Here is a 56,613-nt window from a genome sequence, read left to right as displayed (position 1 = left end):
GCGCCGACGATGAGTACGTCAGTGGAAATGGCGGATGGCATGCGGGCACCTCGAAAACTGGAACGATTGCCCAGTATACAGCCCGTGCCCGGCAATGTTGCCTATCGATCAATGCCCAGCAGTCTTGGAGAAGAGCTGGATCACCACCACACCCCCTACGATCATCGCCATCCCTAGCATGGCCGGTACATCCAGCTTCTGCCCATAGATCACCAGCGCTGCGATGCTGATCAGCACGATCCCCATGCCGGACCACACCGCGTAGGCGATACCCACTGGAATGCTGCGCACCACCAGCGTGAGCATCCAGAAGGCCACGGCATAGCCACACACCATCAGCAGCAACGGCAACGGCGTACTCAGGCCCTTGACCGCTTTCATCGAAGCGGTGGCGATGACCTCGGCGCAGATGGCAATGGCGAGATAGGTGTAGGCATTCATGATCGGTTTCCTCTGGTTACTGGTCGGGCATTCTAGGTTGTTCCTGATTGCGGTAAAGTCATTACCTATCGATTCTGGAGATAGGTAATGGCCGAACAGTGGAACCTTGAACAGTTGCGGCTTTTCGTCCAGGTCGCCGAGCTACGCTCGTTTTCTGCCGTGGCCCGTGCCCAGCGCAAGGCGCAGTCGGCCGTGAGCAACGCCATTGCGCTGCTTGAAGCAGACCTTGGCGTGATCCTTTTCGAACGCAGCAGTGGTCGTCAGCCGCGTCTGACCGAAAGTGGCGAAGCCTTGCTGCGTGACGCTCAGGAGTTGTTGCGCCAGTGCGAGCGGCTCGATGGTCGCGCCCAGGCCTTGATGCGCGGCCAGGAACCGCTGCTGCGGGTGGCCCAGGACGAAGCCATGCCCTACCAGCCGGTGATCGACAGCCTTGATGAGTTGGCCAGCCAGTTCCCTTTTCTCCAGGTGCAACTGGCCAGTGGCGCACAGGGCGACGTGGCGCGCAAGCTGGTCGGGCGGCGGGCAGATCTCGGCTTGTTTTTTCATCACGAAAGCATCCCGGACTCGCTGGAGCGCCGTACCCTGGGCAGTGTCGAGATGGTCACGGTCTGTGCTGCGCATCATCCGCTTGCCCATGCCGGACGGGTAACCTGTCAGCAGCTGGCGCGTCACCGGCAGTTGCTCATCGCCCCACAGGACAGCGACTATCCGGGCGGCGAGCCGGTCAGCGCTCAGGTCTGGCGTGCCGACAGCTTCTACGTCATGGCCGAGTTGCTGATGCGCGGTCTGGGCTGGGCCTGGCTGCCACGGCATGTGGTGCAGTACCCGACGTACCAGGCGCACATGGTCGAGCTCGATAGCGAATGGCGCCCGCCGGCGCTGGTTGCCGAGCTGGCCTGGCGGCGCGACGAGCCGCTTGGGCCGGCAGCCCAATGGCTGGCTGAGCGCTTTGCCATGCACCTGCGGGCAATCGGCTAGTCTGACAGACCTTTTTCCCGTGAATCTGAGGTGGCTGTCTTCAACGTAGTATGGGCGAGTGCAGACACATTTCAGACAGACCCTAGTAAACTGCGGCGCCATGAACAGAACCCTCTACACCCTGCTGTTTCACCTGGGCCTGCCGCTGGTTGCGCTGCGCCTGTTCCTGCGTGGGCGCAAGGCGCCAGCGTATCGCCAGCGCATCGCCGAGCGCTTTGCCTGCAAGCTTCCGGCCATGCGCCAGGGCGGTATCTGGGTGCATGCGGTATCGGTGGGCGAGAGCATCGCTGCGGCGCCGATGGTCAAGGCACTGCTCACGGCTTACCCGGACCTGCCCATCACGCTGACCTGCATGACCCCGACCGGCTCGGAGCGTATCCGCGCGATGTTCGCCAGCGAGCCACGAGTCCAGCACTGCTATCTGCCCTATGATCTGCCCTGGGCAGCGGCGCGCTTTCTCGATCATGTGCGTCCGAAGCTGGGCATCATCATGGAAACCGAACTGTGGCCCAACCATATCCACCAGTGCGCCAGGCGCGGTATTCCCGTGGCCCTGGCCAATGCGCGGTTGTCGGAGCGTTCGGCACGCGGTTATGCCCGTTTCGCCGGCCTGACCCGGCCGATGCTCGAAGAGATGAGCCTGATTGCGGTACAGACCGAGACCGAGGCCGAGCGTTTTCGCAGTCTGGGCGCCCGCGCGCAGTGCGTGCAGGTGACCGGTTCGATCAAGTTCGACCTGAAGGTGGACGATCAGCTGCTGCCACGTGCACGCCAGTTGCGCGAGCAGTGGTCGGCCCTGCAGCGGCCGGTGTGGATCGCTGCAAGCACTCATGAGGGCGAGGATGCGCTCATTCTCGAAGCCCACCAGCGCCTGCTGCAGGTGCATGGCGATGCACTCGTGATCCTGGTGCCACGTCACCCGGAGCGTTTCGATGCGGTGCATGAACTGTGTCGCGAACGTTTCACCACGGTGCGACGTTCTTCGGGTGCGGCGGTAGACGGGCAGGTCCAGGCCTTGCTTGGCGATACCATGGGCGAGTTGATGTTCCTCTACGCCTTGGCCGATATCACCTTCGTCGGCGGAAGTCTGGTGCCCACTGGTGGACACAATCCGCTGGAGCCGGCAGCGCTCGCATTGCCGGTGATTACCGGCCCGCACGTGTTCAACTTCCTCGAGATCAGCGCGATGTTGCGTGAAGCCGGTGCGTTGCAGCAAGTTGACGATGCCGAAGGGCTGGCTGCTGCGGTCCGACGCCTAGTTGAGCTTCCACAGGATTGCCGGCGCATGGGCGAGGCGGGCAGGGCGGTGATGCAGGCCAACCAGGGTGCCCTGCAACGATTGCTCGAGGCCCTTGGGAGGCTCATTCAGACGCGCTCATGATGTCCTCTTTCGACCATCTCCATGCATGTGTTCGGCACGAGATCAGGGTGGTAATTATGTGGCGATGTGGCTGAGTGGGATGGCAGTAGGCTCGACATGAGGATGCCGCTGGGGCATCTCTAATGGAGAACTACAACATGCGCTCTTTTATCCTGTCTTTTGCTTTGCTCACGGCGTCGCTTCCCGCATTCGCGTACCTGGCACCTCGGCCGATCGAGGCCGGGGGGTTCGACAGTCCCTGGATTGAGATGCTCGTGGATCATGCGGATCCTAACGCAAACGTCGATGTGAATGGTGACACCTTCGTTGTGGACGACCAAGCTTCGTACAACGTGGACGATGAAAGTCGGGGAGGGTTGTTTTTCGTTCCGCGGGAGCTGGGGAGTGAAGACTTCCACGAGTCGTTCTCGCTGGGTAGCGGTGCCCGCACCTGCAGCTACTCTATCAAGTACACCGTCGAAACATCGAGTCTGCAGCCCTCTGCAAGCTCGACGGGCCCCGAGTTGGCCTCCTGCACGCATGAGCTGACGCAGAATGGTAATCGAAATACCGTGAAATTTGTCATGGACTGAACTGCACAAGGGGCGAGCCGCCAGCTCGCCCCTTGTCATGTTCTTCAGGGCCGCCGCTCGAAGTTTTTCGCGGCTGCGGCCGCAAGATCCGGTGGCAGGAAGTCCTTGTCCGGGTTGTAGTCGGCTTTAAGGTAGCGCCCCAGGTCTTGAAGGTCTTGCGGGCTCAGCGTGCCGGCGGCCTGCTTGAGACGAAGGTTGTCGAGGATGTAGTCGTAGCGGCTGTTGTTATAGTCGCGCACCGAAGTGTAGAGCTGGCGCTGCGCGTCGAGCACGTCGACGATGTTGCGGGTGCCGACCTGGTAGCCGATCTCGGTGGCTTCCAGGGCGCTCTGGTTGGAGATGATCGACTGTTTGCGGGCCTGCACCTGCTCCACATCGGTATTCACCGCGCGGTGCAGGTTGCGAGTGTTCTCCACCACCTGGCGGCGCAGGCTTTCGCGCTGCTGTTCGCTTTGGCTCAGGCGGGCATAGGCTTCACGCACCTGTGAGCTGGTCAGCCCGCCGCTATAGATCGGAATGTTCAGTTGCAGGCCAATGCTGGTCTGCTCCACGTCACCGCCGTAGCGCACGCCGGGTTGCGGCGCAGGGTTGGTGAAGCCGAGGTTGTCGTTGTCGCCCTTCTGGTAACGCGCCACGGCATCGAGGGTCGGGGCGTGGCCGGCCTTGCGCTGGCGCAAGGTTTCCTCGGCGGCATCGACGGCGTGGTTGGTCGCCAGCAGGTTGAGGTTCTGCCGTGCGGCGGTCTCCACCCAGGCCTTGGCGTCGTTGGGCGCCGGTACCTGCACCGGCAAGCTGTGGACCACACCTTGCAGCGACCCGTACTCGCGGTTGGTCAGGGTCACCAGCGCCTCGAAGGCGTCCTGCACCTGGCGCTCGGCGATGATCCGATTGGCACGGGCGGTGTCGTAGCTGGCCTGGGATTGCAGCACGTCGGTCTTGTCGGAGAGCCCGACGTCGAAACGCTCGTTGGACTGGTCGAGCTGGCGCTTGAACGCTGCTTCCTCGGCTTTGGTCGAGGCCAGGTTGTCCTGCGCGCGCAAGACGGCGAAATAGTTTTCGGCCGTTTGCAGGATCAGGTTCTGCTCGGTGGCCGACAGCTCCAGCGCCGCTTGCTCGTTGACCGCCTCGGCGGCCTGCAGTTGGAACCAGCGGTCGGCACGGAAGATCGGCTGCGACAGTGTGGCACTCCAGGAGTTACCGCTGCGGTTGGAGGTGATCGAGGGTTCGTCCAGCTTGGTGCGGGTGTTCATCATTTCCGCGCCGGCGGACAGATTGGGCAGCAGGCCTGCCCTGGCCTGCGGCACCACTTCACGGCGGGCGCCGTAGTCGGCGCGGGCGGCGGCGAGGTCGGCGTTGTTGTTCACCGCTTCCTGGTAGACGCTGACCAGGTCGGTCTTCACCGTCGTGGGCACATCCGCTGCCCAGACCACTCCGTTGGACGCACAAGACACGGCAATCGCCAGTGAAAGTTTGCGCAGCATAGGGCAATCCTTGTACGAAATTGAATTTCTGAACTGTTGAGTATCGTGCGATGCGCCAGTGTAGTGCCGCTGGCTGTCGGCAACAATCCGCCTGTTGCACCTTTCGTCTCTCGTGCATTTACGCGCTTGGCTTTGCCGACCACTCCAGTCTAGACTGCGCACGTTCTTGTCGGGGTGCCTTGAATCGAAGGCTGAGATCGGAGAGTTTCCGGATCCCGTTGAACCTGATCAGGTTAGCGCCTGCGTAGGGAACAAGATTGCTCGCCTTCCCGGGGAGCCTCTTGTGCCAGGTCCGGGAATGTCAGGCTGTCATGCAGCCAAGGCACCCCATGTATCCGGCACTGCACTCCATCCAAGGGGTGCGTCCGCGCCTTTCAGGTTCTCCCCGACATTCCGCCCGCTAGGAAGCTGTCTGGAGAGCCTGTGATGAGTAAACAAGAAAAAGCGATCAGCCTGAGCGAGTCGGCCAAAGTCGACCAGCAGTCCGTGCAACCCTTGCCCAATTCGCGCAAGGTCTACGTCCAGGGCTCGCGCCCGGACATCCGCGTGCCCATGCGCGAGATCAGCCTGCACGACACCCCCACCGACTTCGGCGGCGAGAAGAACGCGCCGGTGCTGGTCTATGACACTTCCGGCCCCTACACCGATCCCAACGTCATCATCGATGTGCGCAAGGGCCTGGGCGATGTGCGTTCGGCCTGGATCGACGCGCGTGGCGATACCGAGCGCCTGGAAGGCCTGAGCTCGAATTTCGGCCAGCAGCGCCTGAACGACGCCGAACTCGCCAAGCTGCGCTTCGCCCACGTCCGCAACCCACGCCGCGCCAAGGCCGGTGCCAACGTCTCGCAGATGCACTACGCACGCCGGGGCATCATCACCGCCGAGATGGAATACGTCGCCATCCGCGAGAACATGAAACTGCAGGAGGCCCGCGCTGCCGGCCTGCTCGACCAGCAGCACGGCGGTCACAGCTTCGGGGCCAGCATCCCGAAGGAGATCACCCCCGAATTCGTACGTGAAGAGATCGCCCGCGGTCGCGCGATCATCCCTGCCAACATCAACCACACCGAACTCGAGCCGATGATCATCGGCCGCAACTTCCTGGTGAAGATCAACGGCAACATCGGCAACAGCGCCCTGGGTTCCTCGATCGAGGAAGAAGTGGCCAAGCTGACCTGGGGTATCCGTTGGGGCTCGGACACGGTCATGGACCTGTCCACCGGCAAGCACATCCACGAGACCCGCGAGTGGATCATTCGCAACTCGCCGGTCCCGATCGGCACTGTGCCGATCTACCAGGCCCTGGAAAAAGTCAACGGCGTTGCCGAAGACCTGACCTGGGAGCTGTTCCGCGACACCCTGATCGAGCAGGCCGAGCAGGGCGTGGACTACTTCACCATCCATGCCGGCGTATTGCTGCGCTATGTGCCGCTGACCGCCAAGCGCGTCACCGGCATCGTCAGCCGTGGCGGTTCGATCATGGCCAAGTGGTGCCTGGCGCATCACAAGGAGAACTTCCTCTACACGCACTTCGACGAGATCTGCGAAATCATGAAGGCCTACGACGTCAGCTTCTCGCTAGGCGATGGCCTGCGTCCGGGCTCGATCGCCGACGCCAACGATGCAGCCCAGTTCGGTGAACTGGAAACCCTCGGCGAGCTGACCAAGATCGCCTGGAAGCACGACGTGCAGTGCATGATCGAAGGCCCAGGCCATGTGCCGATGCAGTTGATCAAGGAGAACATGGACAAGCAGCTGGAGTGCTGCGACGAGGCGCCGTTCTACACCCTCGGCCCGCTGACCACCGACATCGCACCGGGCTACGACCACATCACCTCCGGTATCGGTGCGGCAATGATCGGCTGGTTCGGCTGCGCCATGCTCTGCTACGTCACGCCCAAGGAGCACCTGGGCCTGCCGAACAAGGATGACGTCAAGACCGGCATCATCACCTACAAGATCGCCGCGCATGCTGCTGACCTTGCCAAGGGCCACCCGGGTGCACAGATCCGTGACAACGCGTTGTCCAAGGCGCGCTTCGAGTTCCGCTGGGAAGACCAGTTCAACCTCGGCCTGGATCCGGACACCGCACGCTCGTTCCACGACGAGACCCTGCCCAAGGAATCGGCCAAGGTTGCGCACTTCTGCTCGATGTGCGGGCCGAAGTTCTGTTCGATGAAGATCACCCAGGAAGTGCGCGAGTACGCGGCCAAGATCGAAGCCGTGGATGTGACCGCCGAGCAGGGCATGCGCGAGCAGGCCGAGCGGTTCCGCCAGGAAGGCAGCCAGCTTTATCACAAGGTGTAAGTGATGCCGGCAGGGTGGTGGTGAGCCACTCTGCCGTTGCATTTGTATCGAGGCCTCCGGCCCTTTCGCGGGCAAGCCCGCTCCCACAAGCTCGTAGGAGCGGGCTTGCCCGCGAAAGTGCCGGAGGCTTCACCACACATCCCAACCCCTTTGGCGCCCCTTCCAATGACCACCCCCAGCCATTTCTCCCCCGATCACCCTGTCCCCTCCAGCCAGCGCCTGTTCGGCGCCCGCGACCTGTTCTCGTTGTGGTTCTCCCTCGGCATCGGCCTGATGGTCCTGCAGGTCGGTGCCTTGCTCGCACCGGGCCTGGGCCTGGCGGGCTCGGTGCTGGCGATCGTGCTCGGTACGGCGGTCGGGGTGCTGTTGCTGGCGGCAGTGGGGGTGACCGGCAGCGATACCGGCCTCTCTGCGATGGCCGGTCTTCGCCTGTCGCTGGGGCGCCATGGCGCGCGTCTGCCGGCGCTGCTCAACCTGCTGCAACTGGTCGGCTGGGGATCTTTCGAGATCATTGTCATGCGTGACGCCGCCAGCCTGCTGGGCGCACGCACCTTCGGCGAAGGCAGTGCCTGGAACAGCCCGCTGCTCTGGACCCTGTGCTTCGGCGCGCTGGCAACCCTGCTGGCCGTCAGCGGCCCGTTGGCCTTCGTGCGCAAGGTGTTGCGCAAGTGGGGGATCTGGCTGCTGCTCGGCGCCTGCCTGTGGCTGACATGGAATCTGTTCGCCAAGGCCGATCTTGCCGACCTCTGGCGGCGCCCGGGCGATGGCTCGCTGTCGCTGGCGGTGGGGTTCGATATCGTCATCGCCATGCCGCTATCGTGGCTGCCACTGATCGCCGACTACTCGCGCTTCGGCAAGCGTGCCAGCCGAGTCTTCGGCAGCACCGCGCTGGGCTTTTTCATCGGCAACGCCTGGCTGATGAGCCTGGGCGTGGCCTACACCCTGGCGTTCGCTCCGAGCGGCGAGGTGAATGCCTTGCTGCTGGCGCTGGCTGGTGCAGGGCTGGGTATCCCGTTGTTGCTTATCCTGCTGGACGAGTCGGAAAACGCCTTTGCCGACATCCATTCGGCGGCAGTGTCCACGGGGCTGCTGGTGAAGCTGAAGGTCGAGCACCTGGCGCTGGCGATCGGTCTGCTGTGCACCCTGATCGCACTGTTGGCACCGCTGGCCCAGTACCAGAACTTCCTGCTGTTGATCGGTTCGGTGTTCGCGCCGCTGTTCGGTGTGGTGCTGGTGGATCACTTCGTGATCCGCCGTCGCCGCCTGCCGCAGCAGGTGCCGGGGCTGCATTGGCCGGCGCTGCTGGCCTGGCTGGCGGGGGTGGTGGTCTACCACCTGCTGGCGAACGAGGCGCCGGAGCTTGGGGCGACCCTGCCAGCCTTGCTGCTGGCAGGTGGCCTATATGGGGTACTGGGTGCTATCCGCGGCCGGGAAACAGTTCGGGCTTGATGACGCCGTTCAGGCGCGGATAAGGGATCTTCAGTTCGACGTGGCCCATGGAATAGGGCGCGATCGCGTAAACCTCATACTTCACCACCACCGCGCCGTACGTCAGGGCGATGTGCGGCGAACGCTTGAATGGCCAGGTCTTCACGAACTCGGCGTCCTTGTCCATGCCGGTGCTGATCAGCCAGGCGCGGTGCGACTCCTCGACGGTCTTCCAGAACGTCTCTTCCTGGCCAGGCACCAGCATGTCCTGGAGCGTGAGCACCTTGTCCTGCTTGCGTGAATAGTTGATGAAGGCCCGCCCCGGCATGCCGTGGGCACCGCCGCTGTCCAGGTAACTGGACAGCTCGACGATCACCAGTCCGTCATGCTGCTCGCGTACCTTGGCCTGCAGGTAGCTGCTGTTGCGCGCTTGTGCGCTGGCCAGGTATTGCTGCTCATACTGCTGCAATGTGGTGGGTGTGGTACCGCGCTGGTTGTCTTCGGTCAGTTGCAGCAAGCGACGCTCGACGATGGCATCGAGCTTGGGCAGCGCCGGGAAGTGCACGGTGTCGATGTTCACCAGCGGGCAATCACGCTCGCTGCAACCGGGTTTGACGTGTTCCCAGGCGTCGCGCTTGACCTCGAGCGGTGCGCGATAGTTGGGCGTGAACAGGCTCTGGCAGGCGCCGAGGGTCAACGCCAGCAGGGCGACGGCAGTCAGTTTGACGAACGTCATGGTGATCCTTGCAGAACATGGATGATCGGCCTTGGACCGTCGGCAGGGCCTTCGGTTCGCCACTAAGCTAACAGAGTGAGGACAGCCTGTCCCGGTCGCCGGAAAGGGATGAAAGGTGGCGGCACGCAGAGTAGGATGGCGCGACGCAGTCGTTGATGTAATGAGGAATTCCATGTCAGACACCTTGAATTCGGTGCCCAAGGCGGTCGAGATCGTCGAACGGGCCAATTGCTTCCAGGGCTTCTACAAGCTCGACAAGGTGCGCCTGCGCCACGAGTTGTTCGCCGGTGGCATGGGGCGCGAGATCAGCCGTGAGCTGTTCGTGCGCCACGATGCCGTCTGCGTGCTGCCCTACGATCCGCTGCGTGACGAAGTGGTGCTGATCGAACAGTTTCGCGTCGGTGCGCTGGACAAGACCGACAACCCCTGGCTGATCGAGCTGGTCGCCGGGCTGATCGACAAGGATGAGCAACCTGAGGAGGTCGCCCACCGTGAAGCCGAAGAAGAGGCAGGCCTGAGCTTCTCCGCACTGTGGCCGATGACCCGATACTTCCCGTCGCCTGGCGGCAGTGACGAGTATGTCCATCTGTTCCTCGGGCGATGCAGCAGCGAGGGTGCCGGTGGCCTGCATGGGCTGGAAGAAGAGGGCGAGGATATCCGCGTGCGCGTCTGGTCGTTCGAGGATGCCTTGCAGGCGGTTCGCGACGGGCGCATCGCCAACGCGGCAAGCATCATCGCCTTGCAGTGGCTGGCGCTGAACCGTGACGAAGTCCGGGGGATGTGGAAGTGAACCTGCTGCGCGAACGCTACCGGGTCGACCTCGTCGGCCTGCAGGCTGCCTGCGAGGCCAATTACGCACGGCTGATGCGCCTGCTGCCGGACATGCGCACCACGCAAAGCTCGCGACGCATCGGCATGACCCAGGGCGACCAGATGCTTGGCGTGCTGGTGCTCGACGTGGTGCTGGCCTGCCCCTACACCACCACGCTGCGGATATGCCAGGAGCACAGCCTGCCGTGGCTGCCGGTGCCGCAACTCGAGGTACAGGTCTATCACGATGCGCGCATGGCCGAAGTGGTGAGTGCCGAGCACGCTCGGCGCCTGCGCAGCATCTATCCGTACCCCAACGCGGCCATGCACCAACCCGACGAGAAGGCCCAGCTCAACCTGTTCCTCGGTGAATGGCTGAGCCATTGCCTGGCCTGCGGCCACGAGTACGAAACCGTGCGTTGAAATGTGACGTCGGTTGGTTTCGAGTATTTGCTCCAACGCTTTCTACGGCCATAATCGTGCCGAATCCGATCAAGGAGACGGCCTTTGTCGCATTCACCAATTCCTTCCGTACAGGCTCCGGTGCATGTGGTGCAGCTCACCGACGCCCACCTGTTCGCTGATCCGGCTGGCACCCTGCTAGGCCTCAACACCCGTGACAGTCTGCGCCACGTGGTGAGCCAGGTGCGTCGCGAGCAACCACGCATCGACCTGTTGCTGTGCACCGGGGACCTGTCCCAGGACGCCAGCGTGGCGTCCTACGCTGCGTTCCGAGAGCTGACGGATGGTTTTGCCGTGCCGACCCGTTGGTTGCCGGGCAACCATGACGAGGCCAGGGTCATGGCGCGTGTGGCGCCAGATCTGGTCCATGCCGTTACCGACATTGGCGCCTGGCGCGTGGTGATGCTCAACTCGGCGGTGCTGGGTGCTACCCATGGGCTTCTTGAACAAGACCAGCTCTCGACCCTCGATAACGCGCTGGCATCGGTGGGGGAGCGCCACTGCCTGGTGTGCTGCCACCACCAGCCGGTGGATATCGGCTGCGCCTGGATTGCACCGATCGGCTTGCGCAATGCCGATGAGCTGCTGCAGCGTCTGCGGGCATATCCACAGGTGAAGGCGTTGCTGTGGGGTCACATCCATCAGGAGTGGGACGAGGTCCGCGACGGTATTCGCTTGCTGGCCACGCCCTCGACCTGCATCCAGTTCGCCGCGCGCAGCGAGGACTTCAAGGTCAGTGAAGAGCAGCCAGGGTATCGCTGGCTACGGTTGCATGCCGACGGACGGCTGGAGACCGGCGTCGAGCGGGCGAGGGATTTCGTGGTGACCCTGGATTTCAACAGCCCGGGTTACTGACAGGTTTACCGCTCCTGCGAAGGTCGCGCCTGTCGTTGGATTTGAAGATTGTGTTGCGAAAATCCCACCCTTGCGCCAAAACCCGGCGAACGCGCTACACTGCGCGTCCCTGTGCCCGCATCGTCGGGCGCGAAGCCACAGATTCCGGGGGCAGCATGTCGGGTTCCATCCTCTATATCCATGGCTTCAACAGCTCGCCGCTGTCCACCAAGGCGCGCCAGCTCGCGGCGGTGATGCAACAGCTCGGTTTGAGCGCGCAGCTGCGCGTCCCCGAACTGCACCATCATCCGCGCCAGGCGATGGCTCAGCTCGAAGCGTGCATCGCCGAACTCGGCACGCCGCTGCTGGTCGGCAGCTCCCTCGGCGGCTACTATGCCACGCACCTGGCTGAGCGCCATGGCCTCAAGGCCCTGCTGGTCAATCCGGCAGTGACCCCGCACAAGCATTTCGACGGCTATCTCGGTACTCAGCGAAACCACTACAGCGGTGAAACCTGGGAGCTGACCCACGATCACGTGCAGGCCCTGGCCGAACTGGAAGTGCCACCCCCCGAGGATGCCTCACGCTATCAAGTGTGGTTGCAGACCGCCGATGAAACGCTGGACTATCGCCATGCCGAGCGTTATTACCGTGCCTGTGCCCTGCGTATCGAGGCCGGCGGCGACCACAGCTTCCAAGGCTTCGCCCAGCGTCTGCCGGCCTTGCTGGCCTTCGCCGGCATTGCCAGGGCGCAGTATGACGCGCTTGATTTTTCTGTATTTTGACCTTTTTGCATTCACCAGACTGACGACGAGAACCCATGGCCAATCCCAGCGCTAGCGCCTATAACGCAGACGCCATCGAAGTCCTCTCCGGCCTTGACCCGGTCCGCAAGCGGCCGGGCATGTATACCGACACCAGCCGGCCCAACCACCTGGCCCAGGAAGTCATCGACAACAGCGTCGACGAAGCCCTCGCCGGTCATGCCCGGTCGATCCAGGTCGTGCTGCACGCCGACCACTCGCTGGAAGTCAGCGACGATGGTCGCGGCATGCCGGTGGATATCCACCCTGAAGAAGGCGTCTCGGGCGTCGAGCTGATCCTTACCAAGCTGCACGCCGGTGGCAAGTTCTCCAACAAGAACTACCAGTTCTCCGGCGGCCTCCACGGCGTGGGCATTTCGGTGGTCAACGCCCTGTCGACCCAGGTCCGCGTGCGGGTCAAGCGTGACGGCAACGAGTACCAGATGACCTTCGCCGATGGCTTCAAGGCCACCGAGCTTGAGGTGATCGGCACGGTCGGCAAGCGCAACACCGGCACCAGTGTCTACTTCGCGCCCGATCCCAAGTATTTCGATTCGGCCAAGTTCTCCATCAGCCGCCTCAAGCACGTGCTCAAGGCCAAGGCCGTGCTGTGCCCGGGGCTGTCGATCAGCTTCGAGGACAAGGGCACTGGCGAGAAGGTCGAGTGGCACTACGAGGATGGTCTGCGCTCGTACCTGGTCGACTCGGTCAGTGAATTCCAGCGCCTGCCCGACGAGCCGTTCTGCGGCAGCCTGGCCGGTAATAAAGAAGCTGTGGACTGGGCGCTGCTGTGGCTGCCCGAGGGTGGCGACAGCGTCCAGGAAAGCTACGTCAACCTGATCCCTACCGCCCAGGGGGGCACCCACGTCAACGGCCTGCGCCAAGGCCTGCTCGATGCCATGCGCGAGTTCTGCGAGTTCCGCAACCTGCTGCCGCGTGGCGTCAAGCTGGCGCCCGAGGACGTGTGGGAACGCATCACCTTCGTGCTCTCGATGAAGATGCAGGAACCGCAGTTCTCCGGCCAGACCAAGGAGCGCCTGTCGTCCCGCGAGGCCGCGGCGTTCGTTTCCGGTGTGGTCAAGGATGCCTTCAGCCTGTGGCTCAACGCCCACCCGGAGCTGGGCATGCAACTGGCTGAGCTGGCGATCAGCAATGCCGGCCGACGCCTCAAGGCGAGCAAGAAGGTCGAGCGCAAGCGCATCACCCAAGGGCCGGCATTGCCCGGCAAACTGGCCGACTGCGCCGGACAGGATCCGATGCGTGCCGAACTGTTCCTGGTCGAGGGCGACTCTGCAGGTGGTTCGGCCAAGCAGGCGCGTGACAAGGAGTTCCAGGCGATCCTGCCCCTGCGCGGCAAGATCCTCAACACCTGGGAAGTCGATGGCGGCGAAGTGCTTGCCAGCCAGGAGGTGCACAACATTGCCGTGGCCATCGGGGTCGATCCGGGTGCCACCGACCTGTCGCAACTGCGCTACGGCAAGATCTGCATTCTCGCCGACGCCGACTCCGACGGCTTGCACATCGCCACGCTGCTGTGCGCGTTGTTCGTCCAGCATTTCCGCCCGCTGGTCGAGGCCGGACACGTCTATGTTGCCATGCCGCCGCTGTACCGTATCGACCTGGGCAAGGAGATCTACTACGCCCTCGACGAGGCCGAGCGAGACGGCATTCTCGACCGTCTGGTCGCCGAGAAGAAGCGCGGCAAGCCCCAGGTCACCCGATTCAAGGGGCTGGGCGAAATGAACCCGCCACAATTGCGCGAAACGACCATGGACCCGAACACCCGGCGCCTGGTGCAGCTCACCCTGGATGACCTCGCCGGTACCACCGAGATCATGGACATGCTGCTCGCCAAGAAGCGTGCGGGCGATCGCAAGAACTGGCTGGAGACCAAAGGCAACCTGGCCGAGGTCCTGGTTTGATTCGTCTGCTTGTCGCAGCCTTGCTCGCGCTGGCCAGCCTGACGAGTTTCGCCAGCGACTGGCCGGAGCTCAAGCTCACCGCCGAGCACCCGATCGAGGGCATGCGCGGCGGTAACCTGTCGGGCCTGGCCCAGTGCCGTGGCGCCCTGTGGGGCGTCTCGGACCGCGACGACGATCGAATCTACCGGCTTGAACAGCAGGATGGCGTGTGGCGTGCCGAGGCCCTGGTGTTCACCCCGCCGCCGGTACCGGAGAGCGGGCTGCCCTGGGGGCTGAAGTCGCGAAATTGGGCAGTGTCGTTCATCCGTGGCGGCGAGCTGGATTTCGAAGGCTTCACCTGTGACAGCGCGGGCAACTTCTATGTGGTCAGCGAGGCGCATGCGGCGGTGCTGCAATTGCCGGTCGAGGGCGAGCCGAACTGGCTGAGGATCGATCCGGCCATGGTTCGCCAGGCCCGTGCCAGCGGCATGCTGTTGCACTTCAATGCCTTGTTCGAGGGCCTGGCCATCAATCCGGCCGGTGACCGCCTGTGGTTGGCTGCCGAGCGCGAGCGTCGGGGGCTGATCGCCGTGCAGCGTCAGCAAGCGGTATGGACCTGCGGACGCAGCTGTGTGCTGCTCAGCGAGGCAGGGGTGGAGATGCAACCGTCACAGATGCCAGGCTCGCGGGCGCTGTCGCGGGATTTCGCGGACCTTGCACTGTTCGACGGCAAACTGTTCACCCTGGAACGCAATGCCTTCCGCATTTGCCGGCGTGACGCCGACACCGGTGCGGTCGAGCGCTGCTGGTCGTTCGCCGCCGATGCCCTGGTCGACACGCGTCGCTACGACCAGCCGTTCGGCTTGGCCGAAGCTCTGGTGGTCGACAAGGACGGCGCCTGGATCGGCCTGGACAACAACAACGGCACCCGTGCCGATGGTGAAAACCGCCCTGTCGTCTGGCGCTTTGCCGCGCCAGCGGGCGGCTGGAGCGGCAAGCCTTGAGCCAGCCAGCGGGCAAGTGGGCGGGGCGGGTACTGATGGTCCTCGCCTGGGCGGCGGCGATGTTTCTCGCCACGCGTTTTTTCGGGCAGTGGGAGGATCGCCAGCAGAACCCCAACAGTGTCGTGCAGTCCGAACGCGGCGAAGACTTTATCGAGGTGCGGCTGCTGAGCAATGGCCAGGGCCACTTCGTCGCCGATGGCGCGATCAACGGCAAGGTCGTGCACTTCATGCTCGACACCGGTGCCACCGATGTGGCGATCCCCGAGGCACTGGCTCGCGATCTGGCGCTACAGCGCGGCGCGCCGGTGATGCTCAGTACCGCCAATGGCCGCACCGAGGGCTATCGCACCCGGCTCGATAGCCTGCAACTGGGGGATATCCGCCTACACGATGTGCGTGCTTTGGTAGTGCCGGGGCTGGACGGACAGACGGTGTTGCTCGGCATGAGCGCTTTGAAACAACTTGAATTTACTCAGCGCGGCGGCACCATGCTGCTGCGCCAGAACCTGAAATGACGAGGCTCGCATGAGCGACTTACTGGACAGTCTCGAAGGCGTCGAACGCCGTTCCCTGGCCGACTTCACCGAACAGGCCTACCTCAACTATTCCATGTACGTGATCATGGACCGCGCCTTGCCGCACGTCGGCGACGGCCTCAAGCCGGTGCAGCGGCGCATCGTCTATGCCATGAGTGAGTTGGGGCTGGATGCCGATTCCAAGCACAAGAAGTCGGCGCGTACCGTCGGCGACGTGCTCGGCAAGTTCCACCCCCACGGCGACTCGGCGTGCTATGAAGCCATGGTGCTGATGGCGCAGCCGTTCAGCTACCGCTACACGCTGGTCGACGGTCAGGGCAACTGGGGTGCGCCGGACGATCCGAAATCGTTCGCCGCCATGCGTTACACCGAGGCGCGGCTGTCGCGCTACTCGGAAGTGCTGCTCAGCGAGCTGGGCCAGGGCACCGTCGACTGGGTGCCGAACTTCGACGGCACCCTGCAGGAGCCGCAGGTATTGCCGGCACGTTTGCCGAACATCCTGCTCAATGGCACCACCGGCATCGCCGTGGGCATGGCCACCGACGTGCCGCCGCACAACCTGCGCGAAGTCGCCAGCGCCTGCGTGCGCCTGCTCGACGAGCCCAAGGCGACCATCGAGCAACTGTGCGAGCACATCCAGGGCCCTGACTACCCAACCGAAGCGGAGATCGTCACGCCACGGTCCGAGATCCAGAAGATCTACGAAACCGGCAAGGGCTCGATTCGCATGCGCGCGGTGTACCGAGTCGAAGACGGCGACATCGTTGTCACCGCGCTGCCGCATCAGGTTTCCGGCGCCAAGGTGCTGGAGCAGATCGCCGCGCAGATGCAGAACAAGAAGCTGCCGATGGTCGCCGACCTGCGTGACGAGTCGGACCACGAGAACCCGTGCCGCATCGTCATCATCCCGCGCTCCAATCGTGTGGATGCCGACGAGCTGATGCAGCACCTGTTCGCCACCACCGATCTTGAAAACAGCTACCGGGTCAACGTCAACATCATCGGCCTCGATGGCCGTCCTCAGTTGAAGAACCTGCGCGCGCTGTTGCAGGAGTGGCTGCAGTTCCGCATCGGCACCGTGCGCCGGCGCCTGCAGTTCCGCCTCGACAAGGTCGAGAAGCGCCTGCACCTGCTGGACGGCTTGCTCACCGCCTTCCTCAACCTGGATGAAGTGATTCACATCATCCGCACCGAGGATCATCCCAAACAGGCGCTGATCGAGCGTTTCGAGCTGACCGAGATCCAGGCCGACTACATCCTCGAGACCCGCCTGCGTCAGCTGGCGCGCCTGGAAGAGATGAAGATCCGTGGCGAGCAGGACGAGTTGCTCAAGGAGCAGGCCAAGCTGCAGGCCTTGCTGGGCAGCGAGACGAAGCTGCGCAAGCTGGTACGCAGCGAACTGATCAAGGACGCCGAAACCTATGGCGACGATCGCCGCTCGCCAATCGTCGAGCGCGCCGAGGCCAAGGCTCTGTCGGAAAACGAGCTGATGCCGACCGAGCCGGTCACCGTGGTGCTGTCGGAAAAAGGCTGGGTACGTTGTGCCAAGGGCCATGACATCGATGCCACGGGCCTTTCGTACAAGGCTGGCGATGGTTTCAAGGCTGCAGCGGCGGGGCGTTCGAACCAGTTTGCGGTGCTTATCGACTCGACCGGGCGCAGCTATTCGCTGGCAGCCCACAGCTTGCCATCGGCCCGTGGCCAGGGCGAGCCGCTGACCGGGCGTCTGACGCCGCCGCCGGGCGCCACCTTCGAGTGCGTGCTGTTGCCGGACGATGATGCGTTGTATGTGGTGGCGTCCGATGCCGGCTACGGTTTCGTGGTCAAGGGCGAGGACCTGCAGGCCAAGAACAAGGCGGGCAAAGGGCTGCTGAGCCTGCCCAATGGCGCCAAGGTGATGACGCCACGGCCGGTCGCCGACCGCGAGCAGGACTGGTTGGCAGCGGTCACCACCGAAGGCCGTCTGCTGGTGTTCAAGGTTGCCGACCTGCCACAACTGGGCAAGGGCAAGGGCAACAAGATCATTGGCGTACCGGGTGATCGTGTGGCCAGTCGTGAAGAATTCGTCACCGATCTGGCGGTGATTGCCGAGGGATCGACGCTTGTATTGCAGGCTGGCAAGCGTACCCTGTCACTGAAGCCGGATGACCTTGAACATTACAAAGGCGAACGCGGGCGTCGTGGTAGCAAATTGCCACGTGGATTCCAGCGCGTCGACGGCATGGTCGTGGAGCGCCCGGAGTAAACCGGTTGTTCGTCTGGAACGGCGTTTTCAGCGTCGTTCCGGGCGGAAATGCTGGAGTCCGGCGACTATTTCGCGGATGATACACCCCTTGCGGGGCCGGCGTGGCCGTGTGCCCGCGGGAATCCACACGAGTATCACTGCGGTTGCCGGGCGGCGGCCGCTTGGATGGGATGATGAAATTTCTGCGCCTTCCATTTGCGCTGCTGATGACGGGTCTGCTGGGGCTGAGCGGGTGCAGCATGCACCAGCCGGTGGCCCTGTACCAACTCGACAGCGGCGACCCCGGCCAGCCTTCGCAGGCCGCCGGCATGGCGGTCGTGCTCGGTCCGGTATCGGTAGCCGACTACCTGCAACGTGAAACCTTTCTGCAACGTCAGCCCGATGGCAGCCTGACCGCGGCGACCGACGGTCGCTGGGCCGGCAGCCTTTCGTCGGATATCGACCAGTTGCTGGTGCGCCAGCTCGCCTGGCGCCTGGACAGCCAGCGCGTCGTGCTTGCACCTGCCAGCACCGGCTTCACGCCGGATGTGCAGGTGCTGCTGTCGATCACCCGCCTGGACTCGGGCGCCAACCAGCCGGCGATTCTCGATGCCCAGTGGCGCGTACTGGATCGTCGTGGTCATGTGCGCGACAACCGTATCGTCCACCTCGAGCAACAGCATGAGGGCAGCGAGGCCTCGCAGGTCCAGGCCCAGGGGCAGTTGCTGCAGAAGCTGGTCGAGCAGCTGAGCGTTGCCGTCAAGCCGCTGGCGAATCAGCCAGCGGTCGCTGAAGAGGCGCCGAAAAAGCCAGCGGCTCCGGTCCAGGTCAAGAAGGAACCGGAGAAGTCGAGGATTCCGATGGCTTCTCCGATCCGCACCGATATGGAAGTCTATCGGTTCTGATCTGATTCGACAGACATGAAAAAGCCCGCAGCGATGCGGGCTTTTTTATGGGGGCCGGATGGCTGGTCCTTCACGACACAAGGTCGCTTCACAGCATCAAGACATTCAGGTCCGACGCTCATGCATCCGCGCCAACTGGCGCTCGAGCATCGACGGGTAGGGCTCCATCAGTCGCTCGACACAGCAGGCGCCTTCAGGGCTGGCGATCGGCCGAATGCGCGCGCGCTGGCGGATCAGCGCGTCGTCGCTGACCTGGCGCTCGACCAGCAGCAGGTTGCGGCTGTGTTGCGACAGCGCCAGGGCATCCTGGGCCTTCTCGGTCATCAGCAGGTCGACCTGATCCATGCCCAGCAGGTCCTCACCCAGCGCCAGGCCCAGTTGCAACTGCAGGGTGATACCGCTGTCGGCGACCTCGATCTGCAGGGCGTGGCCCAGGGCGCGCAGCAATTCGCCACAGCAGATGGCATTGGTCAGGTAGTCCTCGCCGCTGTCACGACTGTGGAACAGCAACAGCGTGCTGCCGTCGTCAAGGGTGTGCACCTCGCCCTCGTACAGCGACGCGGCCTGGTCGAGGCAGTCGCGGTAGCGCTCCAGCAGCTCGGTCAGGCGCGTGCGCGGCAGACGGCGCAGTTGCTCCTGGGAGCCGAGTTGCACGGCGAGCACGGCGCTGGTGTTCGGTTCGTCAGACTCTGGGATGGCCAGTGCCTTGGGGCTGTGCACGGTGTCGTCGATCAGGTCGGCAAAGGCGTCGTCGTCTGCGTCGTCGTCCTGGGCGGCCACCCTGGCCGCTACAGGCTTGGGTGCGGCCTTGCGTGGCGGCTCCTCCACATGCAGGTCGGCAAAATCATCTTCGTCGTCTTCCTGTTCTTCCGGCTCCGGCGGTGGCGGCGGGGCCAGGCGGGCATGAAGCTGACGAGCGAGATCGCCGATTTCGTCCTGGCGCTCGATGGCCGGGGTATAGGGGTGCGGGTCACGCAGCCAGACACGCAATTGCAGCAGCGGCGTCGAGATGAAGCGGCCCAGGCGCAGGCTGAGGGTAAGCGCCAGCGCCAGCAGGATGGCCGCGAGAATGCCCATGCTCTGCAGGCTGATCAGCATCGGTTGCTGGAACTGGCTCATGTCCAGGCTAATGCGCAGTTGCCCGGCGGTCACGTCCTGGAAGGTGATCTTGGTCTGGTAGACCCCTTCGGCCTCGCCCAGCAGGCTGTTTTTTGGCCGTTGCCCGGCCTCGGCGAGGATTCGGTTGTCGACGCTGTAGATCGCCGCGTGGGCCACCAGCGGGTTCTTCACCAGATTGCCCAGCAGCACGTTGAGGCTGAGGATGTCGTTGGACACCAGCAGCTCGGTAGCCGAGGTCGCGGTCTGCACGGTCAGGCTCTGGCCGACGGCATCGGCCTGCTCGTGCATGGCCTGCTTGAACTGCAGGCCCATCACGCAGGCATAGATCACCAAGGCCAGCGCCACCAGGAAAATGTTGTGGCTGGCGATGCGCAATGCCAGGGGAATACGACGCTGGCGCAGGGCTCGGAAGATCATCAGAAAGAAATTGTCGGTTTTGACAGGCGTGGGCCGGTTCACAGAGCGCGGCTCTTTATGGCGGAAAAGATGCTGGGCAGTATAGCGACCCGCGTTTTGTCGGCAAAGTATCGATGGCGCCCGATGGTCATGGAAAGTGGGTAGAATGCGCATTTTTCATCGAGTTGGAGCCCGGTCTTGCGCGAAATCGTCCTGATCAACATCACTGGTGAAGACCGTCCGGGTCTCACTGCGGCCATCACCGGCGTCCTGCTCCAGGGCGGTGTGAACATCCTCGACATCGGTCTTGCGGTCATGCATGGCACGTTGTCGTTCGGCATTCTGGTCGATATTCCCGACAATGAAGTCGCCACCGGCCTGCTGCAAGGGGTGCAGTCCAAGGCCCATGAGCTGAACCTGCAGGCGCGGTACACGCCGATCTCCGAGGCAGACTACCAGCAATGGGTGGACGGCCATGGCGACAATCGCCACATCGTCACGCTGCTCAGCCGCAAGGTCACGCCCGAACAGTTGCAACGGGTGAGTGCAGTCATCAGCCAGTATGGCCTGACCATCGAGCGGATCGAGCGCCTCTCGGCACGTGTGGCGCTCGACGCCAGCACCGACAAGAGTCGCGCCTGCCTGGAAATCTCCGTGCGCGGTGAGCCGACCGACGCCCAGTCCCTGCGCGCCGATTTCTTCGCATTGTCGGCCGAGCAGGGTATCGACATCGCCTTCCAGCAGGATGACCTGTTCCGTCGCAATCGCCGCCTGGCGGTGTTCGACATGGATTCGACGCTGATCGAAGCCGAGGTGATCGACGAGTTGGCCAAGGCTGCAGGTGTCGGCGAACAGGTTTCGGCGATCACCGAGCGCGCCATGCGTGGCGAGCTGGATTTCCGTGCCAGCTTCAAGGAGCGCATGGCATTGCTCAAAGGCCTGGACGTCGGCGTGCTGGACGAAATCGGCGCTTCGCTGCGCCTGACCGAAGGTGCCGAACACCTGTTCGCCGAACTCAAGCGCCTGGGCTACAAGACTGCAATCCTCTCCGGCGGTTTTTCCTACTTCGCCAAGCAGGTGCAGGCACGCCTTGGCATCGACTACGTGTTCGCCAATGAGCTGGAAGTGGTGGATGGCAAGGTGACGGGCGTGGCGATCGAGCCGATCGTCGATGCCCAGCGCAAGGCTGACCTGCTGCAGGAGCTGGCGCACAAGGAAGGGTTGCAACTGGAGCAGACCATCGCCGTGGGCGACGGTGCCAACGACCTGCCGATGCTGTCGCTGGCCGGCCTGGGCGTGGCCTTCCGCGCCAAGCCGCTGGTGCGTCAGTCTGCCAAACAGGCGATTTCCACGCTGGGGCTGGATGGCGTGCTGTATTTGCTGGGCTGGCGTGACCGCGACGGGCGCGTGTGAACCGTTGAAACAGCGGGGCTGCAAAGCAGCCCCAGCGATCCTGGGTCAGCCCTGCACTGGCAGCGCCAGTTGCTCGCCCATGCGCACGGCAGACCCGGCGCCCAGGGCTTCGGCCCATTTCACCTGCTCTGGCCCGAACAGCACGATCGCGGTCGAACCCAGCTTGAAACGCCCCAGTTCCGCGCCTTTTTCCAGATGGATCGGCGCGCGGCTGGCTTCGTCGTAGCGGAAGGTCTTCAGCTCGCGCTTGGGCGGTGTGACCAGCCCGGCCCAGACCGTCTCGATCGAGGCAACGATCATCGCACCCACCAGCACCACCGCCATCGGCCCGCGCTCGGTGTCGAACAGGCAAACCACACGCTCGTTGCGGGCGAACAGCTCGGGGACGTTCTCAGCCGTGGTCTGGTTGACCGAGAACAGGCGGCCCGGCACGTAGACCATCTCACGCAGGGTGCCGGCCAGCGGCATGTGCACGCGATGGTAGTCCTTCGGCGACAGGTAGATGGTGGCGAACTCGCCGCCCATGAACGGCGCAGCCAGCGCCGAGTCGCCGCCGAGCAGCTCGAGGGCGCTGAAGCTGTGGCCCTTGGCCTGGAAAATACGGCCGTGCTCGATCGGACCGAGCTGGCTGACCGCACCGTCGGCCGGACACAGGATCGCGCCCGGGGTTTCATCCAGGGGGCGCGCCCCCGGCTTGAGGGCACGGGTGAAGAAGGCGTTGAAGTGCTCGTAGGCGGTGAGGTCCTCGACCAGCGCCTCGGACATGTTCACCTGGTAGCGTTTGGCGAACCAGGCGGTGAAGGCATTCTTGAACCAGCGAGCGCGGCACTCGGCGACGCAGCCGGCCAGGCGCGACAGCAGGTGGTGCGGCAGCAGGTGCTGGCTGATGATGAACAGACGGGATTTCATGCAGTTTCCTTAAACTTCTACAGGCGTGTCCGGGTGATTGCCCCACTCGCTCCACGAGCCGGCGTAGGCCTTGACCCGTGGATAGCCGAGTGACTTGGCCACCAGGTAGGTGAATCCGGAGCGACGGTGGGTCTGGCAGTGGGTGATCACTTCCTTGTCAGGGGTGATGCCCAATTGCTGCAGTACTTCGGCGATGTCCTTGCGAATGCGCAGGTGGTCGTTGAGGTCCATGCCTGCAGTCCACTCGAAGTTGACCGCGCCGGGGATGTGGCCGGCCTTGGCTGCCAGGACCTTCTCGCCGTTGAATTCCTGCGGGCCGCGGGCGTCCCAGACCACCAGGTCGTCGGCGCCCAGGCGGCTTTGCAGGTATTCGCGGGTGGCGGTGGGTTCGGCGCGCAGGCGCAGGCGCACAGGCGTGCTGGCGGCTGCTGGCACTTCAGTGACGAGCTTGTCCGCAGGCCAGGCCTGGATGCCGCCGTTGAGGTAGTGGTAGCGCGCGTGGCCGATCACGTCGAGCAGCCAGATGAAGCGCCCGGCCCAGCCGCCGCCTTCGTCGTCGTATACCACGTACACCGCGTCGTCTCGGTGGCCGAGCTCGCTGAACAGCTTTTCCAGGTCGGCTTGGGCCGGCAGCAGGCCCGGAGCCGGAGGCTGGCCCAGCTGGGTGCGCTTGCCCTCGACGAACCGCGCGCCTGGGATGTGGCCGCTGACATAGCGGTTGGCGCTGCTCAGGTCGACCAGGATCAGCTCGGGCGAATCCAGGCGTGGCAGCAGGTCGGCGGCTTCGATCACCAGGGGCAAGCCGGAAAAATCAGTCATCCACGGTCTCCGGGGAGCAAGGGAGGTGCGATTGTAGCGCAAGGTTCAGGCATTGCGGTTGGCGAAGCTGGCCAGCGCGCGCTCGATACATTGTGCGGTTTTTCCGAAGGCCTGCACGCTCACGTCCGCAAGCGGCCTGCCGCCCTGGTCGGCGATCGCCAGCATCAATACCTGGTCGTTCACGGCCAGCGAGCGCAACAGCAAGTGCTCGCTGGGGAACAACGCACGCAGCGGTGCGGGCAGCAGGGCGGAAAACTGGGCATGATTGTCGGGCGTCAGGCGCAGTTGCGAGGCTTTGCTCAGCAGTTTTTGCAGCAGCTTGCTCTGGCCTGGTGCCAATGTCAGCGCTGAGGCTTCGCGCGGCAACCCGGCGCTCTGCTGTACGCGCAGGCAGTCATTGGGTTTGTCGAGCAGCAGCAACAGCACCCGCTGCATGCCGCAAGCCAGCAGTGCCTCGCGCGCCTGGGTGGCCAGGTGCACGGTGTTGGTGAACGGGCTGGGCTGGGCCAGCAGGTCGCCGCACAGCGTGCGCCAGCGTTGCAGGTCCTGGGCAGGTGGCGGTGGCGGGGTGAGCATGTCTGGGTGCGGGCGCCGCTGCTGCCAGGGCCAGATCAGCGCCTCGGCCGGGTGGAACAGTGCATGCCGGGCATGGTGGCGCGCGCTGGCCGCTGCTTGCTGGTGCACTTGCTGTTGCACATCATCCAGCGTGGTTTGCAGGTACATGGCGGTGAGCAGTTGCCAGCGCAGCAAGTGCGGGTTGTCCCAGCCGACCTGCGCCGACAGCGCCAGGCCGTTGGCCAGCAGCACGGTGTTGGCCGGCTGGTTGAACCAGCGGCGCAGCCCGGGCTCTTCGTCCAGTCGATGCTGCTTGCTCAACTCGTCAGGCTCGCGGGCGATGTTCAATACCTGGGCCAGTTGTTCGCGTTCTTCGAGCAGCAGGCGATAACCCTGGGTGACCCATTCCGGCAGGCGCCAGTGCGTGGCGACGGCGCGGCACAACTCCATGATGCGCACGCCGAACAGTGCATGCTCCACCTCTGAAGCCTCTTCACCCTTGTGAATGACCCGCAGTTCCCAGGTGTCGAGCAGCTTGGGGTAAGCCAGGGCCAGTGCCCACAGTGGCGAGAGGAACAGCAGGCTGCCCCAGTGGATTTCCTGCCACAGGCGCGCCAGGCGGCTGGCGAACAGGCCGTTGGCTTGCTGGGTGGCGTGCTGGCTGATCAGCAGGAATTGGCGCAGCACCGGCGGGATGTCGTCTCCCGGTATCGATGGCAGGCGCCCCATCAATTGCAGGATGCGGCTCAGGCCCAGGCGGTTCAGGGCGATCTCCAGGCTTTCGGCGGGCTCGGCCTGGCTGGCATGGTTCGGGTGATTGGCTTCGCGCATCACGCACAGCACCAGCGACGGGCTGTCCTGCATCAGTTCGGCGATGTCGCGCAGCGAGCGGCGATTGTCGTTGATGGCCGCCAGAACCCGGTCATGACTCTCTTTGGGTACCGGCACGCGGATACCGTCGAGCAGCCTTACCCAGGCGTCTAGAGAGGAGGGGATCTGCGCTGGCACCTTGGTTTCGATTGGCATTTTGACATCAGTCCAAACTGGCTTTTCGCATTGAGTGGCTATAGTCTGGCGCAGTTCTGCCGATAAGGAGAAGAAGAGTTTCCAAGCTTCCGCCCCTGACCCTGACCACGACAGCAAGTGCTTCCAATCTATGGCTAAAATTATCGGCATCATCGTCGTATTCGCGAGTGTCCTCGGCGGATACGTCCTCTCCCACGGCAAGATCGCGGCGCTGATCCAGCCGTTCGAAGTGCTGATCATCGGCGGTGCGGCCTTTGGCGCGTTTCTCCAGGCCAACCCTGGCTACATGACCATGCACGTCATGAAGAAGTCGCTGAAGATGTTTGGCAGCCGCTTCACCCATACGTTCTACCTGGAAGTGTTGGGCCTGATCTACGAGATTCTCAACAAGAGTCGCCGCGAGGGCATGATGGCCATCGAGGGTGACATCGAGGATCCCGCGGCCAGCCCGATCTTCGCCAAGTACCCTGCGGTCATGGGCGATGCGCGGATGACCGCGTTCGTCTGCGACTACCTGCGCATCATGTCGACCGGCAACATGGCACCCCATGAGCTCGAAGGCCTGTTCGACATGGAGCTGCTGAGCCTGAAGGAAGACCTCGAGCACCCGTCCCATGCGGTGACCAGCGTTGCCGACGCCATGCCCGGCTTCGGTATCGTGGCGGCGGTACTGGGCATCGTGGTGACCATGGCCTCGCTGGGCGATGGCGACCAGAAATCCATCGGCCTGCACGTCGGTGCTGCGCTGGTCGGGACCTTCTTCGGTATTCTCGCGGCCTATGGTTTCTTCGGCCCGCTGGCCAACTGCCTGCGCCACGACGCCAAGGAAGAACTGAACGTCTACGAGGCGATCAAGGCTTCGCTGGTGGCCTCGGCGTCCGGCATGCCGCCGTCGCTGGCCGTCGAGTTCGGGCGCAAGGTGCTGTACCCGGCGCACCGTCCGAGCTTTGCCGAACTGGAACAAGCGGTTCGCGGTCGCTAAGCCATGGAGAACAATCAGCCCATCATCGTCAAGCGCGTCAAGCGCTACGGCGACGGCCACCATGGCGGCTCCTGGAAGATCGCCTTCGCCGACTTCGCCACGGCGATGATGGCGTTCTTCCTGGTGCTGTGGTTGCTGTCCACGGCCACCCCGGAGCAGAAGATCGCCATCGCCGGCTACTTCAAGGATCCGATTGGCTTCTCCGAAAGCGGTACGCCCTACGTCATCGACCTGGGCGGCTCGCCGCAGCTGGCCCCGGAAAAGACCATCAACCCGGAGGAGAAGTCCGAGCCGACGCCTGACACCAGCGTGCAGATGGACAAGGACCGGATCGAGACCATGGCCGACCAGGTCGAGCAGGAGCGGCTGCAACTGCTGCTGCAGGAGCTGCAGAACAAGGTCGAGGAAAATCCGCAACTGCAGAAGTTCAAGGACCAGATCCTGTTCGAGATCACCCAGGACGGCCTGCGCATCCAGATCATGGATGCCGAGAACCGGCCGATGTTCGACCTCGGCAGTGCGCGCCTGAAGCCCTACTTCGAAGACATCCTGCTGGCCATGGCCGACACCATCAAGGCCGTGCCGAACAAGATCAGCGTCAGCGGCCACACCGATGCCAAGCCTTATGCCGGTACCGGTGATTTCGGCAACTGGGAGCTGTCGGCCAACCGTGCCAACGCCGCGCGACGTGCGCTGGTGGCGGGTGGTTATCCGGATGGCCAGGTGGCGCGAGTGGTGGGTTACGCCTCGTCGTCGCTGTTCGACCGCGAAAACCCGTTCAACCCGGTCAACCGCCGGATCGACATCATCGTGCTGACCAAAAAAGCCCAGCGGGATATCGAGGGCGAGCAGGGTGCACCTGAGGCACCGGCCAACCCAACCCCGCCTGCCGATGCGGCGCCAGGAGCACCTGGTGCCTCCGCCGCGCCGGCCGATGGCTCGACGCCGATGCAGCCGCGCGAGCTGCGCCAGAAGCTGAACATCTTCGAGGATGGCGTGCTGAAGATGGACGAGCCCAAGGAAAACTGAGCCCGTCATCTGCAGGAGCGGCGCAACGCCGCTCCTGCATCTTCAGTAGGTGTCTTGCGTCAGGCTTGCCACGATCGAGCGGTAGCTGTGCATCCGCTGCGCCGAGATACGCCCTTCCTCCAGCCCTTTGAGCAACGCACAGCCAGGCTCGCGGTCATGCTTGCAGTCGCGGAAGCGACAGTTGCCGAGCAGATCGCGGAACTCGATGAAGCCCGCCTCCACATCGTCACGGCTGACATGCGCCAAGCCAAACTCGCGGATACCGGGGGAGTCGATCAGGTCGCCGCCGTTGGGGAAGTGGTAGAGCCGTGCGGTGGTGGTGGTGTGGGTACCCTGGCCTGACCACTCCGACAGATCGCCCACCCGCGTTTGCGCCTGCGGCAGCAGGCTGTTGACCAGCGACGACTTGCCCACGCCCGACTGCCCGACGAACACGCTGACGTGCTCGTCCAGTGTCTGCTGCAGGCGCTGCATGCCATCGCCGTGGTGTGCGGACACTTCGAGCAGCGGGTAACCGAGATCTCGATACACCGCTAACAACGCATTGAGCGTCGCTGCGTTGTCGTCATTGATCAGGTCGGCCTTGTTCAGCAACAGCAGCGGGCGGATGCCAGCGTGCTCGGCAGCAACCAGGTAGCGGTCGATGAGATTGGCCTGGGGCTCGGGTGCCGGGGCGAAGACGATCACGATCAGGTCGACGTTGGCCGCGACCGGCTTGAGCTGGCCGTGGTTGTTCGGCCGACACAGCTCGGTGCTGCGCGGCATCTGCGCGACGATCACACCGTTGCCCTGGTTGCCGGCCCGCCAGACCACCTTGTCGCCTGTGACCAGGGCAGGCAGGTTGGCGCGCAAGTGGCAGCGGAACACCTGGCCTGCGACGTCGCCGTCCTGGGCCTCGACCTCGACCGTGACGCCGAAGTGGGCGATCACCAGGCCCAGCTGCTCGGGCCCCAGGTCGCCGCCTTCGAGCTCTTGCAGGGCGTGCTGCTCGCGTTTGGCGGCGCGGGCGGCGCGTTCACCCTGGATCTTTTCGATGCGCCAGTTCTGGCGGCGGTTGAGCTGGCGTTTGGCCATGGAGGTTCCGTGTTGGCGGGGCAAAAGAAAACGGCAGGCAGTTTAGCACGCTCCACTAGGCTAATATGTTGGCCTATTCGAGGAGCTCATTCATGCACAACCCACAGAACCTGATCTGGATCGATCTGGAGATGACCGGCCTGGATCCGGACAACGACGTCATCATCGAGATGGCCACTATCGTCACCGACAGCGAACTGAACACCCTGGCCGAGGGCCCGGTCATCGCCATTCACCACAGCGACGAAGTGCTGGCGCGCATGGACGAGTGGAACACCCGCACCCATGGCGCCTCGGGCCTGACCCAGCGCGTGCGCGAAAGCCGTATCGACATGGCCGAAGCCGAAGCCCAGACCATCGCCTTTCTGGAGCAGTGGGTACCAAAGGGCAAGTCACCCATCTGCGGCAACAGTATCTGTCAGGACCGCCGCTTCCTCTATCGTCACATGCGCGCGCTGGAAGGCTACTTCCACTACCGCAACCTCGATGTCTCCACGCTCAAGGAGCTCGCTGCGCGCTGGGCGCCGGACGTACGCGACAGCTTCAAGAAAGGCAGCACCCACCTGGCGCTGGATGACATCCGCGAGTCGATCGCCGAGCTGCGTCACTACCGCGAGCATTTCATCAAGGTCTGATGAATCAGGGGGGTGTGCATGCGCCCCCTTTTGGTGCCACGCGCGACTGAGTAGACTGCGCGCCTTTTCTCGCACGGATCTGCGCCATGCTGTTGATGCTCTACCTCATCGCCATCACTGCCGAAGCCATGACTGGCGCCTTGTCTGCTGGCCGGCGCGGCATGGACTGGTTCGGCGTGGTACTGATCGCCTGCATCACCGCCCTGGGTGGCGGCTCGGTGCGCGACGTACTGCTTGGGCACTACCCGCTGACCTGGGTGAAACACCCCGAATACCTGGTGCTGACCAGTTTCGCCGCATTGCTGACGATCTTCATCGCGCCGCTGATGCGTCACCTGCGCTCGCTGTTCCTGGTCCTCGACGCCCTCGGATTGGTGGCCTTCACCTTGATCGGCTGCATGACTGCACTGGAAATGGGCCAGGGGATGCTGGTGGCGTCGATCAGCGGGGTGATCACCGGTGTGTTCGGCGGCATCTTGCGCGATATCTTCTGCAACGACATTCCGCTGGTGTTTCGTCGGGAGCTGTATGCCAGCGTGTCGTTCGCTGCGGCCTGGTTCTATCTGGGCTGCGTGTACTTCAAGGTGCCGGCCGAGCAGGCGATGCTGCTGACGCTGTTTGGCGGCTTCCTCTTGCGTTTGCTGGCCATCCGCTTTCACTGGGAAATGCCCAAGTTCCACTACAACGACGAGCATTGAGTCTTCGGGATCGAATGCGGTCTTTTCGCGGGCTTGCCCGCGAAAAAGTTGTACTTTGCCTGTCAGCCCCCCGCCTCGTGCCGCGCCAACGCCCACTCCACGTGCTCCCTGACCAATGCCGAAGGATGCTCGCGCCGCGCTTTCAGGGCCTCGAGCACGGCGATCGTCGAAGGTGCATTGCCCAGCCCGACCGCCAGGTTGCGCAGCCAGCGCTCGTAACCGGCGCGACGTAGCGGCGAGCCTTCGGTGCGGCTGAGAAAGGTCTTTTCGTCCCACAGGAACAGTGCCGCCAGCTCGGCGTTGTCCAGCCCATGGCGCGGCTTGAAGTCGTCCTCGCCGGTCGATTTGGCGAAGCGGTTCCAGGGGCAGACGATCTGGCAGTCGTCGCAACCGAACACCCGGTTACCGATCAAGGGGCGCAGCTCCAGCGGGATCGCGTCCTTGAGCTCGATGGTCAGGTACGAGATGCAGCGCCGCGCATCGAGCTGGTAGGGCCCGACGAAGGCCGCGGTGGGGCAGATGTCCAGGCACGCCTGGCAGCGCCCGCAATGCTCGCTGGTCTGGGCTTCGTCGGCGGGCAGTGGCAGATCGACAAACAGCTCGGCGAGGAAGAAGTAGCTGCCCGCCTTACGGTTGAGCAGCAGGGTGTTCTTGCCGATCCAGCCGAGCCCGGCCTGTTGGGCGATGGCCTTTTCCAGTACCGGAGCGCTGTCGACGAAAGCGCGGTAGCCGAAGGGGCCGATGGTTTCCTGGATGCGGTCGGCCAGGTGCTGCACGCGCTTGCGCACCAGCTTGTGGTAGTCGCGGCCCAGTGCGTAGCGAGAGATATAGGCTTTTTCCGGTTGAGCCAGGCGCTGGGCCATCTGCGTATCGCCGGGCAGATAGTCCATGCGCAGCGAAACCACCCGCAAGGTGCCGGGGATCAGTTCGGCAGGGCGCGAACGTTTCGTGCCGTGCGCTGCCATATAGTCCATCTCGCCGTGATGGCCAGCCTCAAGCCAGCGGTGCAAGTGCTGTTCATGCTCGCCAAGCTCGACATCGGCGATGCCCACGTGGGCAAAACCGAGTTCGCGGCCCCAATCCTTGATCGATTGGGCCAGTACTGGGAGGTCTAGAGAGGAGGCGGACATTGATGGACAAGGCATTGCAGGCTCAGGTGCGTATAATTCTGCCAGACATCGGAGCCTTTGACCCCATGCCTCAGACCAAACACCACGCCAATACCCCGCAAACGCTCAGCAGCGTGACCGTCGCGCACCTGCCTGCGCGGCCGGCAACTGCCCACAAGGGCGATTTTGGCCATGTGCTGGTGGTTGGCGGCGACTTGGGTACCGGCGGCGCCGTGCTGCTCAGTGCCGAGGCGGCGCTGCGCTGTGGTGCCGGGCTGGTCAGCGTGGCGACACGCCCCGAGCATGTGGCCGCGAGCCTCAGCCGTCTGCCGGAAACCATGTGCCTGGGCGTCAGTTCGGCCAACCAGTTGATGACGGTGCTGGAGCGCGCTTCGGTGCTGGTGGTCGGGCCTGGTCTTGGCCAGGCGGCCTGGGGCCGCAGCCTGCTTTCGGTAGTCGCCAATGCGCACCTGCCGCAGGTCTGGGACGCTGATGCGCTCAACCTGCTGGCGCGCACGCCCCTGGCCTTGCCGGGCGGCAGCATCCTGACCCCGCATCCTGGGGAGGCCGCGCGCTTGCTGGGCATTTCCACCGAGGCCGTGCAGGCCGACCGGCCCGGGGCTGCGCGTAAACTGGCGCGTCGCTACGACAGTGTCTGCGTGCTCAAGGGCGCCGGAACCCTGGTCGCCGACCCGAGCGGCCAGTTGCGGCTGTGCGAGCGAGGCCACCCGGCCATGGCCGGTGCCGGCCTGGGCGATGTGCTGACCGGTGTGCTGGCCGCGTTGCTCGCCCAGGGCCTGGACGCCTGGCAGGCGGCGGGCCTGGGCGTCTGGTTACACGCCTGCGCTGGCGAACGCCTCGGCGCGCAGGGCAGAGGTCTGGCGGCCAGCGATCTGGCTCCGGTCATTCGAGAATTGTTGGAGGAGCATTCAGCGTGTCAGGCATAACCCTGTTTCTGGCCGACGAGCCGGCTACCGTTGCGTTCGGCGCAGCGCTCGCCAAGGTCACTGGCGGCCATGGCGTGATCTTTCTGGAAGGCGACCTGGGCGCCGGCAAGACCACCTTGTCGCGAGGCCTGATCCGTGGATTGGGTCACACTGGCGCAGTAAAAAGCCCGACCTTCACTGTGGTCGAACCTTATGAAATAGGCAATATCCGCGCCTTCCATTTCGATCTTTACCGCCTGGTCGACCCAGAAGAGCTAGAGTTCATGGGGATTCGCGACTATTTCGAAGGCGATCCGCTGTGTCTTTTCGAATGGCCGCAGAAGGGCGCGGGCGTTTTGCCAAAGCCCGAACTGACCATTACCATAAGCCCCCAGGCGGGCGGCCGCTCGCTGAACCTGTCGCCGCAGGGGGCTCGCGGCGAAGCCTGGTGTGCCGCTCTGGCTGCCGAAAACAAATCGTAAGTGGGGAAAGGTATGCTGCGCATTCGCGCACTGGTCGCCGTCGTTGGACTGCTGCTGACAGCGGTGACCGTTGACGCTCTGGCCGTCACACAAGTCAAGAGCATGCGCCTGTGGCGCGCGCCGGACAACACGCGCCTGGTCTTCGATCTGTCGGGCCCGGTGCAGCACAGCGTCTTCACGCTCAGCGCGCCTGATCGCCTGGTCATCGATATCAATGGTGCGACGCTCGCCTCGCCATTGAACGTCTCCACCTCGAACACGCCTATCACCAGCGTGCGCTCGGCCCAGCGTACCGCCACCGACTTGCGCGTGGTGGTCGACCTGAAAAAGGCTGTCACGCCCAAAAGCTTCACCCTTGCACCCAACGCCCAGTACGGCAATCGCCTGGTGGTCGACCTGTACGACCAGGAAGCCGATGCGGTTGCCGCCAGCAACCCCACGCCGCCGCCGGTCACCCAGGCGCCAGCCACCACGCCCGCAGTACCGGTGACACCGGCGCAACCGGCGATCAAGCTGCCGCCGGTGCCCAACGGCAAGCGTGACATCGTGGTCGCCATCGACGCCGGCCATGGCGGGGAAGACCCAGGCGCCTCCGGCTCGCGTGGCCAGCACGAGAAAGACATCGTGCTCGATATCGCCCGCGAGCTTCAGCGCCAGATCAACACCGAAAAAGGTTATCGCGCCGAACTGACCCGTACCGGCGATTACTTCATTCCGTTGCGCAAACGCACCGAGATTGCCCGCAAGAAGGGCGCTGACCTGTTCATCTCCATCCACGCTGACGCCGCGCCGTCGAAAGCGGCCTTCGGCGCCTCGGTATTTGCCCTGTCCGACCGTGGCGCTACCTCCGAGACCGCGCGCTGGCTGGCCGACAGCGAGAACCGCTCCGACCTTATCGGCGGTGCCGGTAACGTCAGCCTCGATGACAAGGACCGCATGCTTGCCGGTGTGCTGCTCGACCTCTCGATGACGGCCACGCTCAGTTCCAGCCTCAACGTGGGCCAGAAAGTGCTGGGCAACATGGGCCGCATCACGCCGCTGCACAAGCAGCGCGTGGAACAGGCGGGATTCATGGTGCTGAAGTCGCCGGACATTCCGTCGATCCTGGTCGAGACCGGTTTCATCTCCAACGCCAACGAAGCCAACAAGCTGGCAACCAAGAGTCACCAGCAGGCGCTGGCCCGCTCGATTCATAGCGGTGTGCGCCAGTTCTTCCAGCAGAACCCGCCGCCAGGCACCTACATCGCCTGGTTGCGCGATTCCGGCAAGATCGCCCAGGGTCCACGTGAACACAGCGTGCGCCCGGGCGAGACGCTGGCGATGATCGCCGTGCGTTATCAGGTCAGCGTTGCCAGCCTGCGCAGCACCAACAACCTCAAGAGCGATGAGCTCAAGGTCGGTCAGCACCTCGATATCCCGGCCACTACCCTGGCGTCCCAGCAATGAGTGGTGGTTCGCGAATCCAGCTGCTCAGCCCGCGGCTGGCCAACCAGATCGCCGCCGGTGAGGTGGTCGAACGCCCTGCGTCGGTGGCCAAGGAGCTGCTGGAGAACAGCCTGGATTCCGGTGCCCGGCGCATCGACGTGGATGTCGAACAGGGCGGCGTGAAGCTGCTGCGCGTGCGTGACGATGGCAGTGGCATCGCCCCGGACGACCTGCCTCTGGCGCTGGCGCGCCACGCGACCAGCAAGATCCGCGAGCTGGAAGACCTTGAGGGCGTGCTCAGCCTGGGCTTTCGTGGCGAGGCACTTGCGTCGATCAGTTCGGTAGCGCGCCTGACCCTGACCTCGCGTACCGCCAATGCCAGCGAAGCCTGGCAGGTCGAGACCGAGGGCCGAGACATGCTCCCGCGGGTTCAGCCGGCGGCGCACCCCATCGGTACTTCGGTCGAAGTACGCGACCTGTTTTTCAACACCCCGGCCCGGCGCAAGTTCCTCAAGGCCGAGAAAACCGAATTCGATCATCTGCAGGAAGTGATCCGGCGCCTGGCGCTGGCGCGCTTCGATGTCGGCTTCCACCTGCGTCACAACGGCAAGAGCATCCTCAGCCTGCATGAGGCGCCCGACGAGCTGTCGCGCGCGCGGCGGGTCGGGGCGATCTGCGGGCCTGGCTTCCTCGAGCAGGCGCTGCCGATCGAGGTCGAGCGCAATGGCCTGCGCCTGTGGGGCTGGGTCGGCTTGCCGACCTTCTCGCGCAGCCAGGCAGACCTGCAGTACTTCTTCGTCAATGGCCGCGCGGTGCGCGACAAACTGGTCGCCCACGCGGTGCGCCAGGCCTACCGCGACGTGCTGTTCAACGGCCGGCATCCGACATTCGTGCTGTTCCTGGAGCTCGATCCCACCGGTGTCGATGTCAACGTGCACCCGACCAAGCACGAAGTGCGCTTTCGTGAAGGGCGGATGGTCCACGACTTCCTGTACGGCACCTTGCACCGTGCGCTGGCCGATGTGCGCCCCGAGGATCAGCTCGCGGCGCCGGCGGCAACCACTGAGATCGTGCGCCCCAGCGGCTTGCAGGCCGGTGAGTTCGGCCCCCAGGGCGAGATGCGCCTGGCCGCCTCGGTGCTCGAACAGCCCCAGGCGCAGCAGCAGCCGTCGTTCTCCAATGGTGGCGCGGGCGCAGGCTACCAGTACCAGTACACGCCGCGCCCGTCGCAGCCGGTGCCGGCAGCAGAGGCGCAAGCAGTCTACCGCGAGTACTTCGCCCCGCTGGAGACCAGCGCCCAGCCTCCCGTGGCGCTGCCGGAAAGCCAGGGTGACATTCCACCGCTGGGCTATGCCCTGGCTCAGCTCAAGGGCATCTACATCCTGGCCGAGAACGCCGTGGGCCTGGTGCTGGTAGACATGCACGCCGCCCACGAGCGGATCATGTACGAGCGCCTGAAGCTGGCGATGGCCAGCGAAGGGCTCAGTGGCCAGCCGCTGCTGGTGCCCGAGTCACTGGCGGTCAGCCAGCGTGAGGCCGACTGCGCCGAAGAACATGCCCAGACCTTCCAGCGGCTGGGCTTCGAGCTGCAGCGCCTGGGGCCGGAAACCCTTGCGATCCGCCAGATCCCCGCGTTGCTCAAGCAGGCCGAGGCCAACCGCCTGGTGCAGGATGTACTCGCCGATCTCATGGAGTACGGCACCAGCGACCGCATTCAGGCGCACATCAACGAGCTGCTCGGCACCATGGCCTGCCACGGTGCGGTGCGTGCCAACCGACGCCTGGCAATCCCCGAGATGAATGCCTTGCTGCGTGACATGGAGAACACCGAGCGCAGCGGCCAGTGCAACCACGGCCGACCGACCTGGACCCAGATGGGCCTGGATGATCTGGACAAACTTTTCCTGCGCGGTCGATGACATGAGTGGCAAGCCCCCAGCGATTTTTCTCATGGGCCCGACGGCTGCCGGCAAGACCGACCTGGCCATTGCCCTTACACAGTCCCTGCCTTGCGAGCTGATCAGCGTCGACTCGGCCATGGTCTACCGCGGCATGGACATCGGCACCGCCAAGCCTTCGCCCGAGGTGCTGGCTGCCCATCCGCACCGGCTGGTAGACATCCGCGACCCGGCCGAGAGCTATTCGGCGGCGCAATTCTGTGGCGATGCGCTGCAGGCCATGGCCGAGATCACTGCGCGTGGCAAGATCCCGCTGCTGGTCGGCGGCACCATGCTGTACTACAAGGCGCTGGTGGACGGCCTGGCCGATATGCCGCCCGCTGATGCCGAGGTTCGCGCCGAACTCGAGGCCCAGGCCCGCGAGCTGGGCCTGGGGGAACTGCACCGGCAGTTGGCCGAGATCGACCCGGTATCGGCGGCGCGCATTCATCCGAACGATCCGCAGCGGTTGATCCGTGCGCTGGAGGTATACCGGGTGAGCGGCCAGAGCATGACCGCCCACCGCGAGCGTCAATCAGCCGAAACCCGCGGTTCAGACGCAGGCGCGGGCGGGCATTTGCCCTATACTGTCGCCAGTCTGGCGATTGCGCCTACAGATCGTCACATTTTGCATGAGCGAATTGCGCTACGATTTTCGCAGATGCTGGAACAGGGCTTCGTCGACGAGGTCCGAGAGCTGCGGGCCAGAAGTGACTTGCATGTCGGGCTGCCGTCTATACGGGCAGTGGGGTACAGGCAGGTATGGGACTATCTGGACAGCAAACTGACAGCCGAGCAGATGCGCGAACGCGGTATCATCGCCACCCGCCAGCTGGCCAAGCGGCAGTTCACCTGGTTGCGTAGCTGGTCCGACGTACACTGGCTGGACAGCCTGGCCTGCGACAATCTGTCCCGCATCTTGAAATACCTGGAATCGGTCTCCATATTGAGCTGAGTCCCTGCAATTGCCGTCTATTCTTGCGACTGACGGCCTTAATGAACGAATTTTTTCAGTTTTTTACTATTGATCCTTACAGGAGTGCGGCATATGTCAAAAGGGCATTCGCTACAAGACCCTTACTTGAACACCTTGAGAAAAGAAAAGGTCCCGGTCTCGATCTACCTGGTCAACGGCATCAAGCTGCAAGGCCAGATCGAATCTTTCGACCAGTTCGTCGTGCTGCTGAAGAACACCGTCAGCCAGATGGTCTACAAGCACGCGATTTCCACTGTCGTACCTGCCCGTCCGGTTCGTCTGCCAAGCCCGTCCGATTCCGAGCACGGCGACAGCGAGCCAGGCAACGCCTGATAGGAGCCTGCATTGTTCTTTGAGCGCCACGGTGGTGGTGAGCGGGCGTTGCTCGTTCACTTGGAAGGTCAGAACCCTGAGGCGCGCGAAGACCCGCAGGAGTTTCAGGAGCTGGCACTGTCGGCCGGAGCGGACATCGTCCACCTGGCCACGGTTGCCCGGCACCAGCCCACAGCCAAGTTTCTGATCGGCAGTGGCAAGGTCGAGGAACTGCGCGACCTGGTCAAGGCCGAAGAAGCCGACCTGGTGATTTTCAATCACACCCTCACCCCCAGTCAGGAGCGCAACCTCGAGCGCGTCTTCGAGTGCCGCGTGCTTGACCGTACCGGTCTGATTCTCGATATCTTCGCCCAACGGGCGCGGACTCACGAAGGCAAGCTGCAAGTCGAACTGGCCCAGCTCGAGCACATGAGCACGCGGCTGGTGCGCGGCTGGACCCACCTTGAGCGACAGAAAGGTGGTATCGGTCTGCGCGGCCCGGGTGAAACCCAGCTTGAAACCGACCGCCGCCTGCTGCGGGTGCGCCTGCGTCAGATCAAGGCGCGTCTGGAGAAGGTGCGCAGCCAACGCGAGCAGGCCCGGCGCGGACGCAAGCGCGCGGACATCCCCTCGGTGTCGCTGGTGGGCTATACCAACGCCGGCAAGTCCACGCTGTTCAACGCCCTGACGCAATCGGAGGTGTACGCGGCCGACCAGTTGTTCGCCACACTCGACCCGACATTGCGCAGGCTCGAGCTGGACGACCTGGGGCCGATCGTGCTGGCCGACACCGTGGGCTTCATTCGCCACCTGCCGCACAAGCTGGTCGAGGCTTTTCGGGCTACGCTCGAAGAGTCGAGCAACTCCGATCTGCTGCTGCATGTGATCGATGCGCACGAGCCCGAGCGCATGGAGCAGATCGAACAGGTGCTCGCGGTGCTGGGCGAGATCGGTGCCGAAGGCTTGCCGATCCTCGAGGTCTATAACAAACTCGACCTGCTCGAAGATGTCGAGCCGCAGATCCAGCGCGATGCCGACGGCAAGCCGGAGCGGGTCTGGGTTTCGGCCCGCGACGGGCGCGGTCTTGAGCTTGTGGGGCAGGCGATAGCCGAATTGCTGGGGGATGATCTGTTTGTCGGAACCCTGCGCCTGGAACAGCGACTTGCACGCTTGCGCGCGCAATTCTTCGAACTGGGGGCAGTGCAAGGCGAAGAACACGATGAACAGGGCAGCAGCTTGCTGAGCGTGCGTCTGCCCCGGGTCGAGCTCAATCGCCTGATCAGCCGCGCAGGCCTTGAGCCTGAAGTGTTCATCGAGCAACACACTTTGCAATAAATGCCCGTCGAGGTCGCCGGGCAGCCGTGACAGGCATTCTGTAGCATTGGACGGCGCGCCGTGGGCGCGTCTTTGCTTTATCAGATGGAGAGCGCTATGGCTTGGAACGAGCCGGGTGGCAACTCGAACAATCAGGATCCCTGGGGCGGCCGCCGTGGTGGCGGTGGTGGTGGCGACAAGAAGGGACCACCGGATCTCGACGAGGCCTTCCGCAAGCTGCAGGACAGCCTGAACGGCATGTTCGGCGGCAGCAAGAAACGCGGTGGCGGTGGTGACCGCAACATCGGCAAGGGTGGCGGCTACGGCTTGCTGGGCATTGGCCTGGCAGTTCTGGCGGCAATCTGGCTGTACAGCGCCGTCTACGTGGTCGACGAGCAGGAGCAGGCCGTGGTGCTGCGCTTCGGCAAGTACTACGAGACCGTGGGGCCGGGCCTGAACATCTACTTCCCGCCGATCGACCGCAAGTACATGGAAAACGTCACGCGTGAGCGTGCGTACACCAAGCAGGGCCAGATGCTCACCGAGGACGAGAACATCGTCGAGGTGCCGCTGACCGTGCAGTACAAGATCAGCAACCTGCAGGACTTCGTTCTCAACGTCGACCAGCCGGAAGTAAGCTTGCAGCACGCCACCGACAGTGCCCTGCGCCATGTCGTGGGCTCCACCTCGATGGACCAGGTGCTGACCGAAGGTCGTGAGCAGATGGCCGTGGATATCCGCGAACGCCTGCAGCGCTTCCTCGACACCTACCGCACGGGTATCACCGTCACCCAGGTCAACGTACAGAGCGCGGCAGCCCCGCGTGAAGTGCAGGAAGCCTTCGACGACGTGATCCGCGCCCGTGAGGACGAGCAGCGTGCGCGCAACCAGGCCGAGTCCTACGCCAATGGCGTGGTGCCTGAGGCCCGTGGTCAGGCGCAGCGCATCATCGAGGATGCCAACGGCTACCGCGATGAAGTGATCGCCCGTGCCAAGGGTGAGGCCGATCGCTTCACCAAGCTGGTCGCCGAGTACCGCAAGGCGCCGGACGTCACCCGTCAGCGTCTGTACCTGGAGACCATGCAGGAGGTGTACAGCAACACCAGCAAGGTCATGGTGGCCACCAAGGACGGGCAGAACAACCTGCTCTACCTGCCACTGGACAAGATGGTCGAAGGCAGCCGCAACACTGCAGCGCCGTCCAGCAGTGTGTCGCCGTCGGTCAACGACGCCGCCACTCGCGCTGTACAGGACCTGCAACAGCAACAACAGCCGCTGCGCACTAGGGAGAGCCGCTGATGAGCAATAAATCGCTGTTCGCCCTGATTGCCGCCGTGGTGCTGGCGATCGTCGCCTGGAACTGCTTCTACATCGTGTCGCAGACCGAGCGGGCGGTATTGCTGCAGTTCGGCCGTGTGGTCCAGGCGGATGTCCAGCCGGGCCTGCATGTGAAGGTTCCGTACGTCAACCAGGTGCGCAAGTTCGACGCCCGTCTGATGACCCTCGACGCCCCGACCCAGCGTTTCCTGACGCTGGAGAAGAAAGCCGTGATGGTCGATGCCTACGCCAAGTGGCGGGTGAAGGACGCCGAGCGTTTCTACACCGCGACCTCGGGCATGAAGCAGATCGCCGACGAGCGCCTGTCGCGTCGTCTGGAAAGCGGCCTGCGTGACCAGTTCGGTAAGCGCACCCTGCATGAGGTGGTATCCGGTGAACGTGACGCGCTGATGGCCGACATCACCGCTTCGCTGAACCGCATGGCCAACAAGGAGCTGGGGATCGAGGTCATCGACGTCCGCGTCAAGGCCATCGACCTGCCGAAGGAAGTCAACCGCAGCGTGTTCGACCGTATGAGCACCGAGCGTGAGCGTGAAGCGCGCGAGCACCGTGCCAAGGGTAACGAGCTGGCTGAAGGTATTCGTGCAGATGCCGACCGTCAGCGCCGTGTGCTGCTGGCTGAAGCCTACCGTGAAGCTGAAGAAACCCGTGGTGATGGCGATGCCCAATCGGCTGCCATCTATGCCAAGGCCTACGGCCAGGACGCTGATTTCTATGTGTTCTACCGCAGCCTGCAGGCTTATCGCGAGAGCTTTGCCAGCAAGAGCGACGTGCTGGTCCTGGATCCGAAGAACGAGTTCTTCCGCTTCCTGGACAAGAGCAAGCCGTAACAGGAAAGACCCCCGCCGGGCAGCTAAAACGCCCGGTGGGGTGCATCCCGAATCAAAAGGGGTGTATGATGAGTCAGCCGGGAAATTCCCGGCTTTTTTGCGTCTGCAAGGTTGATTGGCCCCCGGCTTTTTGACGACTTGGACAGGACGCGCAGTTTTTCGAGGGTGTTGGCACGGCGGCGGCGCTGGGATCGGTGCTGCCTGCTGTTGTGCGCCAATGCCTGCTTCACAGACGGCTAACCTGTTGGGCGGCCGCCCGGACCAGAGGGGAAATGGCGTAATGGCAACGGTAGACCGCTGGCTTCTGCCAGATGGCATCGAGGAAGTACTGCCACCTGAAGCGGCGCGCATCGAGATTGCGCGTCGCCAGGTGTTGGACCTGTTCCAGAGTTGGGGTTATGAACTGGTCGTCACCCCACATATCGAGTACCTGGAGTCGCTGCTTACCGGCGCCGGCCAGGACCTGGATCAGCGTACCTTCAAGGTGGTCGACCCGCAGTCCGGTCGCCTGATGGGTTTCCGTGCCGACTTCACGCCGCAGGTGGCGCGCATCGATGCCCACACCCTGCGCCGCGAAGGCCCGAGCCGCCTGTGCTACGCCGGCAGTGTGCTGCACGCCGAGCCGCGTGCGCTGTCGACCTCGCGCAGCCCGATCCAGCTGGGTGCCGAGTTGTATGGCGACGCCAGTCCGACCAGCGACGTCGAAGTGATCAGCCTGATGCTGACCACCTTGCAACTGACTGACGTTGCCGATGTGCACATGGATCTGGGGCACGTCGGTATCTACCGTGGCCTGGCGCGTGCCGCCGGGCTGTCGGGCGCGGTCGAGCAGCAGTTGTTCGATGCGCTCCAGCGCAAGGCTGTCGATGAAGTTCACGAGCTGACCGCCGACCTGCCGAAAGACCTGGGCAACATGCTGCGTGCCCTGGTTGAACTGTGCGGTGGTCGTGAAGTGCTGGCCGACGCCCGCGTGCGTCTGGGCCGAGCTCCGGCCAGCGTGCTGGCGGCCCTGGACGACCTGCTGGCGATCGCCGATCGCCTGGCGGCGCGTTACCCGGACCTGCCGCTGTACTTCGACCTGGGCGAGCTGCGCGGCTACAACTATCACACCGGCGTGGTGTTCGCGGTGTTTGTACCCGGTGTCGGCCAGTCGATCGCCCAGGGTGGACGCTACGATGACATCGGCGCCGACTTCGGGCGGGCACGTCCGGCCACCGGTTTCTCCACGGATTTGAAGACCCTGGTCACACTGGGGCGAGCGGAGGTCGTATTGCCTTCTGGCGGCATCTGGATGCCGGACAGTGGCGACGCGGCCCTCTGGCAGCAGGTCTGCCAGTTGCGCAACGAGGGCCAGCGTGTGGTCCAGGCACTGCCTGGCCAGCCGCTGAGTGCTGCTCTCGAGGCGGATTGTGATCGGCAATTGATTCAGCAAGACGGGCGCTGGCAGGTTCTGCCGCTGACCCATTGAGATTCTTCGCCGGCAATGGGCCGGCAACCAAGTTGCGTGAATGAGGACAAGTGTTATGGGTAAGAATGTCGTCGTCCTGGGCACCCAGTGGGGTGATGAGGGCAAAGGCAAGATCGTCGATCTGCTGACCGAACATGCTGCCGCCGTCGTGCGTTACCAGGGCGGCCACAACGCGGGCCACACCCTGGTGATCAACGGTGAGAAGACCGTTCTGCACCTGATCCCGTCGGGTATCCTGCGTGAAGGCGTACAGTGCCTGATCGGCAACGGCGTCGTCGTCGCGCCGGACGCCCTGATGCGCGAAATCACCAAGCTCGAAGAGAAGGGCGTACCGGTTCGCGAGCGCCTGCGCATCAGCCCGGCTGCTCCGCTGATCCTGTCGTACCACGTGGCGCTGGACCAGGCCCGTGAAAAGGCCCGTGGCGAAGCCAAGATCGGCACCACCGGCCGTGGTATCGGCCCAGCCTACGAAGACAAGGTTGCCCGTCGCGGCCTGCGCGTGGGCGACCTGTTCCACCGCGAGCGTTTCGCCGCCAAGCTCGGTGAGCTGCTGGACTACCACAACTTCCAGCTGGTCAATTACTACAAAGAGCCGGCCATCGACTTCCAGCAGACCCTCGACGAGTGCATGGCCTATGCCGAGCAGCTCAAGCCGATGATGCTCGACGTCACCGCCGAACTGCACAACCTGCGCCGTGCCGGCAAGGACATCATGTTCGAAGGCGCCCAGGGCTCGCTGCTGGACATCGACCACGGCACCTATCCGTACGTCACCAGCTCGAACACCACGGCTGGCGGTATCTCCACCGGTTCCGGCGTTGGCCCGATGTACCTGGACTACATCCTGGGTATCACCAAGGCCTACACCACCCGCGTGGGTTCCGGTCCGTTCCCGACCGAACTGTTCGACGAAACCGGTGCTACCTTGGCCAAGCGTGGCCATGAGTTCGGCTCCACCACCGGTCGTGCCCGTCGCTGCGGCTGGTTCGATGCCGTGATCCTGCGTCGTGCCATCGACGTCAACAGCATCTCGGGCATCTGCCTGACCAAGCTGGACGTGTTGGACGGCCTGGAAACCATCAACATCTGCGTCGGCTACAAGAACGAGAACGGTGCGGTGATCGACGCGCCTTCCGATGCCGACAGCTACATCGGCCTGGAGCCGGTGTACGAAGAGATGCCAGGCTGGAGCGAGTCGACCCTGGGCGTGAAAGCCCTGGAAGAGCTGCCGCAGGCCGCGCGCAACTACATCAAGCGCATCGAGGAGCTGGTCGGTGCCCCGATCGACATCATCTCCACCGGCCCGGACCGCAACGAGACCATCGTGCTGCGTCATCCGTTCGCCTGATCTGCCTTCTGGCTGATCCAGCGCCGCAGCCCTGCAAGGGGTTGCGGCGTTTTTGTTCCTGGCTGCAGTGGCCTTTTCGCGAGTAAGCCCGCTGCCACGGTTCATCGCGCTGCTAGACCTTGGCGTATTTCCCTCCTGCTTCAGGCATGACCCTTGCTGTAAGAAGATTCTGTAGATGCCATCAAAGTAATGGCGCCAGAAACACGGGGGTTCAAACGTGTCTGCCATCCTCTCTCTGTTACGAAGCCGCCTCCTGCGGCCTGTTTTTGTTGCACTTGGTATCGCTCTTCTGGTGCAGGTCGTGGTCGCCGTCGTGCTGACCCGCAGCACCGTCACTGCGCTGGAGGCCGACCTGGGCGAACGCCTGGGCGCTGGCAGTCGCAAGCTGGCAGGTGAGCTGGAGCAGGCCGGGCAAGATGTGCGCTCCGGTCTCGACAGCCTCTCGGCCAGTACCCGGCAACGCCTGAGCGCGGGGCTTTCCACGCGATTACAGAGCGAACAGCAACAGCTACGCACCACGCTGGAGCAAAGCCTCAAGGAGTCGGCCAACGATATGGCCGAGTTGCTGGCCTCGGTGGCACCGAGGGCGATCTGGGACAATGACGTCCCCACGCTATCTGACTTTGCTCGTCGCGCGCAGCGCAATCCCAACGTGTTGTTCGTGATCTACGACAACGCCGAGGGCGAGCACCTCACCCGTTACCTCAACCGCCAGAACCCGATCAATCAGGCGCTGATGGAAAAGGGTCAGGGCGAGCGGGCGCTGGACAAGGTGCTCGACGCTGCGCGCCGGGATCCATCGGTGTACTTCGTCGAGGCTTCGATCAGTCCCAATGGCGCCCAGATCGGCAAGGTACTCATGGGGGTCTCCACCGCCGCCGTCGATCAAGAGCTCAAGGCGCTCGACCAGCGCTTTGCCGCCCTGATCGCCAGTGGCGAGCAACTGGTCGGCGAGAGCCTCGGCGCTGCCGCGGCCGATAGCGGCAAGACTCTGCAGGCTCGTCTTGAGACCGCGCAGAACAGCGCCACTGCCATGCAGGCCAATACCGCGCAGACGGTTCGCGACGCGGCCGGCGAGCTGCGTTGGCGCATCGGCGTCGGCCTGGTGCTGGTCGGGCTTGGCGTGCTGTTGGTGGTTGCCGTGGTGCTGGGGCGACGAGTGGTCAGCAAGCTGCGCCTGCTCATTGCTGCCCTCGACGACCTGGCCGCCGGGGAGGGCGACCTGACCAAGCGTGTGGCGCTCGACAGCCGTGACGAGATCGGCGACATGGCGTCGGCGGTCAACCGCTTCGTCGACAAGCTTCAGCCGATCGTTCGCGAAGCCGGTGAAGTGGCCCAGCGTACCGGGGTGGAGATCGGCACCATGGCCCAGCGCAATGCGGGGGCCGATGCAGCGGCAGCGTTGCAGCGCGACGAGGTGGCGGCGAGTCTGCGCGACCTGTCGAGCATGGCCGACGAGGCTCAGGCCGAGAGCCACGCCATGCAGGCGGCGTTGCAGCAGGTCGTGGATATCCGCCAGGCTACCGACGAGAACAGTCGCGCCTCGACCCAGCTGGCCAAGCTGATCGAGAAGCTGGCGGGGGAAGTGGAAAGCGGCTCGCAGGTCATCGAGCGCCTCGCCAAGCAGAGCGAGCAGATCGAAGTGGTGCTGACCGTGATCCACGGCATCGCCGAGCAGACCAACCTGCTTGCGCTCAACGCGGCGATCGAGGCGGCGCGTGCCGGTGAGACAGGGCGCGGTTTTGCAGTGGTAGCCGATGAAGTGCGGGCTCTGGCAAGCAAGACGCAGAGTTCCACCGGCGATATCCAGGCGCATATCGTTGCCTTGCAACAGGGGGCGAAAGAGGCTGTGGCCACCATCGGCCAGGCGGGGCGCCAGGCCAGCGAAGGGCTGCTGGTGTTGCGTGATAACGAACGCCGCCAGCAGTCGGTGCAGGCGGCGGTGGAGCAGGTGCATGCCGCCATCGGCCTGGCGACTCGCGCCGCCGAGCAGCAAGCCAACGGCGCCCAGGCGGTGCGGGGGCGGGTCGAGAATATCCATGCGCAGGCAGAGCGCTCGGCCGAAGTGGTGATGCAGACCACGGCCAGCAGCAAGGTGCTGGATGATCTGGCGGCGCAGTTGAGGGCGAGTCTGGGGCAGTTCAGGGCTTGAGCAGGCGTCAATCCAGATAGGCAGGAGATATCGGTGAATCGCCCGGGGGCGCCAGCATTTTTTGTAACGCTGTGCTTGTATCGTCAGCGCCAAGGTGCCGAACCGACCAGGCCGGCCACGGGATAAATACCGCGCGGTAGTATTCGTTAACGTTGTGGCGAATTGATATCGCTCAATGTCCGGCTGTTGCAGCTCCGCTAGGCTCGCACCTTCAGGGGGCGGCTGCAGCAGCTTCACATTCATGGAGAGAATAATAAATGCAATGGATGGGCGACATGCTGGCGGCGGTTTATGACGCGCGCGATACGCAAACGTTGTTGGAAGAGGTCAAGGCAGCCGCGCGCCGTCTGGGCTTCGATTACTGTGCTTATGGCCTGCGCACGCCGCTGCCTGTCACCAAGCCGCGGATCGTCATGCTCAGCAACTACAGCCGGTCATGGTGTGATCATTACCATGCCAATGGGTACCTGCTCCTTGACCCGACGGTCCGCCACTGTCAGCGCTCGATGCAGCCAGTGGTCTGGGGCGACGAAATATTCGCCGACGCTCCGCAGTTGTGGGATGAGGCACGGCAGGCCGGTCTTCGCCACGGTTGGGCGCAATCGTGTCTGGAGGGGAGCAAGGGCGGGGGGATGCTGACCTTGGCGCGCTCTGGCGAAGGGATCGGCGCATGTGAGTTGCGTGCCCATGAGACGCGGATGCGCTGGCTGGCGAATGTCGCCCACCAAGGCTTCTCGCGGCTGCTCTCGGACTCCTGGCAACCGCAGCCGCAGTCTCCGCTTTCCGAGCGTGAGCGCGAAGTGCTGCGTTGGGCTGCCGATGGCAAGACGCTCAACGAGGTTGCCGACATCCTCACCTTGTCGATTGAAACGGTGAAATTCCACACCCGCAATGCCGGCGCCAAACTGGGCGCTGCGAATCGTACGGCAGCGGTAGCGCGGGCGGCGCTTCTGGGGTTGCTGGCCTAGCGCGAACGCCCTGCGCTTATGTGCAGAAGTACCCTGCCAAATAGTGCAGTTTTGCTATCACCCTACTTCGAGTCGAATACGCGTCCTTTCCACATTGGCCGGAGGACGCGAGATGGAAATCGTCGTTGGAACACAGCAGGAGCTGGGGCAGGCGCGCTTGCTGCAGATGGACCGTTATCGTTATCGGGTATTCGTCGACACCCTGGGGTGGGAGTTAGCGTGTGATCCAGGTCGCGAGCGTGATCAGTTCGACCATGACGAGACGCTCTATGTGCTTGCCTGCAATGATCAGGAGCAGGTCATAGGCACGGCGCGTGTGCTGCCTACCAACCAACGCTACCTGCTTGCAGAAGTATTCCCGCAGTTGATGGGCGATCAGACACTGCCGTGTGATTCGCGGATCTGGGAGCTGTCGCGTTTCTCCGCCATGGATTTTGGTCTGGCCGGGCGGACCTCTGGCGGCCAATTTTCTTCCGTCGTCGCCACGCAGTTGCTGGATGCTGTGTTGCGCTGTGCGGCCGCTCGGGGCGTGCGGCAGTTGATCACCGTGTCGCCACTAGGCATCGAGCGATTGCTGCGCCGTGCAGGCTATCGCGCCCGTCGAGCCGCGGCGCCGATGCGCGTGGGCGACCATTGGCTATTCGCTTGCTGGATCGACGTCCCGACCCAGGCCTGCACAATTGGGGAGGTTACAGATGCCGCGGACTATCGTTCAATCCACCGCGCCGCATGAACCCCCCTGGCTGCGGCCTGGACACCATCACTTGAAAGGACTTCTCCATGGATAACATTCTGGTCGTAATCGGTCATCCTGACTTGAGCAGCTCGCGGGCCAATGCCGCCATCGTCGAAGCCCTGCAAGGTAGCAATGTCACGCTGCACCCCCTGTCGGCCGCACTGGGCAGCAATGGCTTCGACATCGCCGCCGAGCAGAAGCTGCTGTGTGCCCACGAACGCATCGTGCTGCTGTTCCCGCTGTACTGGTACTCGTGCCCGGCGTTGATGAAGCGCTGGATCGACGATGTCTTCACGCCCGGTTTTGCCTATGCGCGCGGTGGTGACAAGCTGCAGGACAAGGAGTTTCTGATCGTCACCACCGTCGGGGCGCCAGCGTCCGGCTACCGTGCGGGCGGGTTCAACCGTTTCACGCTGGATGAGCTTCTGCGACCGCTGCAGCAGACCGTTGCCTACGTGAAAGGTCATTACCTGCCGCCGATTCCGTTGTTCGAGTCGGTGTTCATCGCCGATGAGCCGCTGGACGAGTCTGCGCGTGAAATCGCGGGCTTGATCACCAGCCGCCAGGAGTCACCCGACGAGGCCTACGAGAAGCTGCTGCTCAAGGCCGAATTGGCTGCCATCGCCCTGCTCCAGCAATGACAGGGGCTTGCAGATGATGCCCGCGGCCCTGATTTGCGCCCCCAAGGATGTTCGCCTGGTCGCCGAGCTTGCGCAGCTGGATTTCCTGCACTGCGCTGCGGTGCGCATCGGCGGGCGCGTCACGGCCCTGCAGGCTTACTGCGCGATGACTGCGCATATCCCGGCGTGGCTCTCTACGGCTTTTCGCCTTCGTGACTTCGTTTCCCGCCGGTTCCGTGTGGCCGACATCCATGGTTTCACACCCCGAACGGCCGAGCGGGAACCTGCGGTGGGCGAGCGCCTCGACTTCTTCACGGTGGAGGCGATCGATGCGCATCGGCTGGTGCTCACTTCGCGCGATACGCACTTGGCGGTCATGGTCTGCCTCGATCTCACGCCCGCAGGCGAGGGCGTGCAGCGCTTGAGCGTGACGACCTCCGTCCAGCGGTACAACGCCTTCGGAAGGCTTTACATGATCCCGGTCGGCCCTGCTCACGGCCCCATCGTCAAGCGCATGCTGAAGAACGCTGTGCTCGCCTTCCCCGTCGAACCCTAATAGGTAATCAACATGGAACGTCAGTTACCCCTGACTCCACAGGTCTTGCACAAAGGGACTGTGGACGACGTACTGCTCTGCGGATTTCAGGATCTTCTGCCGGCTCGTCTGACCGTCGAAGAGACCAACTTCCTGCTCGAACATCTCGATGAGCGCGGGTGTGCTGCGTTGGGCGTCCTGTATCGCGACGACGCTCAAGGTGGCCGGATGCTTGCCAGCATTCCCACCACACTCGGGCAGGAAGACTTCGACTCCCTCGACAGTTTCGAAATGAATGCCCAGGGCTACTATGCCTTGCACGAGGGTGGCTATCGACTGTCCGCCGCGTGGCTACCGCGTCAGGTCGAGTGCTACCTGCAGAGGCGTTTCGGGTTGCCGGCAGCAGATCCGGCGTTGGTCACTCAATTGGCCGACACGCTGCACGCGCTGCCGGGTTGGACACGTGCCAACCTGTCGTCGTACGGCCTGATGAACGACACCAACAACTACTTTTTCTACAACAAGCCCCATGAGCACGTGCCTGGCCTGATGCTGATCGAAGTGGCTCGTCAGGCGATGTACCATTATTTCTATAGCCATTCGGGTTACCGGCGCGGTGAAATCTCGATCTCGATCGAAGACTTGTCCGTCTCCTTCAATAACTACACCGAGTCCACCTATGCGGTGGAGGTTGTAGTCCAGCACAGCGCTGGCGAGAAGCGCGCCCTGCCCCGGACGGTGGACAAGACCGCGATGTTCTTCCAGAACGGTAATCTGGTCACCACGCTGCGCCTGCGTGGCAGTGCGATCAAGATGCCGCTTTTCAAGCGCATGCGCACGGTCAACTTTCCGGAGAGCCACTGGTTCGCCCCCTCCAACCGCGTGTTGCCGCAGGTTTTGTTGCACACGGCGCGCGGCACGGCAGTCGAGGGGTTGCTCGAGCATGTTTCACTGCGGGCGGTGAGGTTTCGCGTGGAGGAAAACGCGCAGGCCCATGAGGTGGTGCAACTGTCCATCTATGTGCGGGACATGGGTTTTCTGAGCTTTCCGATCGTCGAGTGCCGACCTTCACAACAGCCCGCGGTGCAACTGGCCGTATTCGCCAAGCTTGATCGCGCCACGCTGTCGACGCTCAAGGAAGTCATCAAGTGCCACTGCTTCCACGAGCCCTTGCAGGAACTGTCGGTGGCTGCCCTGGCAAGCAATGATGCCCAGGGCGCGCCTTGCAATGATCGGCAGAGCGGGTAACCGGCGTGGCCTCGGGATACCCGCTGACGCGCCAGTCCATCACCCTCGGACGACACCTGAACCTGAAGAACCGTGTGTACTTCGCACCCATGGGTATCGATCTGGGTCGTGAAGGTTGCCTGACGCCGCAGATGCTGACCTTCTACAAGGGCATCATCGATGGAGGCTGCGCCATGGTGGTATTGGCCAACTCCGCAGTCGATGCATCCACACGGCTGCACGAGGGAGGGTTGTGCCTGTACGAGCAGCGTCACGTCCACCACTTGGCGCCGCTGATCGACTACGGGCGGGAAAATGCCTGCCCTGTGGTCGTGCAATTGCAGCACTACGGCAGCCAGGGCGATCTGGCTCGCAGTGGCGGAGTTCTACTGGCGCCCAGCCGGGCAGTGGGTAGTCGAAGTCGTCGCGGCACGAGGGTCATGACTCACGAGGATGCCCGCAGCGTCTGTGCCCAGTTCGCCCATGCAGCACGTCTGGCGCAGCAAGCCGGCGCCCGCATGGTGCAATTGCAGGCCTCCAATGGCTACCTGTTGAGCAGCTTTCTCTCGCCCTACAGCAACCGGCGAACGGATCGCTACGGCGGCTCGCCATTGCGCCGGGCCCGCCTGCTGCTGGAGGTCATGGACGCGATCGTGGAGGCAACCCAGGGCGGCATCGACATCTCCGTTCGTCTCGGGATCGATGATTGCCTGGGTGACAAGGGGCAGCAACCGGCCCTGCTCGAGCAGGTGGTGCCTGCGCTGGAGCGTGCAGGCGTGGCGGCCTTGATGTGTTCGGCGGCAATCAAGGAAACGTTCCATTACATGCTGCGCGCCGATCCGCGTGTGCACGCCATGCTGGTGCATGGCGTGAAGCACATCCGCGAACTGACGTCGCTCCCGGTCGGCTTTGCCGGCTTCACTGGCTCGCTGGCTCAGGCCGAGGCCTTGCTCGAGCTGGGCGTCACTGACCTGGTGGGCATGAGTCGTGCCCTGTTCGCTGACAACGACCTGGTGAACAAGTCGTTGCAGGGCAAGCCGGGAAGTGTTCATGCCTGTCGATTCGAGGGCAACTGTTTCCGTGACAAGAGCAATCCCCAGCTGGATCGCGTGTACTGCTGCGTCAATGACCGGTACAAGCGGCCAGCCTCTATTCGATATGACTAAGGAGAGTCCAGATGCAGTTTCAGGGAAAGACCATCGTTGTCACCGGTGGCAGCAGTGGTATCGGCCTGAGCATTGCCCGGCGGCTGAGCGAGGAGGGGGCGCGAGTCGTTGTGCTTGGGCGCAGCCTGGAGAAGGGGCGTTCGGCGCTTGAGCAACTGGGCGCGCAGGCCAGTTTCATCCCGTGCGATGTAGCTGAGCCTGGCGCGGTGCGCGATGCCTTCGCCGAGATCGAGGCGCGTTTCGGCGGACTCGACCATGCCGTCAATGCCGCGGGTATCACAGCACCGTATGCGCAGGTCGCCGATCTTCAGGTACAGGACTGGGAGCGGGTCGTGCGTATCAATCTGAACGGCCCGTTGTATTGCCTGCAACATGAGTTGCGGTTGATCGCCAGGAAGGCAGGCGGCTCGATCGTCAATCTGTCCTCCTGCGCGGGGGTGATGGCCATGCCCAACCAGGCTGCTTATGTGGCGAGCAAGGCAGGGCTCAACGCCCTGACCCAAGTGGTGGCGATGGAGAATGCCTGCGACCGCGATGGGCGCCATGCAGTGCGTGTCAATGCGGTAGCGCCAGGGCCGATTCTTGGCGGGATGAACTCTCCGCAGCGGCTGGCGGCCAATCCTGCGGGCACCGAGCGCAAGATCAACGCTACGGTCATGAAGCGCTTCGGCCAGGCAGGCGAGGTGGCTGCTGCAGTGTTGTTCCTGCTTGGCGACGGCGCCAGCTACATGACTGGCAGCGTGTTGAGCGTCGATGGCGGCTATCACATCGGCAAGTTCGAGTGAGGCACTGATGGCTCACATATTCATTACGGGCGTCAGTTCGGGCATCGGGCTGGCACTGGCCAGATTGCACCTGGAGCGGGGCGATGAGGTCTGGGGTATTTCGCGACGGGTACCAACGGCGCTGCTGGAGCATCCACGCATGCACTTCCGGGCGCTGGATCTTTGTGCGGGCGAGGCTGTCCAGCCTGTTCTGCAGGCCTTCATCGGTGAGACGACATTCGAAACGGCCTACCTTAATGCCGGAACATTCGGCAGCGCGCCGGAGCTTGCGAGCAATACGCCAGTGGAGTCCTTCCGCTCGGTGCTGGAGCTCAACCTGGTGGCGGTGAAATGGGTGCTTGACCTGCTGCTGTGCCGACAGGCGAAGGTCAGCCAGGTGGTGTTCTCGGCCTCGGTTTCAGGCATTCGTCAGCGCGCAGGCATGCTTTCCTACAGTGTCTCCAAAGCCGCCCTCAACGCCCTGGCCAAGGTCTACCAGTTGGAGAATCCGCAGGTGTTCTTTGCGGTGCTGGGGTTATGCAATGTCGCCACCACCGTGGCGCAAACCATCCTGCAGGCCGACGAGCGCTTTCCCGAACTGGTGGCCTTGCGAGAGCGCTCGACGCAGCCTGGGTACATCGTCAGTGCGCAACAACGCGCCGCGCAAATCGTCGAACTGCTTGGACGACGTCACGCGATCGCGCTGCAATCAGGACAATTCTACGAAGTCAGAGAGCTTCTCGAACGCATGCACATGGAGGTTTGCCAATGAATCAATCCCGTTACGCCAACATCGTCCGCATCGGCGCGATCTATGACATCGTCGCCACCCTGCCATTTGCCGTTCCACTGCTGAGTGCCTGGGCATTCCAGCTTTTTGCCGGGCTCGATGCCTGGCTTGGCCTGGGTACGTCCTTCAGTGTGCTCGACCCAACCTCGATGTTCTTCATCAATCTAGGCGCCCTGGCTTATGTCATCTGGGGTGTGGCGCGCCTGCGCGAACCTTCGGTGGCCAATGGTCGGCTCGATGCGCTGTTGCGTCTGTTGGTCGTCGGTCTGCAGATGGTGGCTCTGAGCCAGGGAGCGACGCCGATCCTTTGGGGGCTGGCGGTGGTTCTTTCGGTTTTCGCAGTATTGCAGTTGCGCAGACCGAACCATGCCGTCAGTGCCGGACCGGAAAAACGCGCGCTGGGCTATTGAATGGCTGGGCCCGGGCTGCCTGCGCCCGGGCCTCGATGCTACGCCTTGTTCAGGTACATCCGTGTCGTCAGCAGGTATACCGGCAATCCCGATACCAGGATCAGCAGCGCCGCGTAGGGCGCGGCGGCGGCGAACTCGACATTGGCAGTGTGCGCCCAGACTTCCGTGGCCAGGGTAGTCATGCCGGTCGGGCTGAGCAGCAAGGTCGCGGTCAGCTCCTTCATGGCATCCAGGAACACCAGGGCGAAGGCCGCTGCCAGGGCCGGGAAGATGATAGGTAGCGTGACCCGGCAGAATGCCGCGAAGCTGCTGGCGCCCAGGGTGCGGGCGGCTTCCTCGAGCGTTGGCGAGGCCTTGTTCAGCGCTGTGCGCACTGGCGCCTGGGCCAGCGGCAGGAAGAGCAGGGCGTAGGCCAGGATCAGCAGCGCAGTGGTCTGGTAGAGCGCTGGCACGTAGTGCAGGGCGAAGAACACCAGGGTCAGAGCGATCACCAGGCCGGGAAGCGCATGCAGCAGGTAGGGCAGGCGTTCGGCCCAGATCGCCAGGCGGCCTTTATAGCGCACCACCAGGAAGCTGATCGGCAAGGCCAGCACTACGCAGAAGCCAGCACCGCCCAGCGATACCGACAGGGAGGTCAGCAAGGCCTTGCCGATCGCCGCCGCCGGGAAGGCTGCCGACGAGCCGACACTCAGCCAATAGCCAAGCATGGCCAGCGGAATGCCGCTGCCCAGCACCGCCAGCCCGAGACAGAACAGCTGTGCTGGCAGGCTCCAGCCTTTGAGGCGCAAGGGCTGTGCCCGACGCGCCACGCCCTGGCCGATGCGCACGTGGCGGGCCTTGCCGCGCACACGCAGCTCCAGCCAGAGCATCACCAGGCACAGTGCGAGCAGCACAGCCGAGAGCATTGCGGCGTTGGCGTTGCTGAACTCCAGTTCGAACTGCTGGTAGATCGCAGTGGTGAAGGTCTGCAGGCCGAGGATCGACAGTGCGCCGAACTCCACCAGCATGTGCAGGGCGATCAGCAGCGCGCCGCCGAGCATCGCTGGCCACAACAATGGCAGGGTGACCTTGAGGAACACGCCCCAGCGGCTGCAACCGAGGGTGCGCGCCGACTCCTCCAGCGAGGTGTCGAGGTTGCGCAAGGTTGCCGCCACCGGCAGGAACACCAGCGGATACTTCGATAGCGCCATGACCAGGATCGCCCCGCCGAGCCCTTCGAAGTCCGAGCTCAGCGACACCCAGGTAAAGCTGCTGACGAACGAAGGTACGGCAAACGGCAGGCACAGTACCACGCCCCACAGGCGGCGCCCGCGCAGGTCGCTGCGTTCGAGCAGCCAGGCCAGCGCCAGGCCGACCACCATGCACACCAGGGTGACCCCCACCATCAGCAGCAAGGTGTTGCGCAGCAACCCCCACACGAAGGGGCGCCAGAGCAGGCGCAGGGCTTCATGCAAGCCGGCTTCCCAGGCCTTGATGGCGACATACAGCAGTGGCAGCAGGCTCATCGCCACCAGGAACAGCACAGGCAGCACCACCCACACGGAGGGGCGCTTGCGGCGTGGCACGAAGCGTACCAGGGCCGGATCGGGCGCGGCAGCAGTCATCAGAGCAGACCGACCTCACGTTCGAGCTCGATGGCTTCTTCGGCATTGCCAAGGTCGGCCGGGCTGATCTTCGGTGGACGCAGCTCTTCGAACGGCTTCAGGCCGCGGTCGGAGACCATGCCTTTGTGCAGGGGATATTCGGCGGTGGTCTGGGTGATCACGCGCTGGCCTTCTTCGCTGGCCATCCAGTTGAGCAGTGCCTGGGCTTCCTTGGGATGCTTGCTGGCCTTGACGGCCGCAGCGCCGGAGATGGTCACCAGGTTGCCGGCGTCACCGTCGGCCAGGTAGTAGAGCTTGGAGTCGAGCTTGCCGCGCTCGCGCTCCAGGGCGTACCAGTAATAGTTGTTCACCAGCACGGCAGCGACTTCGCCTTTTTCCACCGCTTTGAGTGCAACCATGTTGTTGGTGTAGGTCTTGCCGAACGCCTTCAGGCCGGTGAGCCATTCTTCGGTGGCTTCGCGGCCGTGCATCTTGAGGATGGCCACGGCCTGCTCCTGGAAGGCGCCACTGGTCGGCACGTAACCGACGCGGCCATCCCACTCGGGATCGGCAAAGTCCATCACGGTGGTGGGGAGGTCTTTCTCGTCGATCTTCTTCGGGTTGTAGACCACCACGCGGGTGCGTGCGGTCACGCCCATCCAGGTGCCGTTGGCGCCCACGTATTCCTTGGGCAGCATGTCCAGCGTGGCGTCGTCGATCTTCGCCAGCAGGCCCAGTTCGCCCAGGTTGTTCAGTGGCGGGGATTCTTCGGTGTAGATGATGTCGGCGGGCGAGCGCGCGCCTTCCTCGATGATCTGGCTGGCCAGCTGATTGCTGCTGCCCTTGCGGATATTGATGTGGATACCGGTCTTGGCCTCGTAGGCCTTGGCGATGGCGTCGCCGATTTCCTTGTGCTGGCCGTTGTACATGGTCAGCGTGACCGGTTCGTCTGCCAGGGCGGCCGGCGCGCCAATCACCAGGCCCAGGACAGCGGCGGCCAGGGTGCGCATCAGCGGTTTCGGGCGGATCGTCATGCGGGTACTTCCTCGCTTACGGCTACATATTTCGAAACAATGGTAAACGAAATCGTTTCTCATGTGGCCGTATGAAGGCAAATAGTCGAGGGAGGCGGATGCGGGGGCAGTGGGGGGCAAAAATTGCAGGCAAGAAAAAACCCACTAGCAAGCTAGTGGGTTTTTATATGGTGCCCAGGAGAAGACTCGAACTTCCACGACCGTTAAGTCACTGATACCTGAAACCAGCGCGTCTACCAATTCCGCCACCTGGGCAAAGCTTTTACATCTACTGCATGAAACTTGATTCGTGTTGCTGAATGACAGAAAAACCTGCTATCTATCACTCGAAATATTTGGTGCCCAGGAGAAGACTCGAACTTCCACGACCGTTAAGTCACTGATACCTGAAACCAGCGCGTCTACCAATTCCGCCACCTGGGCACACATTTTGTCGAGGTCACATGATGCTTTACATCAGGTTTCATCTCAACTACAACGTCGGCTGTCCGTCGTTGTGGTGCGCACTATACGGATGCCCCTGAGGGCTGTAAAGCCCCGGATCGAAAAAAATTTCAAAAAATTCAAGTTGTTGATTCCAGTGACCTAATGCCGCTGCCGGGGTGCCCCGCAGGGGCTGTCCAAGGCAAAGATTTCCGGTTTCAATACGCCTATGCCAGAATTCCTATCTATATACCCCAAGGTGAACCCCTTCTGATGGCCGATTGGCAATCCCTCGATCCCGAGGCCGCTCGCGAAGCGGAAAAATACGAGAATCCCATCCCCAGCCGTGAGCTGATCCTGCAGCGCCTTGCCGACCGTGGCGAACCCGCCGCGCGCGAGGAGCTGGCGGCAGAGTTCGGTCTGTACGAAGAAGACCAGATCGAAGCCCTGCGCCGCCGTCTGCGCGCGATGGAGCGTGATGGTCAGCTTATCTATACCCGGCGCGGCACCTATGCCCCGGTAGACAAGCTCGACCTGATCTGCGGCCGCGTCTCCGGCCACCGCGATGGCTTCGGCTTCCTGATCCCCGACGACGGCAGCGAAGACCTGTTCCTCAGCCCTGCGCAGATGCGCCTGGTGTTCGACGGCGACCGTGGCCTTGCCCGCGTGTCCGGTGTCGATCGCCGTGGCCGCCGCGAAGGCGTGCTGGTCGAGATCATCTCCCGCGCCCATGAAAGCGTGGTTGGCCGCTACTTCGAAGAAGGCGGCATCGGCTATGTGACCCCCGACAACCCGAAGATCCAGCAGGAAGTGCTGGTGACTGCGGGTCGCAACGGCGGCGCCAAGATCGGCCAGTTCGTCGAGATCAAGATCACCCACTGGCCGACCCCGCGGTTCCAGCCGCAAGGTGATGTGGTCGAGGTGATCGGTAACTACATGGCGCCGGGCATGGAGATCGACGTCGCCCTGCGCAGCTACGACATCCCCCACGTCTGGCCCAAGGACGTGATCAAGGAAGCGCGCAAGTTCCGCTCCGAAGTCGAAGAGAAGGACAAGGAAAAGCGCATCGACCTGCGCCATCTGCCGTTCGTCACCATCGACGGCGAGGACGCCCGCGACTTCGACGACGCCGTCTATTGCGAGCCGCTGGGCAAGCTGCGCCTGTTCTCCGGCGGCTGGCGCCTGTACGTGGCGATCGCCGACGTTTCCAGTTACGTGCGCCTGGGCTCGGCCCTGGACGTCGAGGCCCAGCAGCGTGGCAACTCGGTGTACTTCCCCGAGC

At 63.6% G+C, this 56,613-nt stretch carries 52 protein-coding genes, 2 tRNA genes, 2 pseudogenes and 1 riboswitch (2 of these 57 running past the window's edge); of the genes and pseudogenes, 42 read left to right on the top strand and 14 right to left on the bottom strand.

All coding sequences use genetic code 11. The features are described 5' to 3' along the window. Both ACTYOL_RS25110 and ACTYOL_RS25105 read right to left on the bottom strand, forming a co-directional pair. On the bottom strand, nt 1-41 hold the 5' end (the start) of the coding sequence (locus ACTYOL_RS25110) for an NAD(P)/FAD-dependent oxidoreductase (protein ID WP_197891966.1). Its footprint begins 1,135 nt before the window's first position; 41 of the gene's 1,176 nt are visible here — the first part of the coding sequence; its start codon is at nt 39-41; the stop codon falls past the left edge of the window. A 67-nt stretch (nt 42-108) separates the two neighbouring features. After that, a complete protein-coding gene (locus ACTYOL_RS25105; protein WP_054893153.1) occupies nt 109-441 on the bottom strand; it encodes a DMT family transporter in 333 nt (110 codons plus the stop codon). Between the two features lie 87 nt (nt 442-528). Between ACTYOL_RS25105 and ACTYOL_RS25100 the strand changes: the two genes are divergently transcribed. The 3 genes from ACTYOL_RS25100 to ACTYOL_RS25090 all read left to right on the top strand — a co-directional run bounded on the left by ACTYOL_RS25100 (nt 529) and on the right by ACTYOL_RS25090 (nt 3,372). Next, nucleotides 529-1,419 (top strand): LysR family transcriptional regulator, encoded by an 891-nt coding sequence (locus ACTYOL_RS25100; RefSeq protein WP_112899311.1) that lies wholly within the window; start codon nt 529-531, stop codon nt 1,417-1,419. Nucleotides 1,420-1,519: 100 nt separating this feature from the next. Further along, nucleotides 1,520-2,800, top strand: a complete 1,281-nt coding sequence (gene waaA / locus ACTYOL_RS25095; RefSeq protein ID WP_444757255.1) for a lipid IV(A) 3-deoxy-D-manno-octulosonic acid transferase — start codon at nt 1,520-1,522, stop codon at nt 2,798-2,800. 122 nt (nt 2,801-2,922) lie between these two features. Continuing rightward, entirely contained in the window at nt 2,923-3,372 is a 450-nt protein-coding gene (locus tag ACTYOL_RS25090; RefSeq protein WP_153774221.1) for a hypothetical protein, read from the top strand. 44 nt (nt 3,373-3,416) lie between these two features. Here the strand turns inward: ACTYOL_RS25090 and ACTYOL_RS25085 are convergent, their stop codons facing one another. Next, nucleotides 3,417-4,853 carry a TolC family outer membrane protein gene (locus tag ACTYOL_RS25085; protein WP_054893157.1) on the bottom strand — a complete coding sequence of 479 codons (1,437 nt, stop codon included), beginning with the start codon at nt 4,851-4,853 and terminating at the stop codon, nt 3,417-3,419. Nucleotides 4,854-5,013: 160 nt separating this feature from the next. Further along, a riboswitch (TPP riboswitch) is annotated at nt 5,014-5,121 on the top strand. Between the two features lie 158 nt (nt 5,122-5,279). On the opposite strand from ACTYOL_RS25085, the gene thiC reads away from it, so the two are divergent. Continuing rightward, a complete protein-coding gene (thiC, locus tag ACTYOL_RS25080; RefSeq protein WP_197891964.1) occupies nt 5,280-7,160 on the top strand; it encodes a phosphomethylpyrimidine synthase ThiC in 1,881 nt (626 codons plus the stop codon). A 165-nt stretch (nt 7,161-7,325) separates the two neighbouring features. Then, on the top strand, nt 7,326-8,609 hold the full coding sequence (gene cytX / locus ACTYOL_RS25075) for a putative hydroxymethylpyrimidine transporter CytX (RefSeq protein WP_444757254.1): 1,284 nt from the start codon (nt 7,326-7,328) through the stop codon (nt 8,607-8,609). Here the strand turns inward: cytX and ACTYOL_RS25070 are convergent. After that, nucleotides 8,578-9,324 carry an RsiV family protein gene (locus tag ACTYOL_RS25070; RefSeq protein ID WP_153774219.1) on the bottom strand — a complete coding sequence of 249 codons (747 nt, stop codon included), beginning with the start codon at nt 9,322-9,324 and terminating at the stop codon, nt 8,578-8,580. The genes cytX and ACTYOL_RS25070 overlap by 32 nt on opposite strands. Before the next feature lie 172 nt (nt 9,325-9,496). Between ACTYOL_RS25070 and ACTYOL_RS25065 the strand changes: the two genes are divergently transcribed. The 9 genes from ACTYOL_RS25065 (at nt 9,497) to ACTYOL_RS25025 (ending at nt 18,803) form a co-directional block, all read left to right on the top strand. After that, nucleotides 9,497-10,114: an NUDIX domain-containing protein gene (locus ACTYOL_RS25065; protein WP_054893161.1), complete on the top strand. Its 618-nt coding sequence runs from the start codon at nt 9,497-9,499 to the stop codon at nt 10,112-10,114. Then, complete coding sequence (locus tag ACTYOL_RS25060) at nt 10,105-10,557, top strand: DUF1249 domain-containing protein (RefSeq protein WP_054893162.1); 453 nt, start codon at nt 10,105-10,107, stop codon at nt 10,555-10,557. Before ACTYOL_RS25065 ends, ACTYOL_RS25060 begins: the two co-directional genes overlap by 10 nt. An 84-nt stretch (nt 10,558-10,641) precedes the next feature. Then, nucleotides 10,642-11,451 (top strand): 3',5'-cyclic-AMP phosphodiesterase, encoded by an 810-nt coding sequence (gene cpdA / locus ACTYOL_RS25055; RefSeq protein ID WP_232233510.1) that lies wholly within the window; start codon nt 10,642-10,644, stop codon nt 11,449-11,451. 155 nt (nt 11,452-11,606) lie between these two features. After that, a complete protein-coding gene (locus ACTYOL_RS25050) occupies nt 11,607-12,215 on the top strand; it encodes a YqiA/YcfP family alpha/beta fold hydrolase (RefSeq protein ID WP_153774218.1) in 609 nt (202 codons plus the stop codon). Nucleotides 12,216-12,250: 35 nt separating this feature from the next. After that, nucleotides 12,251-14,155 carry a DNA topoisomerase IV subunit B gene (gene parE / locus ACTYOL_RS25045; protein WP_054893165.1) on the top strand — a complete coding sequence of 635 codons (1,905 nt, stop codon included), beginning with the start codon at nt 12,251-12,253 and terminating at the stop codon, nt 14,153-14,155. Continuing rightward, a complete protein-coding gene (locus ACTYOL_RS25040; protein ID WP_444757253.1) occupies nt 14,152-15,138 on the top strand; it encodes an esterase-like activity of phytase family protein in 987 nt (328 codons plus the stop codon). Before parE ends, ACTYOL_RS25040 begins: the two co-directional genes overlap by 4 nt. After that, nucleotides 15,135-15,653: a retropepsin-like aspartic protease family protein gene (locus tag ACTYOL_RS25035; RefSeq protein ID WP_444757252.1), complete on the top strand. Its 519-nt coding sequence runs from the start codon at nt 15,135-15,137 to the stop codon at nt 15,651-15,653. Before ACTYOL_RS25040 ends, ACTYOL_RS25035 begins: the two co-directional genes overlap by 4 nt. Nucleotides 15,654-15,663: 10 nt before the next feature. Beyond that, nucleotides 15,664-17,919: a DNA topoisomerase IV subunit A gene (gene parC / locus ACTYOL_RS25030; protein WP_065863794.1), complete on the top strand. Its 2,256-nt coding sequence runs from the start codon at nt 15,664-15,666 to the stop codon at nt 17,917-17,919. A 173-nt stretch (nt 17,920-18,092) separates the two neighbouring features. Beyond that, complete coding sequence (locus tag ACTYOL_RS25025; RefSeq protein WP_065863793.1) at nt 18,093-18,803, top strand: PqiC family protein; 711 nt, start codon at nt 18,093-18,095, stop codon at nt 18,801-18,803. 105 nt (nt 18,804-18,908) lie between these two features. Here the strand turns inward: ACTYOL_RS25025 and ACTYOL_RS25020 are convergent, their stop codons facing one another. Next, nucleotides 18,909-20,381: a histidine kinase gene (locus ACTYOL_RS25020; RefSeq protein WP_151926052.1), complete on the bottom strand. Its 1,473-nt coding sequence runs from the start codon at nt 20,379-20,381 to the stop codon at nt 18,909-18,911. Between the two features lie 135 nt (nt 20,382-20,516). Between ACTYOL_RS25020 and serB the strand changes: the two genes are divergently transcribed. Continuing rightward, nucleotides 20,517-21,731, top strand: coding sequence for a phosphoserine phosphatase SerB (gene serB, locus ACTYOL_RS25015; protein WP_054893171.1), 1,215 nt, complete (start codon nt 20,517-20,519; stop codon nt 21,729-21,731). 45 nt (nt 21,732-21,776) lie between these two features. Here serB and asd read toward each other — a convergent pair whose 3' ends face one another. From asd to ACTYOL_RS25000, 3 genes are read right to left on the bottom strand one after another with little or no spacing between them, the layout of a single operon-like run. Then, nucleotides 21,777-22,640 (bottom strand): archaetidylserine decarboxylase, encoded by an 864-nt coding sequence (asd, locus tag ACTYOL_RS25010; RefSeq protein WP_197891954.1) that lies wholly within the window; start codon nt 22,638-22,640, stop codon nt 21,777-21,779. Nucleotides 22,641-22,649: 9 nt separating this feature from the next. Continuing rightward, nucleotides 22,650-23,459: a rhodanese-like domain-containing protein gene (locus ACTYOL_RS25005; protein WP_063546419.1), complete on the bottom strand. Its 810-nt coding sequence runs from the start codon at nt 23,457-23,459 to the stop codon at nt 22,650-22,652. 45 nt (nt 23,460-23,504) lie between these two features. Continuing rightward, entirely contained in the window at nt 23,505-25,040 is a 1,536-nt protein-coding gene (locus tag ACTYOL_RS25000; RefSeq protein WP_054893174.1) for an HDOD domain-containing protein, read from the bottom strand. A 130-nt stretch (nt 25,041-25,170) separates the two neighbouring features. Between ACTYOL_RS25000 and motA the strand changes: the two genes are divergently transcribed. Both motA and motB read left to right on the top strand, forming a co-directional pair. Next, nucleotides 25,171-26,022, top strand: coding sequence for a flagellar motor stator protein MotA (motA, locus tag ACTYOL_RS24995; RefSeq protein ID WP_054893175.1), 852 nt, complete (start codon nt 25,171-25,173; stop codon nt 26,020-26,022). A gap of 3 nt (nt 26,023-26,025) precedes the next feature. Then, nucleotides 26,026-27,051, top strand: a complete 1,026-nt coding sequence (motB, locus tag ACTYOL_RS24990; RefSeq protein ID WP_153774214.1) for a flagellar motor protein MotB — start codon at nt 26,026-26,028, stop codon at nt 27,049-27,051. A 42-nt stretch (nt 27,052-27,093) separates the two neighbouring features. Here the strand turns inward: motB and rsgA are convergent, their stop codons facing one another. Beyond that, a complete protein-coding gene (rsgA, locus tag ACTYOL_RS24985; RefSeq protein WP_153774213.1) occupies nt 27,094-28,125 on the bottom strand; it encodes a small ribosomal subunit biogenesis GTPase RsgA in 1,032 nt (343 codons plus the stop codon). 92 nt (nt 28,126-28,217) lie between these two features. Here rsgA and orn point away from each other — a divergent pair, with 92 nt between their 5' ends. Further along, the gene (gene orn / locus ACTYOL_RS24980) at nt 28,218-28,760 is read left to right on the top strand and encodes an oligoribonuclease (RefSeq protein ID WP_054893178.1); all 543 of its coding nucleotides are present in this window, start codon (nt 28,218-28,220) and stop codon (nt 28,758-28,760) included. An 86-nt stretch (nt 28,761-28,846) separates the two neighbouring features. Further along, nucleotides 28,847-29,458 (top strand): trimeric intracellular cation channel family protein, encoded by a 612-nt coding sequence (locus ACTYOL_RS24975; protein WP_054893179.1) that lies wholly within the window; start codon nt 28,847-28,849, stop codon nt 29,456-29,458. 62 nt (nt 29,459-29,520) lie between these two features. On the opposite strand, the gene queG is transcribed toward ACTYOL_RS24975, so the two are convergent. Further along, nucleotides 29,521-30,588 carry a tRNA epoxyqueuosine(34) reductase QueG gene (gene queG, locus ACTYOL_RS24970; RefSeq protein ID WP_153774211.1) on the bottom strand — a complete coding sequence of 356 codons (1,068 nt, stop codon included), beginning with the start codon at nt 30,586-30,588 and terminating at the stop codon, nt 29,521-29,523. Nucleotides 30,589-30,653: 65 nt separating this feature from the next. Between queG and ACTYOL_RS24965 the strand changes: the two genes are divergently transcribed. The 22 genes and pseudogenes from ACTYOL_RS24965 (at nt 30,654) to ACTYOL_RS24860 (ending at nt 52,291) form a co-directional block, all read left to right on the top strand. Then, nucleotides 30,654-31,514 carry an NAD(P)H-hydrate dehydratase gene (locus ACTYOL_RS24965; RefSeq protein ID WP_153774210.1) on the top strand — a complete coding sequence of 287 codons (861 nt, stop codon included), beginning with the start codon at nt 30,654-30,656 and terminating at the stop codon, nt 31,512-31,514. Next, a complete protein-coding gene (gene tsaE / locus ACTYOL_RS24960) occupies nt 31,502-31,975 on the top strand; it encodes a tRNA (adenosine(37)-N6)-threonylcarbamoyltransferase complex ATPase subunit type 1 TsaE (RefSeq protein WP_444757251.1) in 474 nt (157 codons plus the stop codon). Before ACTYOL_RS24965 ends, tsaE begins: the two co-directional genes overlap by 13 nt. Next, a complete protein-coding gene (locus ACTYOL_RS24955) occupies nt 31,976-33,421 on the top strand; it encodes an N-acetylmuramoyl-L-alanine amidase (RefSeq protein WP_196759876.1) in 1,446 nt (481 codons plus the stop codon). Continuing rightward, nucleotides 33,418-35,319, top strand: a complete 1,902-nt coding sequence (gene mutL, locus ACTYOL_RS24950) for a DNA mismatch repair endonuclease MutL (protein ID WP_063546407.1) — start codon at nt 33,418-33,420, stop codon at nt 35,317-35,319. The genes ACTYOL_RS24955 and mutL overlap by 4 nt, the downstream gene beginning before the upstream one ends. Nucleotide 35,320: 1 nt before the next feature. Beyond that, complete coding sequence (gene miaA / locus ACTYOL_RS24945; RefSeq protein ID WP_444757250.1) at nt 35,321-36,292, top strand: tRNA (adenosine(37)-N6)-dimethylallyltransferase MiaA; 972 nt, start codon at nt 35,321-35,323, stop codon at nt 36,290-36,292. Between the two features lie 93 nt (nt 36,293-36,385). Further along, nucleotides 36,386-36,646, top strand: a complete 261-nt coding sequence (hfq, locus tag ACTYOL_RS24940; protein ID WP_029612777.1) for an RNA chaperone Hfq — start codon at nt 36,386-36,388, stop codon at nt 36,644-36,646. A 12-nt stretch (nt 36,647-36,658) separates the two neighbouring features. Then, nucleotides 36,659-37,960, top strand: a complete 1,302-nt coding sequence (hflX, locus tag ACTYOL_RS24935) for a ribosome rescue GTPase HflX (RefSeq protein ID WP_054893184.1) — start codon at nt 36,659-36,661, stop codon at nt 37,958-37,960. Between the two features lie 96 nt (nt 37,961-38,056). After that, nucleotides 38,057-39,238, top strand: a complete 1,182-nt coding sequence (hflK, locus tag ACTYOL_RS24930) for an FtsH protease activity modulator HflK (RefSeq protein ID WP_063546405.1) — start codon at nt 38,057-38,059, stop codon at nt 39,236-39,238. After that, nucleotides 39,238-40,107, top strand: coding sequence for a protease modulator HflC (hflC, locus tag ACTYOL_RS24925; protein ID WP_054893186.1), 870 nt, complete (start codon nt 39,238-39,240; stop codon nt 40,105-40,107). The genes hflK and hflC overlap by 1 nt, the downstream gene beginning before the upstream one ends. 280 nt (nt 40,108-40,387) lie before the next feature. Beyond that, nucleotides 40,388-41,575 (top strand): ATP phosphoribosyltransferase regulatory subunit, encoded by a 1,188-nt coding sequence (locus ACTYOL_RS24920; protein ID WP_063546403.1) that lies wholly within the window; start codon nt 40,388-40,390, stop codon nt 41,573-41,575. Between the two features lie 55 nt (nt 41,576-41,630). Next, complete coding sequence (locus ACTYOL_RS24915) at nt 41,631-42,923, top strand: adenylosuccinate synthase (RefSeq protein ID WP_054893188.1); 1,293 nt, start codon at nt 41,631-41,633, stop codon at nt 42,921-42,923. A gap of 553 nt (nt 42,924-43,476) precedes the next feature. After that, nucleotides 43,477-44,169, top strand: a pseudogene (locus tag ACTYOL_RS24910) (methyl-accepting chemotaxis protein); the annotation flags it as partial. A gap of 390 nt (nt 44,170-44,559) precedes the next feature. Further along, nucleotides 44,560-45,075: pseudogene (locus ACTYOL_RS24905) on the top strand (methyl-accepting chemotaxis protein); the annotation flags it as partial. 257 nt (nt 45,076-45,332) lie between these two features. Then, nucleotides 45,333-46,043 carry an autoinducer binding domain-containing protein gene (locus ACTYOL_RS24900; RefSeq protein ID WP_063546400.1) on the top strand — a complete coding sequence of 237 codons (711 nt, stop codon included), beginning with the start codon at nt 45,333-45,335 and terminating at the stop codon, nt 46,041-46,043. 112 nt (nt 46,044-46,155) lie between these two features. Continuing rightward, nucleotides 46,156-46,776 carry an acyl-homoserine-lactone synthase gene (locus ACTYOL_RS24895; protein WP_151926064.1) on the top strand — a complete coding sequence of 207 codons (621 nt, stop codon included), beginning with the start codon at nt 46,156-46,158 and terminating at the stop codon, nt 46,774-46,776. 47 nt (nt 46,777-46,823) lie between these two features. Further along, nucleotides 46,824-47,420: an NAD(P)H-dependent oxidoreductase gene (locus ACTYOL_RS24890; RefSeq protein WP_054893190.1), complete on the top strand. Its 597-nt coding sequence runs from the start codon at nt 46,824-46,826 to the stop codon at nt 47,418-47,420. A 16-nt stretch (nt 47,421-47,436) separates the two neighbouring features. Continuing rightward, entirely contained in the window at nt 47,437-47,955 is a 519-nt protein-coding gene (locus ACTYOL_RS24885; protein WP_054893204.1) for a DUF2867 domain-containing protein, read from the top strand. 12 nt (nt 47,956-47,967) lie between these two features. After that, a complete protein-coding gene (locus ACTYOL_RS24880; RefSeq protein ID WP_444757249.1) occupies nt 47,968-49,182 on the top strand; it encodes an AfsA-related hotdog domain-containing protein in 1,215 nt (404 codons plus the stop codon). Nucleotides 49,183-49,187: 5 nt separating this feature from the next. Next, nucleotides 49,188-50,327: an NADH:flavin oxidoreductase gene (locus ACTYOL_RS24875; RefSeq protein WP_063546395.1), complete on the top strand. Its 1,140-nt coding sequence runs from the start codon at nt 49,188-49,190 to the stop codon at nt 50,325-50,327. 11 nt (nt 50,328-50,338) lie between these two features. Beyond that, complete coding sequence (locus ACTYOL_RS24870) at nt 50,339-51,112, top strand: SDR family NAD(P)-dependent oxidoreductase (RefSeq protein ID WP_444757248.1); 774 nt, start codon at nt 50,339-50,341, stop codon at nt 51,110-51,112. Next, a complete protein-coding gene (locus ACTYOL_RS24865) occupies nt 51,081-51,863 on the top strand; it encodes an SDR family NAD(P)-dependent oxidoreductase (protein ID WP_444757247.1) in 783 nt (260 codons plus the stop codon). Before ACTYOL_RS24870 ends, ACTYOL_RS24865 begins: the two co-directional genes overlap by 32 nt. After that, entirely contained in the window at nt 51,860-52,291 is a 432-nt protein-coding gene (locus ACTYOL_RS24860) for a hypothetical protein (protein ID WP_065863774.1), read from the top strand. The genes ACTYOL_RS24865 and ACTYOL_RS24860 overlap by 4 nt, the downstream gene beginning before the upstream one ends. 38 nt (nt 52,292-52,329) lie before the next feature. Here ACTYOL_RS24860 and ACTYOL_RS24855 read toward each other — a convergent pair whose 3' ends face one another. The 4 genes from ACTYOL_RS24855 to ACTYOL_RS24840 all read right to left on the bottom strand — a co-directional run bounded on the left by ACTYOL_RS24855 (nt 52,330) and on the right by ACTYOL_RS24840 (nt 55,331). Further along, on the bottom strand, nt 52,330-53,895 hold the full coding sequence (locus tag ACTYOL_RS24855; RefSeq protein ID WP_054893196.1) for an ABC transporter permease: 1,566 nt from the start codon (nt 53,893-53,895) through the stop codon (nt 52,330-52,332). After that, nucleotides 53,895-54,908, bottom strand: coding sequence for an extracellular solute-binding protein (locus tag ACTYOL_RS24850; protein ID WP_065863772.1), 1,014 nt, complete (start codon nt 54,906-54,908; stop codon nt 53,895-53,897). The genes ACTYOL_RS24855 and ACTYOL_RS24850 overlap by 1 nt, the downstream gene beginning before the upstream one ends. A gap of 168 nt (nt 54,909-55,076) precedes the next feature. Further along, a tRNA-Leu gene (locus ACTYOL_RS24845) sits at nt 55,077-55,163 on the bottom strand. 81 nt (nt 55,164-55,244) lie between these two features. Then, nucleotides 55,245-55,331 (bottom strand) — tRNA-Leu (locus tag ACTYOL_RS24840). Between the two features lie 273 nt (nt 55,332-55,604). On the opposite strand from ACTYOL_RS24840, the gene rnr reads away from it, so the two are divergent. Then, a protein-coding gene (gene rnr / locus ACTYOL_RS24835) for a ribonuclease R (protein ID WP_054893198.1) crosses the window boundary here: on the top strand, nt 55,605-56,613 show its 5' end (the start). The gene runs 1,592 nt beyond the window's last position; 1,009 of the gene's 2,601 nt are visible here — the first part of the coding sequence; it begins with the start codon at nt 55,605-55,607; its stop codon lies beyond the right edge, outside the window.

Origin of the sequence: Pseudomonas sp. A014 (genome assembly GCF_052378495.1) — a bacterium.
Lineage (GTDB): Bacteria > Pseudomonadota > Gammaproteobacteria > Pseudomonadales > Pseudomonadaceae > Aquipseudomonas > Aquipseudomonas machongensis.
The sequence above is the reverse complement of the archived record's forward strand: the minus strand, read 5'-3'. Positions and strand labels throughout refer to the sequence as shown.

Bases quoted from the DNA above. Each gene is read 5' to 3' on its own strand.
- ACTYOL_RS25105 (WP_054893153.1), bottom strand. From the start codon at position 441: ATGAATGCCTACACCTATCTCGCCATTGCCATCTGCGCCGAGGTCATC.
- ACTYOL_RS25100 (WP_112899311.1), top strand. From the start codon at position 529: ATGGCCGAACAGTGGAACCTTGAACAGTTGCGGCTTTTCGTCCAGGTC.
- waaA (WP_444757255.1), top strand. From the start codon at position 1,520: ATGAACAGAACCCTCTACACCCTGCTGTTTCACCTGGGCCTGCCGCTG.
- ACTYOL_RS25090 (WP_153774221.1), top strand. From the start codon at position 2,923: ATGGAGAACTACAACATGCGCTCTTTTATCCTGTCTTTTGCTTTGCTC.
- ACTYOL_RS25085 (WP_054893157.1), bottom strand. From the start codon at position 4,853: ATGCTGCGCAAACTTTCACTGGCGATTGCCGTGTCTTGTGCGTCCAAC.
- thiC (WP_197891964.1), top strand. From the start codon at position 5,280: ATGAGTAAACAAGAAAAAGCGATCAGCCTGAGCGAGTCGGCCAAAGTC.
- cytX (WP_444757254.1), top strand. From the start codon at position 7,326: ATGACCACCCCCAGCCATTTCTCCCCCGATCACCCTGTCCCCTCCAGC.
- ACTYOL_RS25070 (WP_153774219.1), bottom strand. From the start codon at position 9,324: ATGACGTTCGTCAAACTGACTGCCGTCGCCCTGCTGGCGTTGACCCTC.
- ACTYOL_RS25065 (WP_054893161.1), top strand. From the start codon at position 9,497: ATGTCAGACACCTTGAATTCGGTGCCCAAGGCGGTCGAGATCGTCGAA.
- ACTYOL_RS25050 (WP_153774218.1), top strand. From the start codon at position 11,607: ATGTCGGGTTCCATCCTCTATATCCATGGCTTCAACAGCTCGCCGCTG.
- parE (WP_054893165.1), top strand. From the start codon at position 12,251: ATGGCCAATCCCAGCGCTAGCGCCTATAACGCAGACGCCATCGAAGTC.
- parC (WP_065863794.1), top strand. From the start codon at position 15,664: ATGAGCGACTTACTGGACAGTCTCGAAGGCGTCGAACGCCGTTCCCTG.
- ACTYOL_RS25025 (WP_065863793.1), top strand. From the start codon at position 18,093: ATGAAATTTCTGCGCCTTCCATTTGCGCTGCTGATGACGGGTCTGCTG.
- asd (WP_197891954.1), bottom strand. From the start codon at position 22,640: ATGAAATCCCGTCTGTTCATCATCAGCCAGCACCTGCTGCCGCACCAC.
- ACTYOL_RS25005 (WP_063546419.1), bottom strand. From the start codon at position 23,459: ATGACTGATTTTTCCGGCTTGCCCCTGGTGATCGAAGCCGCCGACCTG.
- ACTYOL_RS25000 (WP_054893174.1), bottom strand. From the start codon at position 25,040: ATGCCAATCGAAACCAAGGTGCCAGCGCAGATCCCCTCCTCTCTAGAC.
- motA (WP_054893175.1), top strand. From the start codon at position 25,171: ATGGCTAAAATTATCGGCATCATCGTCGTATTCGCGAGTGTCCTCGGC.
- motB (WP_153774214.1), top strand. From the start codon at position 26,026: ATGGAGAACAATCAGCCCATCATCGTCAAGCGCGTCAAGCGCTACGGC.
- rsgA (WP_153774213.1), bottom strand. From the start codon at position 28,125: ATGGCCAAACGCCAGCTCAACCGCCGCCAGAACTGGCGCATCGAAAAG.
- orn (WP_054893178.1), top strand. From the start codon at position 28,218: ATGCACAACCCACAGAACCTGATCTGGATCGATCTGGAGATGACCGGC.
- ACTYOL_RS24975 (WP_054893179.1), top strand. From the start codon at position 28,847: ATGCTGTTGATGCTCTACCTCATCGCCATCACTGCCGAAGCCATGACT.
- queG (WP_153774211.1), bottom strand. From the start codon at position 30,588: ATGTCCGCCTCCTCTCTAGACCTCCCAGTACTGGCCCAATCGATCAAG.
- ACTYOL_RS24965 (WP_153774210.1), top strand. From the start codon at position 30,654: ATGCCTCAGACCAAACACCACGCCAATACCCCGCAAACGCTCAGCAGC.
- mutL (WP_063546407.1), top strand. From the start codon at position 33,418: ATGAGTGGTGGTTCGCGAATCCAGCTGCTCAGCCCGCGGCTGGCCAAC.
- miaA (WP_444757250.1), top strand. From the start codon at position 35,321: ATGAGTGGCAAGCCCCCAGCGATTTTTCTCATGGGCCCGACGGCTGCC.
- hfq (WP_029612777.1), top strand. From the start codon at position 36,386: ATGTCAAAAGGGCATTCGCTACAAGACCCTTACTTGAACACCTTGAGA.
- hflK (WP_063546405.1), top strand. From the start codon at position 38,057: ATGGCTTGGAACGAGCCGGGTGGCAACTCGAACAATCAGGATCCCTGG.
- hflC (WP_054893186.1), top strand. From the start codon at position 39,238: ATGAGCAATAAATCGCTGTTCGCCCTGATTGCCGCCGTGGTGCTGGCG.
- ACTYOL_RS24920 (WP_063546403.1), top strand. From the start codon at position 40,388: ATGGCAACGGTAGACCGCTGGCTTCTGCCAGATGGCATCGAGGAAGTA.
- ACTYOL_RS24915 (WP_054893188.1), top strand. From the start codon at position 41,631: ATGGGTAAGAATGTCGTCGTCCTGGGCACCCAGTGGGGTGATGAGGGC.
- ACTYOL_RS24900 (WP_063546400.1), top strand. From the start codon at position 45,333: ATGCAATGGATGGGCGACATGCTGGCGGCGGTTTATGACGCGCGCGAT.
- ACTYOL_RS24895 (WP_151926064.1), top strand. From the start codon at position 46,156: ATGGAAATCGTCGTTGGAACACAGCAGGAGCTGGGGCAGGCGCGCTTG.
- ACTYOL_RS24890 (WP_054893190.1), top strand. From the start codon at position 46,824: ATGGATAACATTCTGGTCGTAATCGGTCATCCTGACTTGAGCAGCTCG.
- ACTYOL_RS24885 (WP_054893204.1), top strand. From the start codon at position 47,437: ATGCCCGCGGCCCTGATTTGCGCCCCCAAGGATGTTCGCCTGGTCGCC.
- ACTYOL_RS24880 (WP_444757249.1), top strand. From the start codon at position 47,968: ATGGAACGTCAGTTACCCCTGACTCCACAGGTCTTGCACAAAGGGACT.
- ACTYOL_RS24870 (WP_444757248.1), top strand. From the start codon at position 50,339: ATGCAGTTTCAGGGAAAGACCATCGTTGTCACCGGTGGCAGCAGTGGT.
- ACTYOL_RS24865 (WP_444757247.1), top strand. From the start codon at position 51,081: ATGGCGGCTATCACATCGGCAAGTTCGAGTGAGGCACTGATGGCTCAC.
- ACTYOL_RS24860 (WP_065863774.1), top strand. From the start codon at position 51,860: ATGAATCAATCCCGTTACGCCAACATCGTCCGCATCGGCGCGATCTAT.
- ACTYOL_RS24855 (WP_054893196.1), bottom strand. From the start codon at position 53,895: ATGACTGCTGCCGCGCCCGATCCGGCCCTGGTACGCTTCGTGCCACGC.
- ACTYOL_RS24850 (WP_065863772.1), bottom strand. From the start codon at position 54,908: ATGACGATCCGCCCGAAACCGCTGATGCGCACCCTGGCCGCCGCTGTC.